Annotated in this window: 21 protein-coding genes (1 of these 21 running past the window's edge); 9 read left to right on the top strand and 12 right to left on the bottom strand. The window is 74.4% G+C overall.

Annotated elements, in window-relative coordinates:
- Nucleotides 1–1,019, bottom strand: partial view of a sulfotransferase gene (locus H1A17_RS02975; RefSeq protein WP_145919410.1) — the 5' portion only. Its footprint begins 157 nt before the window's first position; 1,019 of the gene's 1,176 nt are visible here — the first part of the coding sequence; the start codon lies at nucleotides 1,017–1,019; the stop codon falls past the left edge of the window.
- 312 nt (nucleotides 1,020–1,331) lie between these two features.
- Between H1A17_RS02975 and H1A17_RS02980 the strand changes: the two genes are divergently transcribed.
- Together H1A17_RS02980 and H1A17_RS02985 are read left to right on the top strand one after the other, a co-directional pair.
- The gene (locus H1A17_RS02980; RefSeq protein WP_194821002.1) at nucleotides 1,332–2,162 is read left to right on the top strand and encodes an aminotransferase class IV; all 831 of its coding nucleotides are present in this window, start codon (nucleotides 1,332–1,334) and stop codon (nucleotides 2,160–2,162) included.
- Nucleotides 2,159–3,970 carry a class I adenylate-forming enzyme family protein gene (locus H1A17_RS02985; protein ID WP_194821003.1) on the top strand — a complete coding sequence of 604 codons (1,812 nt, stop codon included), beginning with the start codon at nucleotides 2,159–2,161 and terminating at the stop codon, nucleotides 3,968–3,970. Before H1A17_RS02980 ends, H1A17_RS02985 begins: the two co-directional genes overlap by 4 nt.
- 47 nt (nucleotides 3,971–4,017) lie before the next feature.
- On the opposite strand, the gene H1A17_RS02990 is transcribed toward H1A17_RS02985, so the two are convergent.
- Nucleotides 4,018–4,914, bottom strand: a complete 897-nt coding sequence (locus tag H1A17_RS02990) for a haloalkane dehalogenase (RefSeq protein ID WP_309236687.1) — start codon at nucleotides 4,912–4,914, stop codon at nucleotides 4,018–4,020.
- Nucleotides 4,915–5,319: 405 nt separating this feature from the next.
- Between H1A17_RS02990 and H1A17_RS02995 the strand changes: the two genes are divergently transcribed.
- The 7 genes from H1A17_RS02995 (at nucleotide 5,320) to H1A17_RS03025 (ending at nucleotide 15,859) form a co-directional block, all read left to right on the top strand.
- A complete protein-coding gene (locus H1A17_RS02995; RefSeq protein ID WP_145919407.1) occupies nucleotides 5,320–6,003 on the top strand; it encodes a phosphoribosylanthranilate isomerase in 684 nt (227 codons plus the stop codon).
- 5 nt (nucleotides 6,004–6,008) lie between these two features.
- Nucleotides 6,009–6,701 (top strand): uracil phosphoribosyltransferase, encoded by a 693-nt coding sequence (gene upp / locus H1A17_RS03000; protein ID WP_194821005.1) that lies wholly within the window; start codon nucleotides 6,009–6,011, stop codon nucleotides 6,699–6,701.
- On the top strand, nucleotides 6,698–7,612 hold the full coding sequence (locus H1A17_RS03005; RefSeq protein ID WP_145919406.1) for an EamA family transporter: 915 nt from the start codon (nucleotides 6,698–6,700) through the stop codon (nucleotides 7,610–7,612). The genes upp and H1A17_RS03005 overlap by 4 nt, the downstream gene beginning before the upstream one ends.
- Before the next feature lie 25 nt (nucleotides 7,613–7,637).
- A complete protein-coding gene (locus tag H1A17_RS03010) occupies nucleotides 7,638–11,627 on the top strand; it encodes an amino acid adenylation domain-containing protein (protein ID WP_194821006.1) in 3,990 nt (1,329 codons plus the stop codon).
- 88 nt (nucleotides 11,628–11,715) lie between these two features.
- A complete protein-coding gene (locus H1A17_RS03015) occupies nucleotides 11,716–12,738 on the top strand; it encodes a pseudouridine-5'-phosphate glycosidase (RefSeq protein WP_145919404.1) in 1,023 nt (340 codons plus the stop codon).
- A gap of 5 nt (nucleotides 12,739–12,743) precedes the next feature.
- Nucleotides 12,744–13,922 (top strand): chorismate synthase, encoded by a 1,179-nt coding sequence (gene aroC / locus H1A17_RS03020; RefSeq protein ID WP_145919403.1) that lies wholly within the window; start codon nucleotides 12,744–12,746, stop codon nucleotides 13,920–13,922.
- 209 nt (nucleotides 13,923–14,131) lie between these two features.
- The gene (locus H1A17_RS03025) at nucleotides 14,132–15,859 is read left to right on the top strand and encodes a ricin-type beta-trefoil lectin domain protein (RefSeq protein ID WP_194821007.1); all 1,728 of its coding nucleotides are present in this window, start codon (nucleotides 14,132–14,134) and stop codon (nucleotides 15,857–15,859) included.
- Here the strand turns inward: H1A17_RS03025 and H1A17_RS03030 are convergent.
- The 10 genes from H1A17_RS03030 to H1A17_RS03075 form a co-directional block, all read right to left on the bottom strand.
- Nucleotides 15,856–16,827, bottom strand: coding sequence for a hypothetical protein (locus tag H1A17_RS03030; protein ID WP_194821008.1), 972 nt, complete (start codon nucleotides 16,825–16,827; stop codon nucleotides 15,856–15,858). The genes H1A17_RS03025 and H1A17_RS03030 overlap by 4 nt on opposite strands.
- A 76-nt stretch (nucleotides 16,828–16,903) precedes the next feature.
- On the bottom strand, nucleotides 16,904–17,533 hold the full coding sequence (locus tag H1A17_RS03035) for a sigma-70 family RNA polymerase sigma factor (RefSeq protein WP_228542817.1): 630 nt from the start codon (nucleotides 17,531–17,533) through the stop codon (nucleotides 16,904–16,906).
- 202 nt (nucleotides 17,534–17,735) lie between these two features.
- Nucleotides 17,736–21,086 carry an AAA family ATPase gene (locus H1A17_RS03040; RefSeq protein ID WP_194821009.1) on the bottom strand — a complete coding sequence of 1,117 codons (3,351 nt, stop codon included), beginning with the start codon at nucleotides 21,084–21,086 and terminating at the stop codon, nucleotides 17,736–17,738.
- A gap of 119 nt (nucleotides 21,087–21,205) precedes the next feature.
- Nucleotides 21,206–23,476: a hypothetical protein gene (locus H1A17_RS03045; RefSeq protein WP_194821010.1), complete on the bottom strand. Its 2,271-nt coding sequence runs from the start codon at nucleotides 23,474–23,476 to the stop codon at nucleotides 21,206–21,208.
- A gap of 6 nt (nucleotides 23,477–23,482) precedes the next feature.
- Nucleotides 23,483–23,812 (bottom strand): hypothetical protein, encoded by a 330-nt coding sequence (locus H1A17_RS03050; RefSeq protein WP_194821011.1) that lies wholly within the window; start codon nucleotides 23,810–23,812, stop codon nucleotides 23,483–23,485.
- Nucleotides 23,809–24,891 (bottom strand): hypothetical protein, encoded by a 1,083-nt coding sequence (locus H1A17_RS03055; protein WP_194821012.1) that lies wholly within the window; start codon nucleotides 24,889–24,891, stop codon nucleotides 23,809–23,811. The genes H1A17_RS03050 and H1A17_RS03055 overlap by 4 nt, the downstream gene beginning before the upstream one ends.
- A gap of 31 nt (nucleotides 24,892–24,922) precedes the next feature.
- Nucleotides 24,923–50,188 carry a hypothetical protein gene (locus H1A17_RS03060; protein ID WP_194821013.1) on the bottom strand — a complete coding sequence of 8,422 codons (25,266 nt, stop codon included), beginning with the start codon at nucleotides 50,186–50,188 and terminating at the stop codon, nucleotides 24,923–24,925.
- Between the two features lie 82 nt (nucleotides 50,189–50,270).
- Nucleotides 50,271–50,603, bottom strand: a complete 333-nt coding sequence (locus H1A17_RS03065) for a hypothetical protein (protein WP_145919396.1) — start codon at nucleotides 50,601–50,603, stop codon at nucleotides 50,271–50,273.
- Nucleotides 50,603–51,049 (bottom strand): YbaB/EbfC family nucleoid-associated protein, encoded by a 447-nt coding sequence (locus tag H1A17_RS03070; RefSeq protein WP_145919395.1) that lies wholly within the window; start codon nucleotides 51,047–51,049, stop codon nucleotides 50,603–50,605. The genes H1A17_RS03065 and H1A17_RS03070 overlap by 1 nt, the downstream gene beginning before the upstream one ends.
- Nucleotides 51,050–51,133: 84 nt before the next feature.
- The coding region (locus H1A17_RS03075; RefSeq protein ID WP_375372784.1) for a hypothetical protein at nucleotides 51,134–51,574 on the bottom strand (441 nt) is incomplete at its 5' end.

Below are 51,574 nucleotides of genomic sequence, written 5' to 3' on the forward strand. Positions count from 1 at the left end.
TCGCCGTCCCAGCGGGCGTCGAGGAAGTCGCAGATCTCGGCCATCACCGCGATCGGGTCGGCCATCAGACGCTGGTAGTCGACGTCGAGCACCGGAGTGCCGCCGAGCTGCTCCTGCTCGGCCTGCGCGTACAGGTCGAGCATCTGGGCGAAGCGCTCGGTCCAGAGCCTACCCAGCGCGAGGCGGTCCACCTGGTCGGCGCGCGCGAGTCGAATGATCTCGGTGAGGCTGCAGGTGGAGGGGATGGTGACGCTCGGCGCGCGGTGCATGTAGATCAGCCGGCCGTCCGGGTAGGTGCGGGCGAGCGCGTCGGCCCGCCACAGGTGGAACGGGTCCTTGAGGACCAGCGTGTCGGTGGGCACCCGCCAGACGATGTGCTGCATCAGGTAGCGGTGGTAGTCGTAGGCGTCGTACTGGTCCTGGGTGCGGAGCCACTCGCCGTAGCTGGGCACGGTGTAGCGCAGCTCGTACGCCATCGTCTTGAACGTCGGGGCGGTCAGCCGGTGGTCCTCGTCGGGGCGGTGCGGCTCCCACAGGTGCACCGGCTTCAGCGCCGGCGCGACGGTGTAGTAGTCGACGCAGAAGTTCTCCGCGGCCTGGACGAGCGCCTGCCGGGTCGCCTCGTCGCGGTCGTCGGTCGCCGGGGCCATCAGCTCCCACAGGTCGGGGGCGCGCAGGTCCGGGTGCTGACCGAGCAGGTTGTGCATCAGCGTGGTGCCGCTGCGGGTCATGCCCGTGATGAACACCGGCTGGTTGATCTCGACCGAGGCGATCTCCGGGTTCTTCACCCGGGCCCGGTGCGCGGCGGCCTGGGTGGCGAGCGCGGCGACCAGGGCGCCCCGGACCGACCGGCGACCGGCCTCGTTCAGGCCCCCCTCGGTGTCCAACGCCCGCAGCAGCCGGTCGAGGGCGTCGAGGTGCGCGAACTCGAAGTCCGGAACTCCCGCCCTGGCTCGGGCGGCCTCGACGAACTCGTCCACCCGGTAGGTGTCCTGAGTGGGTTCGATGACGGCGGTCACGGCGTACTCCCCTCTGTCTGGCTGGAAACGCGGCGGCTCGGGCTGCCGGTCCGTGCGGTCGGTGCCCCCGCCTCCACCGGGCCGGACGTGCCGACGGACGGTGACGAATGTGAACAGCGATCACGGTAGGTAGCGACGATAGGCACCCGACCACGGTCGGTACAGGGCCACATCAGTGGTCCGCACGGGACCAAAGCCGTGGGGTGACAAGTGGCCCGGAGTACGGCGTCAACGTGGCTCTGGAGCGGTGCCGGACGGCCGCCCTATGGTCGGCCCAGCCAATCGGCGACGCACCACGGATCGGAGAAGAAGATGCCGCCGGCGACTCGGGCCGTCCCACTGCTGCTGTGGGAGACGGGGGTCCGCGAAGGAATCGAGGACAGTCGGTACCGCCCCGTGGTGGCCGACTCCTGGCTCCTGACCGACGGCCGGGCCCGGGCGTACCGGCTGCACTGGCAGCGCTTCGGCGCGGCCGTACGACGGTTCGGGGTCTCGGCGCACCGGGTGGCGTCCTTCGGGGCGTCGGTCACCACGGCGCTGCCCCGTTCCGGGGTGTGGTTTCCCCGCATCGAACTGCACCTGGTTCCCACGCAGCGGCTGGCCCTGCGGCTGCGGCCCGCCCCGCCCCGGGTCAGCCAGGCACGTGGCTGGCTGTGGCCGCATCCGGACCCCCGGCGGCTGCCCCACCTCAAGGGGCCGGACTTCGAGGAGCTGGAGAAGATCAGAGCCGCCGCCCACGACGCGGACGCCGACGAGGCCCTGCTCTGCGACGAGCGCGGTCTGATCCGCGAGGGGGCGTTCAGCACGATCTACTGGTGGTCGTCGGGCGTCCTGCACACCCCTCCGGAGGACGGGCGGATCCTGCCCGGCGTCACCCGGCGGCTGCTGCTGGACCGCTGCGCCGAGCTGGGGATGCCGGTACGGCACCGGCTGCCGAGCGTGGCGGAACTGCTCGACAGCGAGGTGTGGATCACCAGTGCCCTGCACGGAATCCGGGTCCTGACCCGGATCAACGGAGAGCCGACCGCCCCCGTCGACGCGCGGCGGTTGCACGACTGGCGCGCCCATCTCGACGCGCTGACCGAACCCCTGCCCGACCCCGAGGCCATCTGGCCGCACCGAAGCACCGAGGAGGCACCATGAAGCTCAGGTCACTACAGCGTTATCTGGCATCGGTCCCGCGTATGCACTTCGGGCGGTCGCACCGGGGGCTGCGGGCCCGGCTGGAGCTGCTGGCCACCCGTCAGCTCGGCGCGGGTGACTTCCTGTGGCACGCCCTGGAGCGGGGGCAGGACCACGACGCCCCGCTGTTCCACCACCTGCCGCCCGGTGGCGGCCCGGACGACCTGATCGTCTACAGCCTGGCGACGCTGCGGGACCAGACCGAGCGGTACGCCCGGTGGTACCACAACGCCGGGGTCACCCACGGCGACCGGGTGGGGGTCTTCACCCGCAACGGCATGGCGAGCTTCGTGCACTTCCTGGCGCTCAACAGCCTCGGCGCGATCCCCGCCGTGATCAACCCGAACATGGTGCCCGACACCGCCGCCAAGTACCTCGCCCGGCTCGACGCGGTCGGCGTGGTGGTCGACGCGGACAAGCTCGGCCCGCTGCTCAACGGGATGGCCGACGCGCGTCCGTTCCGGTTCACCGCCTCGCAGGAGGCGATGCACGCCGCGCCGCCGGCCGGCCCGCTGCCCGGGGTCTACCCGTACCGGCACGGCGACCGCGACCCGGTGCTCATCTCGCACTCGTCGGGCACCACCGGCATGCCGAAGGCCGCCACGTTCGGCCACCGCCAGTTCTTCGCCGGCAAGCGTCCCCGGATCATGACGCTGCCGTCCGGTCCGGACGACAAGATGCTGCTGGCCTTCCCGGCCTCGCACTCGTCGGGCTACAGCTACATGATGATGGCCACCCTGATCGGCCTGCCCACCCTGGTGATGGAGTCCCAGGACGGGGCGACGGTGGCCCAGGCGATGCGGTGGTGGAAGCCCAGCGTGGTGACCGGCTTCCCGATCACCTTCACCGAGATGCTCGCGCTCGGCCTGGAGCCGTCCGCCGCGGCGAACGTGACGACCTGGATCAGCACGGCGGACGCCTCGCACGAGGCCCACGTGCGGGAGCTGGTCCGGCTCGGCCGGCACCGGGAGAACGGCAGCTGGCGGCCGGGGTCGCACTACCTCGACGGGCTGGGCGCCTCGGAGATGGGCATGGCCCTGTTCCTCAACATCCACGGCCCCAAGACCAACGCCTACAACCGTTGTGTCGGCTACCCGGAGCCGATCGTCGAGGACGCGGTGGTCTTCGACGAGGACGGCCGGGAGCTGGGCCCCAACGAGGTCGGCTACCTGGCGGTGCACACCCCGACGGTGACCCTGGGCTACTGGGGCAACCACGAGTTGACGCACAAGTCGATCCGCAAGGGCTACTGGCTCACCGGTGACATCGGCTACAAGGACGAGAAGGGCCGCTTCTACCACTACGACCGGACCACGGACGTGATCACGACGCGGCGCGGACCGGTCTACAGCCTCACCATCGAGGAGGAGATCTTCAAGGCGTGCCGGGCGGTGGTGGACTGCGCCGTCGTCGGTGTGGTGGACCCGGTCGAGCCGACCTCGTTCGCCCCGATCGCCGCGCTGCGCCTGATCGACCAGTCGGACCTCACCGCCGAGGAGCTGCTGACCCGGATCAACCGGGCGCTGCGGGCGGCGGGCAAGCACGAGCTGGCCGCGACGGTCATCTCCAAGGGCGACACCAAGATCCCGCTGGGCGTCACCGGCAAGGTGCTCAAGCGGGAGGTACGCGCGCAGTTCGCCCAGCTGCTGCTGACCGACGACGACGGTGGGCTGGACGTGGCGCGGACCCGCACCGAGCAGTCGATCCTGCGGGAGCTGAGCGCCTCGGTCGAGACGCCGCAGGACGAGCGGGCCACCTCGGCCGCCTGACTGGCACCCGGGGCGGGCGGTTCCCACCGCCCGCCCCGCGGCCGTGCTCACCGGGCGGTGACGAAGTCCCGCAGGGCGGCGCCGATCTCGTCCGGCGAGTCCTCCTGCACGTAGTGGCTGCCGGTGACGGTGACCTCGCGCTGGTTCGGGAAGGTCCGGGCGAACGCCAGGGCCCGGCCGGTCAGCAACGCCCCCGGCTCGGCGACCACCAGCAGCTTCGGCACCGGCGAGGCGGCCAGCCAGCGGCCGTACTCCTCGACGACGGCGGTCACGTCCGCCGGTTCGCCCTCGATGGGCAGGTCCCGGGGGAAGGCGAGGGTGGGTCGCCGGGAGTCGGGGTCGCCGAACGGCCGGCGGTAGTGGTCCAGCTCGGCCTCTGACAGGGGGCGTACCACGCTGCGGGGCAGCACCACCTCGACGAAGAAGTTCTCCTGGAGCACCAGGCGTTCCCCCTCGGGCGAGCGCATGGCGCGGAAGAGCTGGTCGCGGCCGGCCTCGAAGTCGCTCCACCGGCGGGGTTGGACGATCGCCTCCAGATAGGCGACGGCCCGGACCCGTTCGGGGTGCCGGGCCGCCCAGTGGAACCCCAGCGCCGAGCCCCAGTCGTGCAGCACCAGCGTGGCCGGCTGGTCGCCGACCACGGCGTCGAACCAGGCGTCGAGGTAGCGCACCTGGTCGGTGAAGCGGTAGCCGCCGTCGGGCGCCGGACCGGAGTCGCCCATGCCGACCAGGTCGGGGGCGAGGCAGCGGCCCAGGTCGCGGACCGCCGGGATGACGTTGCGCCACAGGTACGAGGACGTGGGGTTGCCGTGCAGGAACACGATCGGGTCCCCGGCCCCCACGTCGACGTACGACAGGTGGGTCCCGCACAGGTCGATGCGCCGGCGCGGATGCGGGTCGGCCGCGGAGACGGAAGCCGCGGCGGGTGTGGAACTCGTTGTCACTGGTGGACCTCCTCGGCACAGTGATAGCAAGAGGTCCGGGCAATTCCGGGGCATCGGCCTGACGGCGTGTCCCGTTACCGGCGGCCGTTCGCGCTCAGCGGGGCGGCGCCATTCATGAATTGTTCGCGAGAATTCAAACAATGACATGGCGAATCCTTTTCGGCTCCACTGTGCGCAGGTGGGGCCGCTTCGTCGTCGGGTGGGGCCACCGGTGGAAGTGGCACCGACGCGGGGCCGGACATGGGCCTGTCCCCCGGTGCCGTTCATTTCGTACGTTTCTCTCGTCGAGTCGACCGCGCGGCCGGTTCCGTCCCGGATCTCCGGCCGCCACCGATTGGTCGACGCACACGTGGGATCTCCGTCGGTGGAGATCCTGACCGGCTTTTCGCAGAGAGGGAGCAGCAGATGCAGGGACTGATCCAGGTGGCCGGGGTCATCGACCAGGACGAGGCCGACCTGATCTGCGCGGAGGGCGCCGACTGGCTGGGGTTCGCCCTGCGGCTGCCGGCGAAGAACGAGGACCTGTCCGAGGCCGACGCCGCGGCCATCGTCGCGGCGATCCAGCCCCGGCACCGGGGCGTCCTGATCACCTACCTGACCGAGGCCGACGAGATCCGGCAGTTCTGCGCCGAACTCGGCGTCACCGCCGTGCAGCTGCACGGCGACGTCGAGCCCGCCCAGCTGGAGAAGCTGCGCCGGATCGACCCCGACCTCTACGTCCTCAAGAGCCTGGTGGTCAAGGAGGACAACATCGACGAGCTGACCAAGATCGTCGACGAGAGCGCCGAGTGGGTCGACATGTACATCACCGACAGCTTCAACCCCGCAACCGGGGCCAAGGGCGCGACCGGTCTGACGCACGACTGGTCGGTCAGCGCCGAACTGGTCCGCGTCGCGCCCCGGCCGCTGATGCTCGCCGGTGGTCTGAATCCCGACAACGTGGCGGCGGCCATCGCGGCGGTACGCCCCGCCGCCGTCGACGCGCACACCGGCCTGGAGGGCCCCGACCGCCGCAAGGACCGCGCCAAGGTGCGCCGGTTCGTCACCGCCGCCCGCCAGGCGTTCGCCGACCTCGCCGGACAGGACTGAGAGCCATGACCGACACCGCCATCGCCCCCACCGTGACCGCCCCCGCCGTGACCGGCCGGCTGCACCTGTTGCCGCAGACCAACCGGCTGCGCGCGCTGCACACGGTCATCCGGGACCGCGACGCCTCCCGGGCCGACTTCGTGCAGACCTCCGCCCAGATCTTCCGGCAGCTCCTCGACACCGCCCTCGACCTGCTCCCGGTCGTCTCCCAGCAGGTGCGCACCCCGGTCGGGCAGACCTACCACGGGCTGCGCCCGGCCGCGCCGGTCTGCGGCGTGTCCATCGCCCGCGCCGGCGAGAGCATGGAGTCCGAACTGCGGGCCATGCTGCCGCAGACCCGGATCGGCAAGATCCTCATCCAGCGGGACCGGACGACGAAGCTGCCGCACCTGCACTACGCGGCCCTGCCCCCGGACATCGCCAGGTCCCAGGTGCTGCTGCTGGACCCGATGCTCGCCACCGGCGGCACCGCGCTGGCCGCCCTCGCGCTGCTGCGCGAGTACGGGGTCTTCGAGGAGGACGTCGTCTTCGTCACCCTGCTCTCCTCGCCGGAGGGCATCGGCGCCGTGCACGCCCACCACCCCCGGGTCCGGATCGTCACCTCCGCCATCGAGGAACGCCTCAACGCCGACGCCTACATGGTGCCCGGCATCGGCGACTTCGGTGACCGCTACTTCGGAACGGACCAGCCGCGATGAGGCGCGGCGGAATCGGCGACGTCGGACTCACCGCGCTGGCCCCGGCGATCTGGGGCAGCACGTACCTCGTCACCACCGAACTGCTGCCCCCGGGCCGGCCCTACCTGGCCGCCCTGGCCCGCGCCCTGCCCGCCGGGCTCGCCCTGATGGCGCTCGGGCGGGTGGTGCCGCGCGGCGCGTGGATCTGGCGGGCGCTGGTGCTCGGCACCCTCAACATCGGACTGTTCTTCGTGCTGCTCTTCGTCGCCGCCTACCGGCTGCCCGGCGGCGTCGCGGCGCTGATCATGTCGTTCCAGCCGATGCTGGTGCTGATCCTCGCCGCGCTGCTGCTGCGCGACCGCATCCGGCCGCTGCACGTCGTGGCGTGCCTGCTCGGGGCGACCGGGGTCGCGCTGCTCGTGCTGCGCCCGACCGCCGCGCTCGACCCGCTCGGCGTCGTCGCGGCCCTGGCCGGCGCGGCCAGCATGGCCAGCGGGATCGTGCTGACCAAACGGTGGGCCCGACCGCCCGGGGTGGGCGTGTTGCAGTTCACCGGCTGGCAGCTCACCGCCGGCGGTCTCGTCCTGCTCCCCACCACCCTGCTGATGGAGGGCCTGCCCGACCGCCTCACCGGCCCCAACCTCGCCGGACTGGCCTACCTGGGGATCGTCGGATCGCTGTTCGGCTACGCGGTCTGGTTCCGTGGCCTGGAACGGCTGCCCGCCCTGGCCGCGTCGTTCCTCAGCCTGGTCAGCCCGATCGTCGCCAGCCTGCTGGGCTTCGCCTTCCTCGACCAACGGCTCAGCCTGACCCAGCTCGTCGGCGGCCTGGTCATCGTCGCCGCCGTCGCCCTCGCCCAACGCAGGTCGTCCCCGCCGGCATCGCCACCCGCCACGGAGCCGGTGGCGTCACCCGCGCTGACCAGCCGGTGAGGCGTCACCCACCACAGGGGGAAGCATGCGCACCACGCCCGCCACCACCGACGCCCACGAACCGGGCACCGACGCCCACCACCCACCCGCCGCCACCCTGCCGGACCTGCTCGACGAGCAGGTCCGGGCGGACCCCGACGCGGTGGCCGTCCGGCACGGGCCGGACGGCGTCACCCGCCGGGAGCTGGCCCGCCGGGCCCGTGCCCTCGCCGCCCAGCTCCGCGAGCGCGGCGCCGGCCCCGACGACCGGGTCGGCCTCTTCGCCGAACCGTCCGCCGGGCTCGTCGTCGGGGCCTGGGGCATCCTGTACGCCTCGGCGGCCTACCTGCCGCTGGCCCCGGACTACCCCGACGAGCGGCTGCGCTACATGGCCGCCGACGCCCGGATCCGCCTCGTCGTCGCCCAGGACGACCTCGTCGAACGGCTGACCGACCTGGTCCCGCCCGACACCGCCATCGTGCCGCTGAGCGCGTGGCACGACACGTCCCCACCCGACGTGCCCGACCACCGGCCACGCCCCCGCGACCTGGCCTACGTCATCTACACCTCCGGCAGCACCGGACGACCCAAGGGGGTGATGATCGAGCACCGCAGCATCGTCAGCCAACTGCGCTGGCTGCGGGACACCTACCGGCTCGACGAGGCCGTCATCCTGCAGAAGACGCCGATGAGCTTCGACGCCGCGCAGTGGGAGATCCTCGCCCCGGCCTGCGGTGGCACCGTCGTCGCCGGCACCCCCGGCCTGCACCGCGACCCCGAGGCGATCATCGCGAGCATCCGCCGCCACGGCGTGACCGCGTTGCAGTGCGTGCCGACCCTGCTGCGGGCGCTGGTCGACACCGAACGCCTCGGCACCTGCACCAGCCTGCGGCAGGTCTTCACCGGCGGCGAGGCGCTGTCCACCACGCTGGCCGCCGACGTGCTCACGGCGCACCCCGGCACGCTGGTCAACCTGTACGGCCCCACCGAGTGCACGATCAACTCCTCGGCGTTCACCGTCGACCCGGCGGGGCTCGACCCCACCCAGCAGTCCGTGTCGATCGGCCGGCCCGTCACCGGCCTGCGCTACGTCATCGTCGACGCCGACGACACCCCGGTCACCGGCGACGCCGTCGGGGAACTGCTCATCGGCGGCATCCAGCTCGCCCGGGGCTACCTGCACCGGCCGGCGTTGACCGCGCAACGGTTCGTACCCGACCCGGTCACCGGCGAACGGCTCTACCGCACCGGCGACCTGGCCGCCTGGCAGGCCGACGGCACCGTACGGTTCGTCGGGCGGGTCGACAACCAGGTGAAGCTGCGCGGGTTCCGGGTCGAACTCGACGAGGTCCGTCTCGCCGTGGAGGCCCACCAGTGGGTCCGGCACGCGGGGGTGCTGGTCCGCGACGATCCGCGCACCGGGCATCCGCACCTGCTCGCCGTCGTCGAACTCAACCCGCGCGAGGCGGCGCTGATGGACCAGGGCCGGCAGGGCGCCCACCACCGGTCGAAGGAGAGCCGGCTCCAGGTCCGGGCACAGTTGTCGCACGTCGGGGTGCGTACCCCGGAGGAGCTGGCCGGGCGGGCGGTGCTCGCGCTGCCCGGGGCCGAACCCACCGCGAAGCAGGTGCGGCGGGTGTTCGCCCGCAAGACGTACCGGTTCTACGAGGGTCCGCCGGTCACCCGCGCCGACCTGCTGGCGCTGCTGCGCCCGACCCGGCCCGGCCAGGTGCCGCCGCGCCCGCTCGGGCAGCTCGACCTGGCCACCTTCGGGGAGATCGTCCGCTACCTCGGGCAGTTCGTCAGCGACGAACGGCTGCTGCCCAAGTACGGCTACGCCTCGCCGGGGGCACTCAACGCCACCCAGGTCTACCTGGAACTGCACCAGCTCTGGGGGCAGCCGTCCGGCTACTACTACCACCACCCGCTCACCCACGAGCTGGTCCTGATCAGCCCGGCCCCGCCCCGGCCCGAGCCAACCGTCCGGCTGCACCTCGTCGGTCGGCGGCGGGCCATCGAACCGGTCTACCAGAACAACATCCGCGAGGTCCTGGAGATCGAGACCGGCCACCTGGTCGGCCTGCTGGAACAGGTCCTGCCCGGATACGGGCTGGGCATCACCGCCACCGACCACACGCCGCAGACCGTCCGGCACCTCGACTGCGCCGACGAGGACCTCTACCTCGGCAGCTTCGCGGTCACGCCGTACGCCCCGCCGCCACCGGACGAGATCGACCTGTACGTCCAGGTCCACCCGGACCGGGGCGTGGACCTGCCCGCCGGGCAGTACCGGTACCACGGCGGTGAACTGGTCCGCCTCGACGACGCCCTGGTGCAGCGGCAGCACGTCATCGCCATCAACCAGCAGGTGTACGACCGGGCCGCGATCGGCATCAGCATGATCAGCACGTCGTCCACCCGGTGGCGGCGCTACGTCGACCTGGGACGCGCCCTGCAACGACTGTCCATGAACGACCTCGGCTTCGGCTTCATGTCCTCCGGCTACAGCTCCGACACCGGCCACGACCTGCCGTCGGCCCACCGCATCCGGGGCATCCTGCACCGGCACGGGCTGCCCGACGGGCCGTCGTACTTCGCCGTCGGCGGGCGGGTCAGCGCCGCCCAGGTGGCCGGCCGGGGCATGAAGGAGGACGTCGTCCACATGAAGGGTCCGGCGGAGCTGATCCGCGACGACCTGGCCGGTCGGCTGCCCGACTACATGCTGCCCAACAAGGTGGTGATCGTCGACCGGATGCCGTTGACCGCGAACGGCAAGACCGACCTCACGGCGCTCGCCGCCCGGGTCGCCGACGACCCCGGCCCGCAACGGCCGTTCGTGGCGCCCCGCACCGACCTGGAACGCCGCATCGCCCGGCTCTGGGGGGAGGCGGTCCGCCAGGACGACGTCTCCGTCCACGACGACTTCTTCGCCTGCGGCGGCAACTCGCTGATCGCCGTCGCCCTGATCAACCGGCTCAACCGGGTGTTCGGCGCGGCGCTGCCGATGCAGGTCATCTTCGACAACCCGACGGTCGCCCAGCTCGCCCGGCGGGTCGCCCGACGCGACCAGCAGGGCGGGTCCCGGCTGGTGCCGTTGGCGCGGGGCCGGGAGGGACGTTCCGTCTACTGCTGGCCGGGCCTGGGCGGCTACCCGATGAACCTGCGGCTGCTCGCCGGCACCGTCGGACGCCCCTTCCACGGCGTGCAGGCGTACGGCGTGAACCCGGGCGAGGAGCCCTACCGGACGATCGCCCGGATGGCCGCCGAGGACGTGCGGGCGATCCGGGAGCGGCAACCCCGGGGCCCCTACACGCTGTGGGGTTACTCGTTCGGCACCCGGGTCGCCGTCGAGGCGGCGTACCAGTTGGAGCAGGCCGGCGAGCAGGTCGACCAGCTCGTCCTGATCGCCCCCGGGTCACCCCGGGTCCGGGTGCCGGTGACGCCGGGCGCGGCCGACACGGCGAGCTTCACCAACCCGACGTACCTGGCGGTGCTGTGTTCCGTGTTCGCGGGCACGGTCAGCGGTCCGGTGATCGAGGAGTGCCTCGCCACCGTCGTGGACGCGGAGAGCTTCACCGCGTTCGTCCAACGGCACTTCCCCACCCTGGACCTGCCGCTGGTCCGCCGGATCACCGGGGTCGTCGCCCGGACGTACGGGCTGCGGCACACCGAGGCCGAACTCGCCCGGCGGCCGGTGCGGGCCCCGGTGACGGTGCTGCGTACCCGGGGCGACCAGGAGTCCTTCCTCGACACCGCCGTCGCCCGCCGCTCCCTGTCCCCCGTCGTCGTCGACCTGGCCGCCGACCACTACGGGGTGCTGCGCGAACCGGGGGTGCACCAGGTGGTGGCGGCGCTGCCCGCCCGGTCCCGCCGTCGCCCGGTCCGCCCGCACGTGAGCATCACCCACCTGCCGATCGCGCTCACCGACGAGCAGCACAACCGGCTGGTGACCGCCGTCACCCGCGCCATGACCCGGGCCTTCGGCTGCGACGAGGACGCGGTGTCCATCGCGCTGGAGGCGGTCCTGGAGGAGTGAGCGGTCCCGGCCGCACCGAACCCACCCCGCACCCGTCCTGCCCGAAACCGGTCCCGACGCGCCGGACCGGACCGACCGAGGAGCCAGCATGACACGCAAGGTCCACTCCACCGTCGAGGTGCGGTTGAGTGAGGAGGTCGCCGACGCCCTCGCCGAGGGGCGGGCCGTGGTGGCGTTGGAGTCCAACGTGATCACCCACGGTCTGCGCTACCCGGACAACGCCGCCACCGCGCACCGGGTGGAGGATGCCGTCCGGGAGGGCGGCGCGGTGCCGGCGACGGTCGCGGTCGACGACGGGGTGATCCGGGTCGGCATGACCGCGGCGGACATCGAACGGTTCGCCTCCACGCCGGGCATACCCAAGGTCAGCGCCCGCGACCTGCCGGTGGCCCTCGCCCGGGGCGGCATGGGCGCGCTGACCGTGGCGAGTTCGCTGATCGCGGCCGACCTGGCCGGCATCGCGTTCTTCGCCTCCGCCGGCATCGGCGGGGTGCACCGGGGCGCCGAGACGAGCATGGACATCTCCTCGGACCTCATCCAGTTCACCCGTTCCCGGGTGGCCGTGGTGTGCGCCGGGGCCAAGAAGATCCTCGACCTCGGGCTGACCATGGAATACCTGGAGACCCACTCGGTGCCGGTGGTCTCCTACCGCTCGGCCGACTTCCCTGCCTTCTACTGCGTCTCCAGCGGCATCCCCAGCCCCTGCCGGGTCGACGACGCGACGGTCGTCGCCCGCGCGGTGGAGAACCACTGGGCCCTGGGCAACCACAGCTCCTTCCTGATCACCACCCCGGTCGACGCCGCCGAGGCCGTGGACGACGCCGAGGTCGACCGGGCCATCGAGGAGGCGATGGTGGCCGCCCGGCGGGACGGGGTACGCGGCAACGCCATCACCAAGTACCTGATGCGCGCCGTCGACGCGGCCACCCAGGGCCGGTCCTCCCGGGCCAACATGGCGGTGCTGATCAGCACCGCCCGGACCGGGGGTCACCTCGCCGCCGCCCACGCCCGCCACCTGGCCGACCTCGGGAGCCCGGCCGCCGCCGACGCCCCGTCGCCGGCCCCGGCCGCTGCCGGGATGGCGCACGCCCTGCCCGGTCTGCGGGGGTGACCGCTGTGTTGCGTTGGCTGACTGCAGGTGAATCGCATGGTCCGGCTCTGGTCGCGTTGTTGGAGGGGGTGCCGGCCGGGGTGGCGGTGACGACCGGTGACATCGCGGGTGAGTTGGCGCGTCGTCGGTTGGGTTATGGCCGGGGTGCGCGGATGGCGTTTGAGCAGGATGTGGTTGAGGTCGTTGGTGGTGTGCGGCATGGTGTCACTCTGGGTAGTCCGGTGGCGGTGCGGGTGGGGAATTCGGAGTGGCCGAAGTGGCGGACGGTGATGGCCGCTGATCCGGTTGATGCGGGGGAGTTGGCGAGTCAGGCGCGTAATGCGCCGTTGACGCGTCCGCGTCCGGGTCATGCTGATCTGGCGGGGATGCAGAAGTACGGTCACACGGATGCGCGGCCGATTCTGGAGCGGGCGAGTGCGCGGGAGACTGCCGCGCGGGTGGCGGTGGGTGCGGTGGCGAAGGCTCTGGTGAAGCAGGCGGTCGGTATCGAGATCGTGTCGCATGTGGTGGAGCTCGGCTCGGTGGTCGCGAAGCCCGGTTTGCGGCCGGTGCCGGAGGACGCGGAGCGGATCGACGCGGATCCGTTGCGGTGTCTGGATCCGGAGGCGAGTGCGCGGATGGTGGCGGAGGTCGACGCCGCGAAGAAGGCCGCGGACACCCTCGGTGGTGTGGTGGAGGTCCTTGCCTATGGGGTGCCGCCGGGTCTGGGGAGTCATGTGCAGTGGGATCGGAAGCTTGACGCCCGGTTGGCGACGGCGTTGATGTCGGTTCAGGCGATCAAGGGTGTGGAGATCGGGGACGGGTGGCAGCAGGCGCGGTCGCGGGGTTCGGAGGCGCATGACGAGATCGTGCCGACGGCTGTGGGGGTGCGTCGGGTGACGGATCGGGCGGGTGGTTTGGAGGGTGGGATCACGACGGGTGAGCCGGTGCGGGTGCGGGCGGCGATGAAGCCGATCTCGTCGTTGAACCGGGCCTTGTCGACGGTGGATGTGACCACGGGTGAGGCGGCGACGGCGATCAACCAGCGGTCGGATGTGTGTGCCGTTCCCGCCGCCGCCGTTGTCGCGGAGGCGATGGTGGCGTTGGTGTTGGCGGAGGCGGTGGTGGAGAAGTTCGGTGGTGACTCGGTGGCCGAGATCCGCCGTAACGTCGCCGGCTACCTCGACACCCTGATCATCCGGTGAACGCGAGCAGCGCAGCGCAGCCGAACGGAGGGTCAACCCGGTGACGTCCGGCAGGTCGGCGGCGCGCCGACCTGCCGCCGGCCCGGACCACCCACCCCGGCAGCGCCACGATCACCGGCACCCGGCAAACTCCACGCTGATCCGACTGAACCTTCGGCTGGCTCGGTGCGTTGAGAGGTCGAAGCCACAGCCTGCCGAGGAGCGCACCGGTGCCACTGACCTCCACGTCCCACCGCCAGCGGCTGGAACGACTCGTCGGTGGGGTGCGGCAACGGCTGTCACCACTGACCAGCGTCGTCCGACGAGGGATGTCCCGCCTGCCCGGCCCGCCGATCGTCGCGCGGATCGTCGCCGGCCTGATGGCGCTGGCGCTCGCCGTCCTGGCCGGCTTCGCCGCCAGCACCGGGTTCGGCACGGCCACCGCCGAAACGGTGGAGGGCAAACCGGTCCCCGCCGACCAGGTGCCACTGATCGCCCAGGCCGCACTCTCCTGTCCGACCCTGACCGCGCCCCGGCTGGCCGGTCAGCTCATGGCCGCCTCCGGGTTCGTGGCCGACGCCCGCACCGACGACGGCGGCTCCGGGGTGGCCGGCCTCACCGACGAACTCTGGCAGCGGTGGCTGCCCTGGCCCGACGCGCCCCGGCTGGACGTCGCCGCGAACATCGTCGCGCTGGCCCACCACATGTGCGACCTCGTCGGGCAGGTGTCGCACGGCGACATCGACGGCGACACCTGGCAGCTCGCGCTCGCCGCGCACCGCTCCGGGATGCCCGCCGTCCAGGCCGACCGGGGCGTCCCCGACACGGCAGCAGGGTACGTGCGGACCGTCGTCGGCTACGCCGAGTGGTACTCCCGGCAGCCCGACTTCGACCCGGACGCGGCGGACGCGTCACCGACGCCCGCCCCACCCGCGCCACCCGCCGGCAGCGCGCCGCGGCCCATCCCCGACGAGCACCTGGCGGCGATCCTCGCCGCCGGCCGGACCTGCCCGGCGGTGACCCCGGCGAAGATCGCCGGTCAGCTCATGGCGGCGTCGGGGTTCAACCCGAACCTGCTCGGCCCCAACGGCGCGCAGGGCATCGCCCAGTTCCTCCCCACCGTGTGGAGCCGCTACGCGACCGCCGGCCAGTCACCGTGGGACGCCGCGACGGCGATCGCCACGCTCGGCCGGACGATGTGCGCCCTCACCACCGACCTGGGTGGGCTCACCGCCGACCCGTACCCGCTCGCGCTGGCCGCCTTCCAGTGGGGGCCGGGGGTGCAGGCCGGCGGCGCACCCGACCTGGGCACGGTGGACGAGATCGCCGGCCGGGTCCTCGCCTACGCCGCCTTCTACGCCCAGGACCCCCGGCTCGGTGGGCGTCCGTCGCCGCGTCCCCCACTGCCGGACACCACCCGGGGCCCGGTGCTGGCCCTGCCCACCCCCGCCGCCCCCACCGTCGCCGGGGCCGCCCCGGGGCGGCCGAGCGCCGCCGCGACCAGGCCGGCCCCGGTCGCCACCCGGTCCACGCCGGCCGCCGCCCGCCCGACCACCGCGCCGCCGGCCGCGGCCACCGCCGGTTACCGCATCCGCGGGTACGGCGGGACCTGTGTGTACGCGCCCAGCGCCGTCGACGGCCAGCAGTTGGTGGTCTGGGACTGCAACGGCTCGGCCCGGCAGAAGTGGACGTTCGGCGGCGACGGCACGATCCGGATGGGGTCGCTCTGCATGGACCTGGCGGACGCCTCCAGCGCCGACGGCACCCGCATCCAACTGGCGACCTGCAACGGCGGCTGGGCACAGAAGTTCTGGATCAACGGCTCCGGTGATCTGGTCAACTCGGCGATCGGCCGGTGCGTCGACATCCGGGACTGGTCCACCGCCAACGGCACCGGCCTGCAACTGTGGACGTGCACCGGTGAGGCCAACCAGAAGTGGACGCGGGTGAAGGTCTAGCGGGGGCCGGCGGGGCGGCCGATCCGGGCCGACACCAGCGCCGTCCCGTCGGTCTCCGCTACGGCGAAGAACGCCAGCGTGTCGACGACGGCAGGGATCTCCCCGGTGACCTCCTGCGGCCCGGCCGTCGCCGTCCACTGTGCCACCTGGTAGGTGCGGGTGTCGGCGGCGACCGCGTAGAGGCGGTACTGCACCCCCGCCGTCAGGCCGACCACCGTGGCCCGTACGTCGGAGACCGGTCCGGGGCCGTCGGTGCGGGCCGAGACGGTGACGGACAGCCGGGTGGCCGCACCGACCCCCTCCACCGTCACCCCGGCGTTGACCGGGTTGACCGTGGACTGTCGGGCGTCGGGTGCGCCGCCCTGCTGCCGCTGCCCGAGCGTGACCCCCAGGGACACCGCCGCGACCATGGCGAGCGTGCCGGCGACGAGCCACCGCCGTCGACCCCGCCGGGCCCGGTCGGGCGCGCGGCCGGCCGGACCCCGCCCGGCCGCGTCCCGGGAGGGCGGCCGGTCCTCCGACCCCGGACGCGACTGCGACGGACCGGCTGGGGCCGCCGACGGACGCGATGCGGCGTCGACGGCCGGCGAAAGTTCGGGGGCCGGCAGCGACCCGGCGGCCGGTAGAGCCTCGGGGGCCGGCGTGACGCCGGGGGCCGGGGCGGCGGGGGCCGCTGAGACGGTCGGGAGGGCGGGAGCCGACTCGGCCACCGAGGGGGCGGGGGCGGACTCGGCGGCCGGACCGGCGCGCAGGTCGGCGATCTCGCTGGCGGTGAGCCCGGAGAACGCCCCCACCAGGGGGCCCAACCGGTCGCACTCGTCGAGGCAGACCGTGCAGGTGCCGAGGTGGCGTTCGAACTCCCACTCGTCCTGCGGATCGAGGTCACCCCACAGGTAGGGAGCGCACTGCTGAAGGGGGGCGTGGGCCAGCGGACCGGGGGCGTCGCTGTCGCTTCGGAGGTCGGTCATGGCCTGTCAGCTCTGCTCGGGGAGGCAGCGCCTCGCGGCCCCGCCGCCGCAATCGTATGCCATCGCGGTCGTCGCCTCACGCACCGTCGACCTCCCCTATGACGGCGCGCAACGCGCGCAGGGCGTAGTGGGCGCGGGACTTGACGGTGCCCTCGGCGATGCCGAACTCCGCGGCGATCTCGGCGGTGGAGAGCCCCCGGAAGTAGACGGCCTCCACCACCCGGCGGTGCTCGACGCTGATCCGGGGTAGGGCGTCGCGGATGGTCCGCGCCGTCACCACCCGCTCCGCCACGTCGGCGGTCGCCGGCATCCGGCTGAGGTCCAGCGCGCCGACCTCGGTCGGGCGGGCCTGCCGGGCCCGCGCCACGTCGATGGCGACCCGGCGGGCCACGGTGAACAGCCAGCGCCGTTGGGTCTCCAGGTCGGCGGCGAGGCTGTCGATGCTGCGCCAGGCCCGCATCATCGTCTCCTGGAGCAGGTCCTCGGCGAGCTGCCGTTCACCGGAGGCGAGCCGGAGCAGGAACCGGAACAGCGGCTCGGCGTGTACGGCGTGCAGCTCCCGCAGTCGCGCGTCGGGGGCCAGGTCGGCGGCGGGTGGCGGGGGCCCGGCGTCGACGGCCGACGCGTCCACGGTGTCGGCTGCCGCCACCCCGATGCCGGCCCCGCCCGGCGCGTCCGCGTCCGGCCCGCGAGAAAGACCTGCCAACCGGTGCCTCCCCAGCACGCTCACCGTCCGCGCGACCGGCCGCGCGGGCGCGCCCGCACCTCCGGTCCCACGTCGATCCAGGAGAGCATACGGGGCACCGTCGGACGCGCTGTCGCTGATGCCGCCCGTCACCCGACGGCGCAACCGGTGCCGATACGGACGGTCCACCGGCCGCAGCCGCCACACCGTGCCGCCGGGTCGGTCAGCCATGCGACGCCGTCGCGGGGGTGACGTCCTCGGCCCGCAGGGTACGCAGGTCCGCGACGGTCGGCCCGGTCAGGCCGCGCAGCCGGCCCGCCTGCCGGGTCACCGCCTCGTCGAGCACCTGGCGGGCGTACCGGCCGTTGCCGAAGGCCGGACCGTGCGGGGCCTGCTCGAAGTGCTGGCGCAGCGCGGTCAGCGTGTCCCCGGGGCAGTCGTACCCGCCCGCGCGGGCCAGCCCCTCGAAGATGGCGACCAGTTCATCGGCGGTGTACGGGGCGAAGTGGACCCGGCGGGAGAACCGGGAGGCCAGGCCGGCGTTCGCGGCGAGGAACTGGGCGATCTCCGCCTCGTAGCCGGCGACGATCACCACCACCTCGTCGCGGTGGTCCTCCATCAGCTTGACCAGCGTGTCGATCGCCTCCCGGCCGAAGTCGTTGCGGGCGTCGGGTGGCGCCAGCGTGTACGCCTCGTCGATGAACAGCACCCCGCCCCGGGCCCGTTCGAACGCCTCCCGGGTGCGTTGCGCGGTGTGCCCGACGTACTCGCCGACCAGGTCGGCGCGGGCCACCTCGACCAGTTGGCCGCCGCGCAGCACCCCCAGCGCGGTCAGCAGTTGCCCGTAGAGGCGGGCGACCGTGGTCTTGCCGGTGCCCGGTGGCCCGGAGAAGACCAGGTGCCGGGAGACCGACGGCGCGGGCAGGCCGGCCCGCACCCGGGTCCGGACGGCGGCCAGCAGGTCGATCAGGTCGGCCACCTCCTGCTTCACCGCGTCCAACCCGATCATGGCGTGCAGCCGGGCCAGCAGCGCGTCCACCGCACCGGCGGGCGGCTCGTCGTCGGCCGGGCCGGCCGCCGCCTCGTCGAGATCCTGCGGCAGCAGCTGGGCCAGCTCCACCCCCGAGGCGGCACCGCTGCCGGACAGCCGGAACGCCTGCCGGCTGACCATCTCCTCGAAGGTCTGCCGGGCCACCCGGGCGTTGCCGAAGGAGGCGGTACGCGGCATCGACTCGAACCACGACTCCAGGGCGAGCCGGGTGTCGTACTCCAGGGCGTAGTGGTGGTCGCGGCACAGCCGCTCGACGATCTGCACCAGCTCCGGGGAGGTGTAGCTCTCGAACTCGACGGTCTTGGAGAACCGGGAGGCCAGTCCGGGGTTCGCGGCGAGGAAGGTGCGCATCTGCGCCGAGTAGCCGGCGACGATCACCACCACCTCGTCGCGGTGGTCCTCCATCAGCTTGACCAGGGTGTCGACCGCCTCCCGACCGAAGTCGTGCCCCGAGCCGCCGCCGTCGACCGGGGCCAGGGTGTACGCCTCGTCGATGAACAGCACCCCGCCGATCGCCTCGCGGAACCGTTCGGTGGTCTTCACCGCCGTACCGCCGATGTGTTCGGCGACCAGGTCGGCGCGGGCCACCTCGACCAGTTGCCCGCCGGGCAGCACGCCGAGGGCGGCCAGGATGCGGCCGTAGAGCCGGGCCACGGTGGTCTTCCCGGTCCCCGGCGCACCCGCGAAGATCATGTGTCGGGACATGGGTGGGGCCGGCAGTCCGGCGGCGGCCCGCCGCCGGCCGATCCGGTGCAGCCCGACCAGAGTCGCCACCTCCCGTTTCACCCCGGCCAGGCCGACCAACGCGTCCAGTTCGGTCAGCAGCGGCGCGGCCGGGTCGTCGGCGGGCCCGCCGCCGGCCGCCGGCACCGCCGGGACAGGGTCGGCGGCCCGGGCCGGCACGGGCGGGTCGGGGCGCACGGCGGGCTCCGGCGGCCGGTGCGGCCCGTCCGCCGCCGGACCCGGGGGCGTGGGGTCGCCGTCGGTGCCGACGAGTTCGACGGCGGCGGCGTCCACCGTGGTACGCAGCCGACCGCCCCCGTTGCCCCGCAGCTCGGTCTCGATCAGCCGCACCGGTCGGCGCGTCTGCACCAGCACCCCCGGCCCGGTGTTCCCGAACACCTCACACCCGGTCACCTCACCCTGCGAGTCCACGGCGAACCACATCCCCGGCCCGTCGCTGCCCCGCACCCGGCTGCGCCGCAGCTGCACCGTCGCGCCATGCCGGGCGGTGAGCCCGGCACCCCGGCTGCCGAGCACGTCCACGCCGGTGGCCCGCAGCCGGCCGGCCGCCACCACCAGCCCGGTGGCGCAGTCGCGCAGCGTCATCCCCTCCACGGCCAGTTCCCCGTCAGTCACCAGCACCCCGGTCGAACCGGCGTCGGTCACCGCACCCCGCAGCGCCCGCAGCCGGGCCGACTCGGCGACCCGCAGCCCGTCCTCGGTCGGCGCGGTGACCGTCAGGTCGTCGACCTCGGGCCGGGAGGTGCCCCGGGCCAGCAGCCCGGACCGGGTCCGGACGACCGTCACCCCCCGGGCAGCGCCGGTCGCCGCGTCGACGAAGAGCAGCCCGACCCCGTCGGTGGCGGTCAGCGTGCCACCCTCGATCCGGGGCGTCGCCGTGCCGCTGACCACCACGGCCGCCCCGGTCGTCGTCTCGACCCGCAGCCCCAGGTAGCTGCCGGTGGCACCGGCCTGGACGCTGAGACCGTGCCCGCTCTCGGCTCCGACGACGCAGTCGCGCAGCGTCGGGTCGGCCGTCCCGTCGACCAGCACCACCGGGCCGGTCGCCGTACGCAACTCGCAGCCGGTCAGCTCGGGGCTGCCCCCGGTCACCAGCACCGGGGGGCCGGCGGTGTCCACGATCCGGGTGTCGACCAGTCGGATCGTTCCGTCCTCGACCAGCAGGCCGGGGCCGTCCACGGCGGTGACCACGCACTGCTCCAGCAGCCCCCGTCCGCCACCGGTGCACAGCACCCCGCTGCCGCGTACGTCGGTGATCGTGCAACCGCGCAGCACCGGGTCACCGCCGGCGACGGCCACCGCCACGGTGCCGATCCCGGCGACCGTGGTGCGGGTGACCTCACCGGTGCCGGCGCGCTCGAACAGCAGGCCCGCACCAGCCGGGTTGCCCACCCGGGAGTCCCGCATGGTCAACTCCCCCCGGGGCACGTGCACCGCGACGACCCCCCCGGCCCGTACGCCGCACCGGGTGAGTTCCAGCCGACCGCCGCCGACCTGGACGGCCGGCAGGTGCCCGCCGCCCCCGAGCAGCTCGATCCCGTGCAGGGTCACCTCCCCCGCGCCGACGAAGAACGCGACACCGTCACCGCCGTCGATGGTGACCGTGCCCGGCCCCTCCTCGGCGATCAGCGTGACGTCGCCACCGAGTTGGATCTGTTCCCGGTACACCCCCGGCTGCACGACGACGGTGGCGCCGACCGGGGCGACAGCCAACGCGCCGGTAATCGTCGGTTGACAGCCCGACTCCGTCTGGGAAACCGCCAGCACAGTGCCGCTCACCCCGCACCACCCTCTCGTCTGGTTCATCGCGCCTGGTCGTGCGGCACCGGCTCGTCCCGTGCCGTCCGCCGTCTCCCGCACCGGGGCCACGGCAGCCCGGCGTCCGACGCCGTGCGCGCTCACCCCGACGGCAGGGCGAACAGCCGCCCGGCCGGGTCACATCCGAGCCCCACGGTCAACGGCGTGGTGCGGCCGCCCGACCCGGCTCCCGCCGCGACGACGGCCCGGAGCCGTTCCAGCGTCTGGTCACCGCCACCGGACGGCCGCCCGGCCGGCACCTCCCGGAGGAAGACCCGCCGCAGCTGCCGCTCCTGCGCCGGCTCCTCGGCCAGCACCTCGAAGCAGGTCCCGGCGGGGAAGACCGCCGCGCCATCGGCCCGGGGCGCCGTTCGCCCGCCGACGGGGCCGGCACCGGCAGGGCCGGTACGCGGACCGGCGGCGAGGCCGCCCAACCGGCGGGCGCCGATGGACCAGATCACGAATTCCGCTACGGCGTCCGGCGCCGGCGCGGGCACCGGGTCGACGTCGAGGAAGGCCGGCTCGACCAGGACCACGCCCGGTTGGTAGCCGACCGCCGGCAACACGGTCGCCGCGCGGAAGACCGGGCCGAAGACCACCGGCAGGCGGCGCAGTCCGTAGGCCACCCACCGGGCCAGCACCGTCGGGTCGGCGTCCGGGTCCGGATCGGCCTCGCCGCGCAGGATCGCGTTCACCGTGTCCCGCGCACCGGTGCAGTAGGCGCGGACGGCGACCAGGCCGGCCGGGAGGTCCGGCGCACCCATCGCCGCCACCCGCAGCCCCGGTTCCTCCGCCAGGGTCCGGGTCACCACCTGGGTGTACGAGTCGTAGCGCCCGGCGAGGATCCGGCGCAGCGCCATCCGGTCCTCGGCGGCGGGCTCGGCCCCGTCCGGACGCAACGGCACCGGTACCCGCTGCTGGCCGGCCGGAGGCGTCACCGGCGTGCCCGGCCGGGGTGCGACGTCGGCGGTCGGCAGCGGACCGGAGCCGTCACCGGGCGAACCGGGCGAGATGCCAGGCGGACCGGGCGAGATGCCTGCGCCGGACAGCACGGCGGCCGGGCCGATCGGGCCGACGGTCGGGTCGGCCCCGACGTCCACCGGGCCGGGTGCACCCGTGGCCGTCGGCTCCGCCGCCGGGGCCGGTGCCCGCTGGACCGCAGTCGCCTCAGCCGGCTCGACCCACAGCAGGTCGGGCCGGGGAACGCGGAGCCGCTGCCAGTGACTCACGAGGTCCGGCAGCACGAATGCCGGGTCGACGGCCGACCCGAACCGCCCGACCAGGAGCACCTCCGGGACCCGACGCGGGGCCGCCGGTGCCGGACCGGACGGCGGGGCCACGTCGGACGGCAGGGCCACGTCGGACGGCAGGGCCGACGGGGAGGGGGGCACCCGGGGTTGGGCGGGCAGCACCGGGCCGAGGTCGGTGACCATCCGGGCGGCACCGGCGGTGGTCCGTGGATGCCAACGGCGGAAGGTGCCCGGGGTGGTCAGCAGGCCCGTCGCGGTGACCGTGACCCGGGCGTCGCTGGCGACCACCGGACTGCCGAGCGCGTCGGCGAGGCTCCCGAACAGCATCCCGGCTGCCGCCGGGTACGGCGCGCTGCCGCGCAGCACCACGGGCCGCCCGTCGACCCGGACGGCGGCGAGGTGATCGGCGAGCACGCCGGGCGGCACCGGACACCCATCGACCCGGAAGCCGCCCGCGCCGATCGCCACCTCGACGAGGAACACGGCGAGGGGCACCGGGTCGGCTGGTCCGGGGTCCGACGAGTCCAGGAACGACCAGCCGCCCGGGACCGGTCGCCCCGGCGGCGACGCGGCGACGGCCGGCGGGGACGGTTGCTCCCGGGACGCGGACCGCGGGACCGGCTCGTCGCCGGCCGGGGCGGCCCCGGACTGCTCGGGGTGGTCGGCCGGCCGGGGCGGGCCCGGGATCGGCGCACACCATGCGGCCGGCGGGTCTTCCGGCCGGACCGGTCCGCCGTCGGTGACGACCCACTGTCGTGCGGTCGCCACGGCCCGGGTGGACATGGCCGGGGCGTCCAGCGGCACCACCCCGTCGATCCCCAGATCCGTGGCGAGCCCGGCCGCCAGGTCCGACACCGCCACCGGGTCGGCGTAACCACCGAGCGGGACGAGGCGGAATCCGACGGCCGATCCGCCGAGATGGCGGGGCAGCAGCTCGGCCAGGAGGCGGAACAGGTCCGGCCGTCCCGAGACGGTCGGCGAGCAGAGCACCACGGTACGGTCCGGGTCGGCCGGCAACCGGGCGGCCACCCCGGTGAGGGCGGCGTACGGCTCCGTCTCGCCGTGCACGAGGAGCACGTCACCGACGACGGCGGCGTGGACGGTTCCGGGAGGCTGCTCCATCGCCGGTTATCCCGCCACCGGTCCACCCGCGTGGGCCGCGCCCGCCCGCACACCGGTGGTCGGGTCGACCCGGTTCGCTCCGGGCGCGGCACCCTGGTCGTGCCGTTGCGCTGCGGGCAGGGTGCCGCGGTGGGTGGGCCCGGGGGCGCTGCGCGGGCCCGGCGTCCAGGTGCAGGGCGGGGTGAGGTCGTTCTCGGATCGGGGCCGGTCGGCGAGGAGGTCGTCGGGTGCACCGGCGGCGGGCACCCCGGCAAGCAGCCGCGCGGCGGCGTCGGTCAGCCGGATCTGCCCGGCGACCCGCAGCAGGAGCCGGTGCAACGCCGACGGCACGCTCATGCCTCCACAACGTGGGGCTCGCCGGGGTGGTTCACCGCGATCCGTCCGGCGTCGCACATCGCCGCGAAGAGGTACGACAGCGAACGGTGCACCGCCACCGCGTCGACCGTCGGGGCGGTGTAGTCGACCGCCCGGATCGCCGCGAGCAGTTCCGGATCGGGGGCGAGCCCGTACTGGTCGGTGTAGTAGGTGACCGCCTCCGACCACAACCACCGCCCGTCGCCCCGGACGCCCGTCGGCACCGGGTCGGGGTTGTGTTCCGGGTCGAAGACGTCCGCCGACCGCTGCGGACTGGTCAACAGCGGCACCCCCGCCCCCAGGTAGGCGGCGACCCGCTCCGCCTCGTCGTCGGTGAGCGTGCCGGGCGGCGCGGCGGGGTCCGGCGGGACGGCCATCCGCAGCGGCTCGGCGGGGCGGGCCGCCCAGAGCAGCGCCGAGAAGGCCAACGCACGCCGCTGGTACTCCGGCAGTTCCGCCGGGTCGACGAACGCCTCCACCAGCGGATGCCGCTCACCGGCCGCCTCCAGGGCGGACCCGACCCGGGCGGCGATGGTGACCGGGTCACCGCCCTGCACCAGGTAGAGCCGTTTCGGTGCCGGATGCCGCGCGTCGACGGCCGGGAACCGCCAGGCCCGCCAGAGCCCCACCGCCCCGGATGCTGCGGCCACGGCGGCCCGGTCGAGGTCGTCGGGCCCGCCGGGGCCGTCCCCTCCGACGGTGAGATCCATGCTGTACGGCACCCGCGCACCGGACTCGGTCAGCACCGACGGGCCGACCGGGGCCATCCCGTACGGCACCGGCGGCGCCGGGTCGCCGGTGGGCGACCTGACCAGGGCGCTGCCGTCCGCACCGGCATCGTCGAGGATGCCGGCGAGCAGGGCGCTCTCCGCCCCGGTGAGCGGGAGGGGTCCGCTCAGGCAGGTGAACGCGACCGCCTGCGCCACCTCGGTCAGCTGCCCCGCCGCGAGCCACTGCCGGGCCGCGCTGACCAGCTCGTCCGGGGCCTGCCCGGCCAGGCGCAGCAGGAGCCGGTGCACGGCGGTGCGCCGGTCGGTGGTCGGCTCGGTCGTCGCGGTCACGCCTCCACAACGGCCACCGGAGCGGACCGGTTCACCCCCGATCGGCCGCCGGTCGCGGGGTGCGCTGCCGACGGCGTGGCCGGCTGCCGGGGCGGTCCGGTACCGGGGCGGGTGTGGTCGGCCGCGCGCCGGGCGGGTACACCGGCAGGCCGGGGAGTCCGGTGACCAGGATGTCGCCGAGACCGGGCACGACGATGGTGTCCGGCAGGACCACCCCGGCCAGCACCACACCCGCCAGGACCGCGCCCAGCGGCACCGTGCCCGACGGGACCGGACCGGCCGGCACCGTGCCCGGCGGGACGGCACCGGCCGGACCGGCATCCCGACGGACGACCGGGTCCCGACGGACGACCGGGTCGACGGCGGTGCCGGCAGGTGGGTCGCCGGTGGCGACCGGGGCCGGCTCCGGGCGCGGTCGGTGTCGGGCGTTCGGCTCCTGCGTCGGCAGCATCCGGCTCGCCTCGTCGACGGTGACGACCGGGGTGTCGGCGGCGGCGAGCGTGTCCAGTGCCCGGGTGGTGTCGTCGACCGTTTCCGGGTCGGTCGCGTAGCTGTCCAGCGAGCCGGGTTCGGCCCGGCCGACCAGGGCCGCGAAGTCGCGGGCCGGGAAGACGTACACCTGCGCGTCGTCCGGGGCGGTGAACGCGTCGGTGTCGACGACGAACCGGCGTACCACCGGGCCGTCGCCGGGTGGCAGACCCACCTGCGCGAGGTGCTCGGCCATCCCCCGGGCCACCCCGTACGCGGTCTCCGGCCGGGTGAACACGGCGACGGGGGCGTACGGGTCACCGGTCGTGACATGTACCCGTCCGGTGGCCGGGTCCTGGTACAGGTCGGTCGACACCGGCTCCGCAGACCCGCTCTGCCGCCCCCGGGGCACCTCGACGACCAGATGCAGCAGGACCTGACCGGGGCCGGGCCGCACCGTTCCGGGGCCGGTCCCACCACCGGCGGATCGGACCGGCGCGGGCGGGCGGGCCCCGCCGGCCGGCGCGTCGAGGACCCGGTCCGACACGGCACGCGGGTCGCCACCGGGAGCCTCCCGGTTGGCCAGTCGGACGAAGTCGGCCCGACCGGCCGCGATGCCGTCGCGGACCTGTCCGGCGAGGCCGTGCATGGCACGCAGCCGGGGCAGGTCCGGCTCCCCGCCGTTCCAGAGGGCGCTCATCTGCTGCAGGGTGCGCAGCAGCGTCATCCAGTCGGCGAGCGGGCCCGGCGCGCCGGGGATCCCGGCGAGGCCGACCCGGCCGGGGTCGCGGCTGATCCGGAACGTGTCCAGGGCGGCGGTCGCCGCGTCGAGCAGCCCGTCGAGCATCGCCTCCCGGGTGTCCAGGGCAAGCCGGTCGAGCTGCGCGTCGGTGTGCAGACCCACCACCGCCAGCGCGTCGTCGAGCCGGGCGAGGTCCCGGTCTGTCGCCGCCTGGTCGGGGCGGGGACGCAGCCAGCCGGCCAGCACCCCGACGGCCCCGGCGGCCCGGTCGAACGCCGCGAGATCGGCGGTGCCGGCACCGAGCCCGCCGACCACCTCGTGGTACGCGTCGAGCGCCGCACCGGCAGCCCCGAGGAGGCGTCCGTCGGCGATCGGTTCGGGGCCCTCGGTCATGCCGAACCACAGCGCCCCGAGTGCCTGGGTCAGCAGTTGCCAGCCGTACACCTGCATGATCGGCCCGTCCAGCGCGATCCCGGTGGCGTCGCGCAGCCGGGTCAGCTCGGCACGGAACCGGGCCAGCGCCGCGACGTGGTCCGCGTCGTCCGGCTGGTGGCCGTCGACCAGCGGTGTCAGGTCGAGGTCGCGATGGGCGGCCGGGGCCAGCTCGATCAGCGGCGCCAGGTCGACGATCACGTCGAGCGTCCCGGTGGCGCGGGTGACCAGCTCGGCGACCTCGATGTCGCCGGTGCGCCACTGCTGCGCCCACCGGCCCACCAGCCACCGGAACTCGTCCAGCACGCCACGCACCTGTGCGGCGTGGGCCGCGAACGGGGTGGCCAGGGTCGGCGTGACGAGCACCGGCAGCAGCCGGACCAGGACGCCGCCGAGCCGGTGGACGACGACCGCCGCCGCGGTCTCCGGTTCCCCGGCGGGCAGCCCGGCTAGGGCCTGCCGCGCCTCGGTGACGCGCAGCAGCACGTCGTCCCGGAGGTCCCGACCGTCGTAGACTCCGCCGACCGCGCTGCCGGACGTCGGATCGTCGGCGTACACCGGGCCGGGGAGCACCCGGCGCAGGGACAGCTCGACCTGCATCCGGACCTGCTCGCGGACCCCGTCGACGACCCCGTCGAAGTCGGTGACCTCGACGAGGACCCGTACCGGGAGCATCCCGACGGGGAGCTGGGCGTCGAGCTGGCCCCGGAGGAAGTCGGCAGCGGCGTCGGCGAGGACGCGGGCCACCGCGTTGCCCCGGGAATCGGCCAGCAGTTCCGGGGGCACGCCCAGCACCAGACCGAACTCCAGCGCCGTGCCGGCTGTCGCCGGCTGCGGCAGGCCGGCCAACCAGGAGGTGACCAGCGCGGCCCGCCGGGCGATCGCATCGCGGGTCGGTCCGGTCAACACCGCCCAGTCACCTACCGGTTCAGCCGGGGAGAGCCGCTGGTGGTCCCCGGCGGCCGCCGACAGCGGGAGGTCGCCGAGCAGTTCCAGGTCCCACGGCCGGCGGAGCAGATCCACCCGGTCGAGAACCGCCCGGACGGCGTGGTCCGCGGCGATCCGGACCGGGGCCTCGAAGCCGAGGCGCTCGGGCCGGGTCCGCCAGGTCCGTTCCACCTCGGCCGCCGTGACCGGCGGAACCTTCGGATCGGCTGCCGGAGGCTGCTGCCCCGCCTGGTCCGTCGTGGTCTGCGGTGCGAAGGGCGCGACACCGATCGGTCGGAGCACCGGGTCCACCGCACGGTACTCCCCGTCGGCGTCCGGTTCGCCGACCAGCGCCGCCAGCAGGTGGAGGTGACGCGACCGCAGCCCGGCCCACCGCATGCCCCGTAGCTGGGCCTTCTCCTCGTCGGACAGCGCCGCCTGTTCCTCGTCGGTCAGGGCATCACCGGGAAGTCCCGCGAGGTCGCCGAGGAGACTGCCGGGCACGTTCGGGCGGTGCGGCGCGGTGTCGTCGCGGTACTCCTCGCGCAGGCCGAGCTGGTGGGCGAACTCGTGTACCAGCTCCTCCTCCAGGGAGTCGTGACGCCAGTGGAACTGGTCGGTCGGCCCCTCGTCGATCACCTGCACCCGCAGGTGGGCGTCCTGCGGGGAGGCGGCCTTTTCCACGGTCACGTGCAGCAGGTCGCCGGACCGGTTGGGCAGCCGGTACGCCGTTGCGTCGGCGCTGCTGTTGAACACCCGGTTCACCCCCCGTTCGAGGGCGGCGAGCATGGCTCCACCGGTGTCGTCGTCGAGCCACACCCGTACGGTCAGGTCGGTCACCGGCTGGCCGCCGTACCGGAACCGGCGGGCCTCGAACCGCGACACGACCTCGTAACGGTCGTCCCGGGCGGGTCCGGGCCGGCTGACCGGGTCGACCCAGTGGTGCTCGCGGACCGCGACCTGTGCCATCGCGCGCCGGATCGTCCACTCCAACGGCTCGTCCTCCCCGCGCGGCACCGTGCGGGGTTCGGGGCGGGGCGGGGCCGGCTCCGCCCCGTCGGGCCCCAGCGGGTCCGCGGTGTCCTGCGGCTGTTCCGGTGCCACGGTCGGGGTGGTGATCACCGCGCGCAGGTCGTCGGGGACGGCACTCGTGCGGCCCTTCTGGTCCGGCCGGAACACCCGCCATCCGCCGAGGCCGTCGTCGGTGGACACCATCCGGGCCGCGCCGGCGCGCGTCGTGATGTCGATGTCCGCCCCGTGGGTCAGGACCACCGGTGTGACGAGAAGTCCCGGCTGCTCGGCCACCGCCTGTCCGAGCACGTCGACCAGGGTCTGCGCCGCCGCGTGCGGCAGCGGGTGCCCGACGAGGACGAGACCCTCGACCGGTGTCGACTGGGCGATGACCGTCTCGACGACGGTCGTCGCCCAGCCGGGCAGGTACGTCGGTGCGTCGGGACCGGCGAAGATCAGCTGGCGGCTGTCGGACGCCTGGATCAGTGGCACCAGGTCGAGCACGTCGGGGTCCTCGGTGCCGAAGAGGGGCGGCAGGACGTGCGCCACGTCCGGCGGATACAGGTTCAGGTGGACCGTCGTCGGCTCCAGCAGGTCGACCCGGTCGTCCAGCGGGACGAGCACCCCGTCGGGGTCGACACCCCGCCGGATTCCCCGGTCGCTGTCGGCGTCGTACAACGCCGGCAGGAACTCCAGCCAGGGCCGTGTGCCGTCGGGCCAGTCGACCCGCAGCTCCCCCGCATCCGGATCCCACCTCGGCATCGCCTCCCCGGCCAACGCGTAGACGGGCCGGCCGGTGAGGTCCGCGAGCCGTTGCAGGGCAACGTAGTGTTCGGAAAGGCCCGCATGCTGGACGACACGGATCGCCGTCACGTCGTCGGCAACCGGCAACAGGGGGCGTAGCGACCAGTTCGGCGCGTACAGCGGCAACTCGACGGTGAGCAGGCCGGGCGGGCCGGCGTGCCGCCACATCGGCCAGAGTTCCCGGTCGGGCAGGGCCAGTTGGAGGCCCCCCGGACGCTCCACCGCCACGCCGGTGACCTGCAGCGCCTCGTCGAAGGCCGCCCCGGCCTCCCGGCGCAGGACCGCTGCCTCCACCTGGGCGGTGGCGCCGTCGACGTGCTGCGCGCCGAAGTACCGGACCTCCAGCACCATCAGCGGCAGCGCACCGTTCGACGTGTCGAAACCGTTGATCACGGTCATTCCGCCGTACCCGAGATGCTGCCGCACGTCTCCACGGAGGTAGTCGATGATCGACTGCTGCTTGTTGTTGTTCTTCTTGTCGACGAAGGCGCCGTTCTGGAAGAAGTCACCGGCCAGCTTGACCCCGGTCCTCAGCTCGAAGCGCTCTTCGAGATCCGGGAACCGGTCCGTGAACATCCCGCGGAACAACTGCGCGATCTCCGTGAAGTTGGCCTGGAAATAGGCCTGTGCCGCCGGTGACAACGCGTCGAGCAGCATCCGCATGTCCTGCCGGGACAACGCCGCGACGTTCTCCTTGACCAGACCCCGGTGGAGCCAGGCTCCGGCGACGCCTGCGGTGTTGGAGTACAGCACGGTGGCGAACCCGCGTAGCTCCGCGACGTCCCGAGGGCTGCCGCCCCCGTCGGCGAAGTGGTCGGCCACGGTGTCGGCGAAGGACAACGCGTCTTCCAGGTGGGGGCGGGCGTAGGAGGGAGACACACTCGTCGGGCTGCGCCAGGTGTGCCGGGCGACGTAGCTCAGGAACGAGTGGGCACCGGCGAGCGGGACCCCGATGCTGTGGTGCACCCGGGCGCCGGGCTCGCTGTCCGACGGGCGCGGGCCGACGTTCGCCTTGCGACCGAGCGGTGTCAGCACCACCTGGGGGAGGTGACCGGCGGCCTGCACCGTGCCCAGGAGCTGGGCGAACGGGACGGGCCCGGTGAGCGCCGACAGGGCCTGACCCAACGCGGTCATCGCCGGGTACAACGACTCGCCGCCGTGGTGGGCGTCCATCTCGGCGTCGGTGTCGGGCACGACGCCGACGATGACCTCCAGGATGGCGACGGCCTCCTTGGTCCGTTTCGGGGCCGGTCGCCGGTAGAGCTGGCCGTCGCCGCTGTCGCGGAAGTAGGTCTTGGTCTCCACCTCGATGACTGTCGTTCCCGCGGGGTCCCTGGCGAGCGCTCTCGTCCGGGCCCGATCGGGCAGCGTCTCGGCGGTGGCTCCCGTGAACATGTCGGCGGCCGCGCTGAGGTCGAGCATCTCGAAGAACTCGAACTCCGTGCCATGGCCCAGGAAGGTCCGGTTCACCGGCGCGTCCACGATCGCCCGCGCCACCGAGGTCGAGGCGACGGGCGCGGACGTCCCGGCGTCGACAAGCGCCGCCGGATCGACAGTGCCCTCGGGATCCACCAGGACCGCACGGGCGGCGACCTCCGGGCCGAGGGCGTTGAGCCGGGGCAGCCGGTTGTCCGCTGCGGCCCGGGGCAGCAGCACCGCGCCCCGGTCGCCGCCGAACTGCACCCACCGCACCGGATCGGTCTCCCGGTCCAGCCGGTACCCCGCGAAGGCGTGCCCGGGGGCGCTGCCGGGGCGTTCCAGCAGGACGAAGGCGGCGGTGCCGGGCACGGCGGCGCCGAGTGCCCGCTCGACCTGCGCCCAGGAATCCACCACCGCCCAGTCGGACCGGTCACCGGCGAAGTCGCCGGCCCACCGGGTGCCGATCGCGGCGTCGTCCCGGGTCCGACCGACCCGCAGGCCCGGCCGGACGAACCCGTCGATGCCCGGATGCAGGACGACCGCGAACCGACGGGCCAGAGCCAGACACGACAACGGATCCTCGGGCGGGCGCCAATCCGTCACCGAGCCGGCCGGACGGACGGCGGCCTGCACGTCCTGGGTCTCCTGCACGGCCGTCTCCAACCCCGCCAGCGTCAACGGGTGCCGTCCCCGGCCGGTCGACCGGGGCACGCCGGGATGACCGCCCGGATGGCCGAGGACGGCACCGTCGGACCCGGCACCGCTCTCGGCGTCGCTGTCCGTGTCGCTGAGCACGGCGTCGCTGAGCAAGGCGTCGCTGTCCGCAGCGCCGTACCCGGGATCGCTCCCGGTCGTCGTGGGTCGCAGGGTCGCCGGATCGGTGCTCTCGCGCCAGAGGTCGACCGTCGGGCGGGGCAGTTCGAGCGCCTCCTCCCGGGCCCGGACCAGATCGAGCACGTCCGGTTCCGGTAGCCACGCCCGGTAGTGGCCGTTCGCCAGGTAGAGCAGCACCGGTCCCTCGCTGATCCGGGCCTCGGCACCGTCGAAGCGCGGGTTGTAGACCGTCCGGATCGACCAGCCTCCGACGTTCGCCTGCGCGTCGTCGGCGGCCTGATCACGGACCGCCGTCGCCGTGTCGCCGGTCGACCGGGAGCCAGCGGCCGGACGGGCCGACGGGACGGGGGTGGCCAGCACCACCGGCCGGCGCAGCACCGCTCCGACCAACAGGACGAGGTAGTCGCCGGTGTCGGCCGCCCAGTCCGCCTGCCACCTGCTGACGGTCCGCGCGAGTTGGACGCGTACCCGCCGCTGTGCCCTGACGCCCCGGCCCAGCAGTCCGCCGTCGGCGATCACCTGTTCCACCTCGGCGAGCCGGCCGTCGACGAGCAGGGCATGGATCTGGGCGCGCAGGCCGTCGGCAACCCGTAGGACCAGGGGGCGCAGGCGGGAGGGCAGGGTCACGTCGACGGGCCCACGGGCGTCCCGCCAGGCCTGGATCTCGTCGAGCTGCCCGTGGTACCCGTCGGGCAACAGGCCGCGCACCTCGGGCAGCGCGCTGACGACCACGGATTCGAGCAGGCAGAGGCCGTTGCGGTTGACATCGACGACCTCCCCGGCGGCGGGGGGAGGAAGTGCGGTGAACTGGTTGTCGGTGACCTCACGGACCATCGCCGGTGACGGTGCCGGCCCGGCCGGGGCTACGGCTGCGACCGACCCGGCCGGCGCACGGTCGTCGACGACTGATTCGACCGGCTCGACCGGGTCTTGCCGCCCGGCCGCCGTCGGGGCGGGTCGTCCACCGGGCGGCGTCGGATCGGTGCCGTCGGTCGGGGGAAGCAGAACCGGGTCGGCTGCGGAACTCCGGCCGAGGTGGCCGGCGGCCAGCGCCACCAGCCGTTCGACCTCGGCGCGGGCCTCCCACCACCGGCGACGGGCGGACGCCTCCGCCTCGGCCCGTTCGGCCGCGTTCGCGGCGGCGGCCCCGGCGAGCGTGTCGCCGGTGGTGCCGGCGTCCCCGGGGAACTCGGCGACCAGGGCGATCCGTTCCAGCTCCCGCCAGGACTTCAGCGCCCTCTGCGCCTGCTTCGCGGCGTGGACCGCCTGCTCCAGGAGCCCGGCCACGACCACCCGGTCGACGGGCGCGCTCCCGGGTGCGTCACCGGCCAGCAGGTGGTCCAGGGCTGCGGCCTGATCGACCAGCACCGGCTGCGAATCGGGCATGGTCACCTGCACGGCCGTACGGCGGGTGCCGGTGAGGTCGGTGTGCTCGGCGACGACGACCGTCTCGGTGGTCCACCACACCTTCGCCCGCGCGCCCTCGTCGTCCAGTCCCAGCCGCATCACGTCGGTCCGGTGCCCGGCGGCCTCCTGCTGGCTGGAATTGCCCGGCACGGAGACCCCGAGCGCCGGCACCACCCCGACCGAGGTGCCGAGGGTGTCCGGCAGGGCGGCGTCGGCCCGGGCCACCAGCCGGGCGTCGCCGTGCCGGCCGGCCCCACCGACACCGGAGGTTCCCTCAGCGGGCACGAGAATGGTGTCCAGCCGTACCGCGGTGACCCGGGTGTGCAGGACGAGCCGGTACCCGTCGGCGAGGGTGATCTCGTAGGGGCCGGCCATCCGGTGTGGGGTGGCGGCCCACAGGTGGGTCCGTCCCAGCAGGGTCATCAGCTGGTAGTTGAGGGTCGTTCCGGGCATCCCGACCGTCGGTCCGGAGCCGACGATCCGCAGCGCCCGCAGCGCGGTGGCCTGGAGGGCGGCGGCTCCGTTGAAGCCGAGCGCCACATACCGGTCGGGCACCGGGACGGCGGCGTCCCGCCAGGCCAGCCAGTTGTCGGCCGGGATCGGCACCAGCCGCAGCGGCCCGTCCGTCCCGCCGACGGTCAGCCGGGCGTCGGTCACTGCGGCCGGGTCGGGCAGCACGGTGGCCGGGCCGGCCGGCCGGTAGGTGAGATTGAGGTGTTCGGCGGCGGTTTCGGTACGCAGCGGCACGGTGATCTCGTGCCGGCCGATCTCCTGCCGGCGACGGTGGGCGGTGAAGACCAGCCGTTGTGGCCCGTAGTCGACCGGAAGCCAGGGGCCGGGGGTCTCGACGGCGCTGACCGCCCGGCCGAGGGTGACGTCACTGGACCGGCCGGCGGCGGTACGCCCCAGCGCCCCGAGCGCGTTGAGCGCCGCCCGCTCTCCGACGTGTGCCACCGGGACCACCTCGTCGGTGACGGCCTCGCCCGACTGGCGTCCGCCGCCGACCTCGCTGACGGTGCTCAACTCCAGGTTGCTGGCGCCCGCCCGCAGCTCACCCACCTGTGGCGGGTCGGTGGCCGGTACCGCCCGGACGATGATCTGCACCGCCGGACGGCTGAGCAGTCCCGGGTAGCGCAGCACGAAGCTCAGGCCACCGTCGAAGAGGTCGCCCAGGTGCGCGGCGACGGTGACCGGGTCGGTGTGGTGCAGGACGGTGCTGATGTTCATGCTGGTGTTGCGGTCGTGGCCGACCAGTTCCATTCCCTCGTCGCCGCCGAGGCGCAGCGAACGCAGCCAGCCCAGCACGGCCTGACCGATGGCAGGGGCGTCCACCAGCCGGCTGGTCTGGTGCATCACCTGCGCCGCCGGTGGGCTGACCTGGCGCGGCAGCCGCCAGCCGCCCAACGGGGTACCGACGGCCTGCCGGTACTCCTCGGCCGATATCTGACCCAGCAGGGACACGTCGCCCACCTGCTGGTAGCGCGTGAAGGACCGGTCGGACAGCACCCACTTCGGCTCGGTGAGCACCACGGCGAGGTGGACCCGCAGTCGACCGTGCACACCCAGCAGGACGGTCCGGGACTCGGAGTGCTTGATGGTCCGTTCGACCTCGGCGACGGCGAGGACCGTCTCGCCGTTGGTCCACTCGATCTGCCGCCGGCCGAACAGGCGCAACGCCAGGGTCGCGGGCGGCTGGGTGGGGGTGCGGGCGGCCGGCTGGGTGGGGTTCGGGGCGGGTGCCTGGCCGCCCGACGTTCCCCCACCCGCGTCGCCGGGCTGGGCGGGGGCGCCGGGCTCGGCCGCTCGCCACGCCGCGCCGCCCCCGCCGACCTCCAGCCGGAACTGTCCACCCCGGTCCGTGGCCGAGCGGCGGACCGCGTACCCGGCGACCGCGCTCTCGTACCCGTCGCCGGTGACCGCGCCGGCCGGTGCCTGGTCGTGCCCGGTCACCTCGGCGAAGACGAACACCGTGACCGGCACGTCGTCGCCGACGACCACGCTGGGGGCGTGCACCGGCTGGGGTTGCTGGGTCGCCGGTGCCAGCAGCGCCGCCAGGTGGCCCTGGTCGACGAAGGCGTTGAGCCACTGGTGCAGGGGGGTGCCGGGAATGTCGCCGCTGAACGCCGTGCCCCGCCGACGACCGCCGGTGCCGGACGGCAGGTGCCCGGCGTCCATGTAGTCCGCGGTGGCGCCCCGCAACGCGTCCAGCAGTTGTTCGCGCAGCTCGGGCAGGCCGTGGACGTGGTGGGTGACGGTGTGCTGGGCCAGTGCCGCCCCGAGGTGGCGTAGCCGTTGCCGCTGCGGGGTCACGGCTGCGGGCAGCAGTTCACCGAGCGCCTCGCGCAGCACGATGCCCGCGCTCGGCGTGCCGGCCGGCGTGGGCAGCACGACCGGCTGCGGCTGCCCGACCGCGATGGTCTGGGTGAACGGCACCGAGAAACCGAGTTCGAGGTCGATGGTGGCGTCCCCGGCGAAACGCAGTGGCTGCGCCTGCACGGGTTGGTCGGCCAGCCACCGCCAGGTGTCGGCGAGGAAGCCGCGGTACTCGACGATGACCGACGCCGACAGCTCCAACCGGACGTCGTCGGCGAACACGGCGACCGCGCCGCCGCCGACGCCGACGACGCCGGCCTGGCTGCCCTGGGTCACCTCGATGACGTCCCGCCAGACGCCTTGGAGCCGCAACCCGATCCCGGCGGCTCCGCCGATCGCGTCGCTGCCCACCGACGCGCCCGCCTGCACGCCCGACGCGACGCTGCGGACCGCCCGGTTCGTCGCCGCCTGTGCCCGGCCCTGGCTGGTGCGCAGCTTCACCGTCGGCTCGTCGTCCTCCGACTCGCTCGACCCGCTGTCGCTGGGTTCGGGGAGGTCGGCGGTGACCGGGTCCGGGTGGGTGCCCCGCCGGCCGAGGTACCGGGGTGCGGTGTCCGGGTGGCGACGCCGTACCCCGATCCGCACCTCCAGCGCCCGACCCGAGAAGATGTCCCGCACCCGCAGCTCGATCAGCAGCTCCCCGTCGGCGGTGCCCAACAGGCGGGCCGAGTAGCGGCTGGGGCTGTTCTGCGCCGAGAGACGTTCCTCGTTGCCCAGCCGGTCCAGGGCCCGCCGGATCCGGGCGGTCTGCACCCGCGGGTTGTCCCAGTCGGGCAGGTACTGCCGGTACACCGCGTTACGGTCGTCGTCGAGCAGTTGCCGCAGCCGGTCGGCGACCAGGCCGGCGACCAGATCCCCGCCGTGCAGGAAGCCGCGTCCGATGCGCAGCCGGTCGCCCTGCCACAGGTAGTCGGGTAGGGCACGCGGGTCGTCGGGGTCTTCCTCGACGGTGCGGGCCAGCAGGGCGACCAGTTCCCGGTCGGGCCGGGCCGTCGAGGGGACCCGGGAGAGCTCCGCCACGTGTTGCTGCGGCACGACCAGCAGCGTCCGCACCGTCACCGGCTGCGCCCCGCGCCGCAGCCCCCGGTGCGCCAGCGACCGGGTGACCGACCGGTGCATGCTCCACTGCAACGTGCCGGTGTATTCCGCCAGGTAGAGCCCCAGGGCGTGGTCGCCCGTCTCCTGTCCGGCGGTGGTCTCCACCTGCGGTGCGATGGCCTGCGCACGGCGGTCGACGACCGAGATGCTCGGCCCGGCGGAGAGCCGGAACAGGCCGAACGCCCGGCCGATCAGCACCGCGAGGAAGCCGCCCCTGTCCGAGGCGGACTGCACCGACTGACCTGTCGTGGCCGAGGCCACCGCGCGCAGCAGCGCCGACTCGGGCAGCTCACCGATCGGGGTCAGCCGGGTCAGCCGCAGGGTGGGCCGGACCCCCTGGGCGTAGGCGGGCCGGCGCAGCCATGACGAGCTGGTCGCGGTCAGACCGGTCGCGCCGGGCTGCACCGCGTCGAGGGCCCGCTGGCCGCCCCAGAGCCGCCAGACCCTGAGATTGCTCCCCCGACGGACCACGTCGGGGATGCCGGAGAGCACGGTGGTCGCCAGGGCGCCGTCGTCGACGACCTCCACCGGGTAGCTCGCGTCCCGCAGGAACGCCGCCCCGGCGCGACTCACCGTCAGCGCGGTGCCGTCGCTGATCGGCCGCATCGTGGCCAGCACCTCGGGGGTACGGAACCAGAAGCGGTCGCCGTCGCCGGGCACCCAGGTGGCCGGGACGTCGGCCCAGGTCGGCGCGGCGGGCCGTTCGGTGATCTCCACCTGGACGAACACCGCGCTGCGGGTGAGGAACGAGTCGGGTACCCCGATCATCATCCCGTTGTCCCCGGTGGTGAGGGACTGGCCGATCGTGCGGACCGCCCGGCTGCTCAGCACACCACCCAGGACGGTCACCCCGACGCCCCCGGCGGGGACCGGCACCACGACCCGGGCGGTGGTGGTCTGTGGCTGCGCCCACGTCGACGCCGACACACCTGCGGTACGCCGGTCCTCGATGCCACCCAGGCCGGGGGCGAGCCGCACCTCGTCGGTGTCGCTCGGCCGGGGCACCAGGCGTACCCAGGCGAACCGCCTGTCCCGGCCCACCCGGACCGGGTGGCCGGAGCCGTGGTGCAGGAACTCGGTGGGATCGGTGGCCAGCGCGTGCAGCAGCGGCCGGGCGGTGGCCATGGTCACGCCCAGCGCGGCCAACCGCCGGGTCACCTGGGCGCCGAGCCTGTCGCCCCAGGCCGGGTGGTCGGTGTGTGGCACGCCGATCAGCAGCGGCTGCGCGGTGACCGCGGTGCGGACCGCGGTGACCTGCTCCGCGGTGGGTTCCCGGCCCGGCACCTGGCGGGCCGCGCCGGTCGCGTCGAGCAGCAGCACCTGGGCCCGTCCGGTGGACAGCGCCCGGGTCAGGTCGGCGTCGCTGAGGTCGGCGGCGTCGACCCCGACGACCATGAGCTGGGCCGGCACCGTCGCCAACCCGGGCTCGACGACGAACATGAGCAGATGTCCGGGTGCCTCCGCCCGGGGCAGGTACGCCAGCGCCAAGGAGCCCGGGGCGGCGCGCAGCGCGGCGACGGTGGCCTCGACGTCGTGCAGCGGTTCGAACTGCCCGCCCAGCGCGGCGGCGAGGGTGCCGGGGATCGTCTCCGGGGTCACCGTGAATTGCCCGCCGAGAGTGCGGGGTGTCCGCCCGAAGTAGCCGTCGACCAGCCGCACCATGGCCTGGACCAGGTCGGTGGCGTCGGCCACGACCAGCGCCGGGTCACCGGTGGCCCGGGTGAGGCCGGCCGGCGACGGGGTGAGGAAGTCGGCCAGGTCCATCGCGTCGCCACGGGCGTCCACCGCCAGCACGGTGGTGCCGGCGCGGGTCAGCGCCACGGCGGTGGCCGGGTCGTCGGCGGCGGACCGGGCGAACACCCCCGGCCGGGCGGGGTCGACCACCCGGGGCACCACGGCACCGTCCCGGTCGTCGGCGACCAGCCAGAACACCCGGGCAGGCCCGTCCGCAGGCTGCTCGTGGACCAGGATCATCGCGCCCGGTCGGCGGGTCAGCGCCTGGACCAGCGAACCGGGACGGCCGGCGTCGGGTGCCACCGGCCGCCCGCCCAACGCCCGGTGGAACCCGTCCAGGCTGAGCGCGGTCACCGCCGTTTCGGTCACCGGGAGGTCGCCGATCCGACCGTGCAGGGCTAGGTGGGCGCTGACCGCCCGGACCCGGGAGCTGGCCTCGGTGGCGCCGGCCTCGTCGACCTGCACCGCGTCGACCCACCCGGCGAGCCGGGGCAGGGACGGGCGGCCCCGACGGATCTGCCGGCCGGCCGCGAGGCGGGCCGCCGGCAGCCGGCGCAGCGCCTCCCCGGCGGCGTGCAGCGCTGCCGGGGACGGGCCGGCCGTGGTGGATGCGGTCCCTTCCGTCGGGCCGGTCGACACCGACGCGGTGTCGACCGAGCCGGGCTCCGTCACCGCCGCGCCGGTCGACGCGGAATCCGGGTCCCGGTCCGACGAAGCGTCCTGATCCTGCTCCCGATCCGACGACTGGTCCCGGTCGGAATGCGATGACGGGTCCTGATCCGGCTCCCGGTCCGACGACGGGTCCCGGTCGGAATCCGACGAGGCGTCCTGATCCGGCTCCCAGTCCGACGGTAGGTGCTGGTCGGAGTCCGACGACGGGTCCTGGTCGAAGTCGGAAGGCAGGTCCGGGTCGTGGTCCGCCGGCCGCTCCTGGGCGGGATACGGCGGCGGCTCGGATACGACCTCGCCGCCGAGCACCCGATGGCCACTCGCGACGCGCACCGCCACCAGCCGCCCCCGTGCCAGCAGCATCCACGGCGGTTCGGTCAGCCCGTCGGGGTCGAGCGCGGTCAGCCGGTCGGCTGCCTCGGCCTGTGGCCGCACGAGCGTCAGCGTGCCGTCGGGGGCGCGATGGACGAGGACCACGGCGTCGCCCAGCCAGACCAGGGCGACCGCGTTGGCCGGCAGCAGCCCCAGGGCCGTGACCGGCACCGGGGCGAACTGCAGCGCGTGCAGCCGTCGGGCCAGCAACGCCGGGTGCTGCCCCGCCGCTCCGGGCAGACCGAGGTGGGTGAGCACCCGTCCCACCGACTGTTCGCCGGAGGGGCCGTCGACAGCGGCCCGCAGCCGGTCCATCCCGAACAGGGCCGAGGCGAGCCGGGCGGCCCGGTCCGCCAAGGTGCTGGCGGGCAGCCCGGACAGCCGGCCCCACAGGTTGACGCCGTCGGGCGGGATGGTCCCGCCCCACTCCTGGCCCAGGTCGTTGACCGCACCCGCCAGCTCGGCCAGCTCGGCGGTGACCGCCGCGACGGCCCGGTTGAACAGCTGGTACGCCTGAGTTCCCGTCATGACCTCGGGAACGCCGGTGCCCGGCCGGGGATGATGGGCCCGCCACTGTCCGTCCCCGGTGCGGACCAGCACCACGGCCGCCTGCGCGGCGAGCGCCCCGGCGAAGTCCTCCGCCGCCGTACCGGTGTCGAGCAGCACGACGACGGGGAGGCCGGCGGCGGTGTCCGGCAGGATCACCCGGTAATCGTCGGCGGGCAGCGCGCCGCGCCCGTCGGGACGCCCGGTGGTCACCCCGTCGCCGCTCACCACGCCGGGTTCGACGAGGACACCCCGTTCGCCCAGCAGCGGGCCCAGCCCCCACGCCCAGACCTGGTCGGGCATGACTCCCAGCAGCGGTCCGTCCCGGTAGGGGACCGCCATCAGCTGCGGCGGCGGCACGTCGTCGGACGGTTGCCCGGTGCCGGTGGCGGGGGGTGTCACCTCCCACGCCAGCACCCGCCGGGCGGGAAGCCGGCCGGCGGGGGCCGACGTGATCTCGATGACCGACACGTCCGCGCCGACCCACCAGGCCGGTCCGCCCGGCGGGCCGACCGGCACCGTCCAGTCGGGCACGAAGGTCCGGTCGGCCGGGCGGATCCCGTGCTGGCGCAGCGGATTCTCGGTGACGGGCTGTCCGACTCCGACGAGACGGGCCAGTTCGAGCAGCGCGAGCCGCCGGTCGTAGGACAGGTCGTCGGCGAGTTGGCTCGGCAGGGCGGTAGCCAGCGATCCGTCCTCCTCACCCAGGATGTCGTGCCCGGCCTCGGCCAGGATGTCCCCGTCGATGAACCAGCCGTGCAGGACGTGCTCCCCGTCCGGACCGGGTGCCATCACGCGCATCACCGAACCCTCCGGCAGGGTGTACACGCGGTCGTCGGCGCTGATCTCCTCGACGGCGACGAAGGCGACATCGGTGACGGCGTGCCCGACGGGTGGGTCGGCGTCTCGGGCGGCCACCGTGTCGGCCAGGAACCGCACGGCGGCCTGCGGCAGCGCCAGCATCGTCGGGGCCGGCACGTTCTGTTCCCGGAGCACCGGGTCCGTGGCGGCCACGCCGGCGACGACGTACGACAGGTCCGCGCCGGTCAGCACACCGATCCGTTGTTCCTCGTCGGACCACGCGTACGCCGTCCACGTTCCGGGGTCGCCGACGGTGGAGCGGGTCACCACCGCGAACACCGCGTCGAAGATCTCGGGGATCTCCGCGATCGACTCGACCTCGCCGGGCACCACGATGATCCGGGTCCCCTCGGGCAGCCGCTCCGTCAGGACGGCGACCGCGTCGGCCGCGGGGAAACCCGCCCGCACACCGTCGACGATGTCGTCCAGCTCGGACAGTGGCACCACGGCCACCCGGAACGCCGCACGCAGGGAGGCCGGCAGGCCGGAGCGACCGGCCGACCAGAGCACCGCGCCGTTGCCGTACCGGTCGGCGGTGGGCACGGCCGACGCCGGCATGCCCACGGCGAGCAGGGATTCACCCCCGTCGGCCGGGAACTCCATGGCGGCCATCTCCGGGCCCAGCCACACCAGGGCATCGTCGTCCGCATCCGGGTCCACCGCCCAGCCCAGGCCGCGCCACGACGGGTTGTCGCGGGTCGTCCGGATCAGGTCGTCGACGTGGCCGGCCGAGATCGGCAGCCCGCCCAGCGTGACGTGGTCCGCATAGGGCTGGCCCACGTCCGCCGCCCGCGCCGCCCGGCCCAGGTCGGGCGTCCAGCGGACGACGGGGCCGGTCGCGATCCGGTCGCGGAGGAAGTCCGTGACGGGGGCGATCGTGGCCGGGTCCACGGTGACCAGGTGAAGCTCCTCCCCGGACCAGCGCTGGAACACCCGGACCTGGTCGACGGGGACCCGCAGGGTCAGGTCGTGCTGGTGCTGGTCGGAGTCGCCGACGAGGAGCAGCCCGTCGTGGCCGGCCTCGGCCGCGAACGCCTCGGCCGAGGCCCACCGGTCCAGGTGCAGGTGCAGGTGACCGTCGACGACCTCCTGCCCGTACGGCCGACCGAGCAGGTCGAAGACCGCGCGGACCAGCGCGGTCTGCGTCGGGGTCCGGCGGCGGGCCATGGCCGCGCTGAGCACCACCGCGTCGAACTCGTGCCGGAGCTCGCGCAGCAGGTCCGCGCTGTCCGGGCCGGTCAACTCCAGCTGCCAGCCGGGGAGCTGGTAGACGGCGGTCCAGCCGGTCAGATCGGCGTCGGGGGCGAGCACGCCGACGCCCCGCTCCAGCAGCCGCTGGACGAACGGGCTTCCCTCCGGTGGCGACCGGTCGAGCAGGACGACCCGGGGGTGCGCCCGTAACGCCTCGCTCCCGATCACCTCGTCGGCGGTCACCTCCCAGCCGTCGCCGGTCAGCCGGTCGCCGGCGAGCTGCCCGGTGGCGACGACCAACCCCCGGCCGCTCAGGTCCTCGCGCTGCGGGATGGTGACCACCGCCCGGGCCTCCGGCGGCTGCGGGACGAAGTAGACCATCGGATGATCGACGATTCTCCGGGCGGACGCGTCGACCAGCAACAACGTCGGGCTCGACGACTCGGCGGATTCGGTCCAGATCACCCCCTCCCGGTCGGACCGGCCGGCGAACAACTCCTGCACCTGCGCCAGTGCGGCGGGCGACACCGGGGCGAAGCGGTAACCGGCCCCCGGCCAGGCGCCCGGGGTTTCACCGATGCGCCGCGCAACCTGGTCCCGATGTGCCATGGCCAGCAGGAACTGGTCCCAGGGATAGGTCCGGCCCGGGTCGAGGACGGCCAGCCAGGACTGGATGCGCGACCAGGGCTCCCTTATCACCCGCCACGTGTCGGGATGGTCGGCGGCGTACCTGCCGTCGAAGAGGAACTGCGCCCAGCGTGTCCCACCACGGGTGGTCTGGAAGGACTGCACCAGCTCCGGACGGGGATCGGTGATCTCGATCAGCACGCGGTGCCTCGGTAGCACGGCTGGATCGATCAACAGGACCCCGGCCTCCCGCAACTCCGTTCGGATGCTCGCGACGTCTCCCCTTTCCGCCCGGGCGAGCAGCAGCCGCACGGGTTCGGTCGGCGTGGCCAGCAGCCCGCTGTCGAAGATCTCGGTGAGCCAGTCGTCGTCCTCGTAGATCCGCAGGGCGGGGTCGGCGAGCAGCGTCTGGGCCAGCTCACGGCCCTCGACCGGGTCCGCGGCGTGCAGGGTGGCCCGGGCGAGCGCTCCGTCGAGTTGGGTGACGAGCTGGCTCACCTCGGCGCCGGTGACGGCACTGGCGCCGAGCACGATCCAGTGCACGTCGGCGGGCAGCAGCGTCGGCAGGACGACGATGGCGGAGGCCCGTACCGCCCGGATGAAGTCGGAATCCACCACGGCGGCGTGGTCGAGGTCCGGGAAGAACAGCACCCGGGTGCCCCCGGTGGTCGGCAGCCGGGCCAGGTAGTCGGCCGCGGTGTAGCGGGTGCCGTCCGGGGTGACCAGCGCGTCGGACGACTCCGCGTCCAGCCGGCCGGGCTGTACGACGATCCGGTGTGCGCCCCGCCAGCCGTACCGGTCCACGTAGGTCACCAGCACCCCGGAGAGCAGCTGCCATGGACGCCGCATGATCAGCTCGCGGACCGGTTCGTTCTGCCAGTAGTCGGCCAGGGGTGTGTCCTCGGGCATCTCGAGGAACGCGGCCAGCCCGGCGGCGTACGCCGGGGTATCCCCGAACGTCTCCCAGAAGGTCTCCCGGATCGCGGCGAGGACGCGGGCCTGCAGCATCCGGCGCTCGATCCCGTCGAGCGGGCTGTCGTCGTGCTGGTCGGACCGCTCGGCCAGGATCCCGGTGGTCTCGGTCTGCTCCGTGTCCTCGATCAGGTACTGCCAGGCCCGGCGGACCATCTCGGGCGGGTCCGTGATCGGCTGGGCCACCGGGCCGTCGACGAAGTCGTTGCGCCACAGCGGGACCACGGTGATCAGGCGTGGTTCGACGTCGAGCGACGCCCCTGCCGGCGGTTCCACCAGCGCGTCCACCTCCAGCGCCGGCTGGTCCTCGATCGCGGGCAACGACAGCCGGACCAACCGGGTGGTGTCGGCCGGGGCCGCCACGGCCAGCTCCACCGGGGCCGTACCGCTGGAGTCGGCCACCGTCGACGGCCATCCGCCGTGCAGCAACCAGCCCCGGTGCCCGCCGAGACCGTCGGCCAGACCGGTGTCCGCGACGGTCACCCGCCGCACCGGGCCGGGCGGGGTGGACTCCGCGTGCGGCGGCGTCGCCTGCTGCGCCGCCACCCGCAGCTGCTCCCGCTGGTCCTGCGACAGCCGCTCGTACGCCGGGGACGGGTCGCCGGCCGTGTAGTCGGGTAGCGCGACGTACGCCTGCCGGACCCGCTCGGGCAGGCCGGCGAGCTGCGCCCGGGACAGCTGCCCGGCGGGGGGTACGGGGAGCCGGAAGCGGAGCCGGGGTATCCGTACCGGCTCGGCAGGCACCTGGGACTCCTGCATGACCACCACGCTCAGGTGGGCCGGTGCCGCCTGGCCCACGTCCAGGCGGCGGCGTAGTTCCCGCTCGACGGAGCGACCGAACGCCACCGCGTTCGCGTCGTCGTCGCTGACCACGGTGAGCACCAGCGGCGCCCGCGGATCGACGTCGATGGTCGGCGCCCACGGCCCGCCGTTGTGCCCGCCGGCGAAGAAGGCGTCCAGCATCGCCTCGGGCAGCACCCGTCCACCGAGCAGCAGTGCACGTTCGGCGTCGGCGAGCAGGACGAGCAGGTGCTGGCCCGGCAGGTCCACCGCGTCGACCTGCCGGATGAGCGTGGTCACCGTCGTGGCCAGTTCCTCGCCGTCCCAGGGCCACAGCACCCCCCGCCGCTTCGGGCTGCTGGCCACCCCTCGCCAGTCGGGCTCCTTGCCGCTGTCGCCGGTGTCGACGGTCCGGCCGCCGTCGTCGTCGGGGACGTCGACCGGGGTGACCGGGGTGACGAGGGCGTCGGGGACCCAGGCGTCGTAGTGGTCGTGCCCGTTGTAGAGCAACCGCACCGGCGTCCCGTCGCCGTCCGGCCAGAGCACCGTCACCGACGGCGGGTCGAGCCGCCCCTGCCACACCGGCCGGCCCAGCGCCGCACCGATCACCAGGGGCAGCACGTCACCGACCCGGCCACCGTCGTCCGGATCGTCCTGGCCGGGCAGCAGCCGCTGCCAGTCCCAGGTGTCGACCGCGTCGAGCAGGGTGGTCTGCACGTCGTATCCGACCGGGAACAGCCAGGTCGTGGCCACCTGGTCGAACAGCTCCACCATCGCCGGGGAGGGGTCGGCCACCCGCCGCAGGATCTCCTCCCGCAGCGCCGTGTCGATGTCGGTCAGGTCGGTGTCGTGGACGCCCGCGCGGCGTACCCGCAGCAGCCGGTCCACCGCGTCCGACGGCATGCCGGGGATGCCGGCCATCGCCTCGGGCACCGCGACGGCGACCGCACTGAGCAGGCAGAGCCCGTCCCCGATGATGCGGATCCGGTCCCACCCGGTCGGCGGCAGCGGGGCGTTGGTCAGCCGTACGCCGTCCGGGTCGGCGGCACCGGCCCGGCTGGCGTAGCCGGCGAACGGCACGGCGAACGGCGCGTCCGACCGGTCGGGGTCGACGATCTCGTCGTTGACCACGTCCCACGCCCCCGTGCCGTCGGGCACGAACAGCGCCCACGGCCGACCGTCGACCGACAGCGGCAGGTGCTCCGCCGTCCCGGCCACCACCAGGTCGCCCTCGGGCGCGAACACGTCGGTGTCGCGCAGGTCGGCCAGGCGCTGCACGGACCGCGCGCCGATCCGACCCGCCGCGCAGGACAGCAGCGCCAGCCGCCGGCCGTCCCGCTCGGGCGACTCCAGCAGCGTGTGCAGCTCGTCGACGGTCAGCGTCACCTCGCCGGTACGGCCGTCGGTGTGGCGCAGCGGCACCCGGAACCGGTCGCCGGCCCCGTGCACCAGCACCGTCACCCCGTCGGTCGCGGCGGGTAGCCGGGGGTTGCGGGCCATCCGACGCCACTCCCGGTCCGACAGCAGGGCGATGCTTCCCGGTCGGCCGGGTACGTCGTGCGTCACCACCCGGCTGCCACCGAACCACCAGGTCCCGTCCGGGTCCTGCCGCAGCCGGCCCGCAGCGGGCCGGTCCGCCCGTCCGGCCGGGGCGGACCCGCGCGACCGTCGCCGGTCCCGGCCGGCACGGTCGGTCGACGCGGGTTCCCGGCGGCGGATCCGGTTGGCGTAGGCGGGCCCCGGCTCGGTCCAGAGCACCGCCCGGCGGCGCTGCCGCGGTGTCGACGGACGCTGCGTGCCGCCGGGTGCCTTCGACCGGCCGGCACCCCGGCTGCTCTGGTCGACCCGGACCATCCGTGGCGGAATCCCCTCGGTCCTCAGTCGCGCCGCCACCATCGTGCCGACCAGCTCCGCCAGCGAGGCCGCCCGCCGCCGCCCGGTGCGGGCGGCCCCCCGCCGCAGCAGCCGGCCGCCGTTGCCGCCGCCCTCGATCCGGACCCGCACCACCCGGGGCCGGTCGGATTCCCACGCGCGGCGGGCCTGGGTGACGACCTGGTCGACGAACAGGTCCAGCTCGGGCCACTGCCCGTCCTCGGCCGCCCGCTGGCCGGGGGCGAAGTCGACGGTGACGGTGGCCACCGGGTCGGCGTCGTCGGGGGTGTGCCGGACCGGGGTGACGTCCCGGTCGAACCGGTTGCCGACCGCCGCCGCGACGGTGCCCAACCAGCCCTGTACCTCGTCGGGGCTCACCGCCGGGCGGGTCGCCCCCATGTACTGCGCCGAGCGGTCGTCGACCTGCCAGCGCCGGGCCGACTCGTTCCAGGTCAGTTCGCCACCCACCCGCGCGTGCCGCTCGATGGCCCGGCCCCGCGCGTCGAAGCCGACCGCGAGGCCCGCGTGGCCCTGCCCGCCGAGCTGGTCCCGCAACCGCTCGGCGGTCAGCTCCGGATCGTGCTGCCGCATCCCCGCCAGCAGGGCGCGGAAGTCCCGTGGCCGCATCGCCGCGGCCGCGTCGGCCGCACCGAGGTAGATCTCGCCGTCCTCGGCCACCACGTAGCGCCAGGACCGCGCCCCCGCCGGGTCGAGCAGGTGGGCGGGGAAGTCCGCCAACCGGTACCAGAGCGGATTGAGGCGTACGTCCCCGGCGTCGTCGCGTTCCTCAGGCGTGATGCGGGCCGCCCGCACCGCCGGCCCGTAGGCACCGTCGAGATCCGCGCCGACCGGCGGGTCGTCGAGGGTCGCGGCGGCAGCCAGGGTGGCGGGCGTATCGGGAGTACCCTCGGCGACCGGTCTCTGCGGGGTGTTCGACCCACCGAAGGTGTCGGCGACGACCGGGATGTCGCGCGTGATCGGGGTGACCGGGGCATCGGCGGTGGCCGGGAGGTCGGCAGCGACCGGGGTCTCGGGAACCGACGAAGGCTCGGCGGTGGCCGGGGGCTCGGGGGCGGTCGGGTTGTTCGTCTCGGCGGACGAGGCGTCGAAGTGGTCGCGATCGTTGTGGTAGACCGTCATCGTGGGGGCGTCCGCCGGCCCGTACCTCGCGCGCTCCCGGCCGTCGGCACGGCTGCGCACGCTCAACTGCACGTCGAGCGCGTACGCCAACAGCGGGAGCAGGGCCAGGCCGACCGGCTCCCGCCAGGATCGGGACCAGTCGCGTACGGCGGCCAGGAGCACGTCGAACTCCTGGTCGGTCAGCGGCCCGGCCTGGAAGGCGTACCAGTCGAGGTAGGTGGTGGACAGATCGTCGTCGGTCAGCCCCGTCAGGTCGGTGTACCCGTGCCGCTCCAGCAGGGCGATCCGGTCGGCGCGGGAGACCGGACCGGGGTCCAGCTGTTCCCGGTCGGCCAGCGCCTGACGGATCGCGGGGATCACCGTCGGCAGGGTGGCCCGGTGTGTGGTCAGATGCCTGGCGACGAGATCGGTCAGGGCGTCGGCGGTGCGGTTCATCGGCGCGTCGTCAGGCACGGACGCCGCGCCGATGGAGAGCTGTTCGGCGTGCCACCGCGCCGCCGCGTGGACATCGTCGGCCTCCGCCAGCCAGGGAGCCAGCTCCTCCGTCAGCAGCCCGGCACGCTCCAACCGGTGGGACACCAGCCCCGGCGCGGACGTCAGGACCGCATAGGGCAGGCACCGTCCGTTCGCCGGCACCCGCACCAGGTCCGCCGGCAGCCCCTCCGCAGTCAGGGTGAACCGCTCGACCGTCGGCACGGTCACCGGGTCGACGGGCTGGCCGGCCGGGGTGGGGGCCGGGGGCGTCGGGTCCGGCCGGGACATGCCGTACCGGCTGGTGCTGGCGGGGTCCACCAGGGCCCGGACGGTCGCCGTGCCGCCCGGCGTCACCGGCACCGGGTTGCCCTGCCCGTCCCGCATGATGACCCGCGCGCCCACCGGCAGCTCCGGCGGTTCGCCGACCGGCCGGACCCGTCGGCCCTCGGTCGCCTGGGTCTCCACCCAGAACAGCTCACCGCCGTCGTTGACCAGGGCGAAGGCGTGCCGCGGGGCGTTCGGTGGCTCCACCAGCACCGCCGCCAACGCGTTCGGACCGGCGGCACGGACCGGGCCGACGACCTGCGCCCAGTCGGAGACCGGCTGCCACTCGGCGCCGAGCTGCGCGGCGAGTTCCCGCTCCGGGCGCGCGGAGTCGACCGCGATGTCGTCCCGGGTCGTCCGGGGCATGGCCGAGAACTCACCGACCACCGCCGCCAGCCGGATCACGCAGTCCATCGCCGTACCGTCGTACGGCGGCAGCACCCCGGTCAGACGCTGCTCCAGGGCGGCTCCCCGGCCGTCGACCGGGGTCCCGGGGAAGGCGGTCACCGTGCCCACCGGCACCGGCTGTGGACCCGCCGCCGGTACGCCCGACGATGCACCGGGCACGGAGGTGTTCACCGGCTGCGGCCGGGCCCCCGATCCGGCCCCCGGCTGCGCGCCGGGCTGCGGTCCGCCCGCCGCCTGCGCCCCCGGCCCCGACCCGACCCCCGGCGGCGTGCCCGGCGGTTGCGTGACAGGTCCCGGTCCGCCCACCACCTGTGCGCCGACCGGCTGCGGTCCGCCCGCCGAGGAACCGGCCGACAGGTCCACCGATGCGGGCGCACCGGGCGCTGCGGACAGGTCCGACGCGGTGGACAGGCCGGGCGTACCCAACAGGTCGGGTGCGGTCAACAGGTCCGACAGGCCGGGGTTGCCACCGGCGGTGAGGCCGCCCGGGTCCACCGGCTCCGGCCCGGCCGGCTCCCCCGGCGGCGTCGACATACCGTCCACCGGCCGGGGCCGGGCCGCGTCGGCGTCGCCGGAACCGCCACCGGCACCGGGCCGGGCCGTCGACCCGGCCCCGGAGCCCGCACCCCCCGCCGCACCACCCCGACCCGCACCGCCCGGGGTCGCACCACCGGGCGTCACACCGCCGAGGGACGTACCGCCGGTGCCGATACCACCCGCGCCGGCACCCACCTGCGGCGCGGCGGCCACCGCCTCGGCGTACGACGGTGGTTCGTCGTACGCCGGCAGGCGGACCGGGTCGTACGCGGGCAACTGCTCGTCCGTCACCGGGTCCGCAAGCGCCGACGGGTCCGCCTTGCGGTCCCGGTCACCGACAGTGGCCTTGTTCAGCTGCTGCCCGATGGCGGTGCCGGCGACGCTCGCCACCCCGGAGAGCGCACCCGCGATGACGGCCGCCCCGTCGGCGTCCCACTCGCCGGTCGTCATGCCGTTGTAGAGGAACTCGGTCAGCCACTCGCTGACGCCCTCGTTGGCGATTTCCTGGGCCGCCTCGCCGGGCCGGAACCCGTGCGGCTCCGGGGTGTTCGACGATGCGGTCAGCCCGACCCGCCGGCCGATGTTCGTCGACCGGGCCAACCGCTCCAGCCCCTGCATGAGCCCGCCCAGGCCGAGGCCGACCGCGCCGCCGAGCGAGCCGACCTCGGCGGCGGCGCGGGTCAGCTCGTCGTTCCAGCCGTCGCGGGTGTGGTTGCGGATCTGGTAGAGCTGCACCAGCCGGTCCATCACCGTCTGGAGACCGATCCCGACGGCCTGCGCCATCGCCACCTGGAACAGGACCCGGGTGGTGACGTTCTGGAAGATGATCCGCATGATCACCCTGCCGACGGCCAGCCGGGCCAGCGCGGCGGCCGGGTTGATCCAGGCGATCGCCAGCGCCGCCAGCAGTTCCAGCATCAGCGCGAGCAACGACGCGATGATCATCAGCTTGGCGTACTGCACCTCGGTCGCGGTGCCCCGGTAGCTGTCCCCCATCCGGTTGGTGTATTTCGACACCAGACCGAGGTAACCCGGGCTGTGCAGGACGTAGCGCTCCATCGTGTCGACGAAGGAGTCCTCGGCCTGCCCGTTCACCCCGGCCCGGTACGCCCGCACCCCGTCGCCGAACGTCTCGCTCGACGAGGCCACCAGCTCGGCGGCCCGCCGCAGCTCCTCGGCGGTGGCGAAGAGGTTGGTCTCGTTGGCCCTGGGAAACTTCTCCCCGATCAGGAAGCGCAGGAAGTTCGCCAGTTCGGCGCTAACCTCGATCGCCACCGGAGACCACCCCTCGTCGTCGTGCCGTTGTCAGGTGTCACGCAAACCACTGCCCGCCTGCTGCGGACAGCGCTGCCAGCCGCTAGGTGTGCCGGCCGGTGTTGACCCCGCCGGAGATGTCGGCGTTGGTCGCCTCCACGCTGGCCAGGAGTTGCCCCAGCTCCCGCAGGTCCTCCTGGTAGCCCTGCGGCACCGCGCCCAGGAGCCTGATGAGGTCCGCGCCGAGCGACGCCTTCGGCAGGTTCGCCACGATCTCGTCGATGTCGGCGTACGGCGCGCCGACGAGCCCCGGACTGTCCGTGTCGCTACGTCGCAGCGCCTGCTGGACCCGGTCCAGTTCCTCGGTGAACGGGTCGAAGTTCGGGTTGGTCAGCCGGCCGGTGTCGGCACCGATCGGCCCCTCGGCCGGGGCCATCAGTGGGCTCCGGCCGGAGACGGCGGCGTCGGGTCGTCGTCCGGCTCGGCCGTGCGGAACATCTCGGTGAGCAGCCGGTCCATCGGCAGCGGGCCGTGCTCCGGGTCGGCCCCGCCGGTCAACAGGTCGATCATGGGCAGCCCGGCGGGGAGCATCGACTCGAACGCGGCCACGGTCCGGGCCATCGCCTCGCCCCGGGCCGCCTCGATCGTGTCGACCAGCAGCTCACCCAACTCCGGGCCGGCCATCGACCGGTACGCCGAGGTCGGAAACCTGATCGCCGTGACCGCCCCCCGGCTGTCCACGGTCACCGCCACCGCCCGGTTCTTCGCGGTGACCGTGCTGTAGACGGTGTGCAGGCCACCCTGGATCTCGTCGATCGCGGCCTTCTGCCGTTCGAGTTCGGCAAGCGCCTGCTCGACCTGGTTGGACAACGGGCTCGACATGTCTCACCTCCTGTTGGATCGGTGGTTTCATCCGGTGCGGAGCACCGCTGGCGACGGTCGCCCGTCGCCCGGTAGCGCCGGCGGTCAACCTCGGCCGCGTGCCTGCTCCCGGCCGTGGACCACCGGGCCGGCGGCGGGGACCTCCCCCACCTCCACCGGCGTCGCCGCTGGCCGCCGCCTCGGTGGGTCGGTCCGGCCGACCACCGCCGCCGTGCACGTCGGGTCGGCTCCCCACGCCTGTTCGTCCTCGGTCAACCGGGTGGCGCGTCGGGCGTCGGCGTCGCCGTCCGGGCGGCCCGGTGCGCCGAGCGACGGCAGGATCGGCGGCCCGACCGGCCGGCCGCCGAGCGGCCCGGACGCCGGGGAGCCGCTGCCCGTCGCGCCCGACAACCCCGGTCCGCCGGCCCCACCGGACGCCCCGACGCCGCCGGGCAGTCCCGTACCCGTGGGCAACCCCGCACCGCCGGCACCGCCGAGCGGACCGGCGAGCAGGGCGGCGAGTTCCCGGCCGACGGCGGAGCCGCC

The sequence above is a fragment of the Micromonospora sp. S-DT3-3-22 genome, from assembly GCF_015354745.1.
GTDB classification, from domain to species: domain Bacteria; phylum Actinomycetota; class Actinomycetes; order Mycobacteriales; family Micromonosporaceae; genus Micromonospora; species Micromonospora wenchangensis.

Excerpts from the sequence above, each read along its gene's own strand:
- H1A17_RS02980 (WP_194821002.1), top strand. The coding sequence starts at position 1,332 with ATGCCGCCGGCGACTCGGGCCGTCCCACTGCTGCTGTGGGAGACGGGG.
- H1A17_RS02985 (WP_194821003.1), top strand. The coding sequence starts at position 2,159 with ATGAAGCTCAGGTCACTACAGCGTTATCTGGCATCGGTCCCGCGTATG.
- H1A17_RS02995 (WP_145919407.1), top strand. The coding sequence starts at position 5,320 with ATGCAGGGACTGATCCAGGTGGCCGGGGTCATCGACCAGGACGAGGCC.
- upp (WP_194821005.1), top strand. The coding sequence starts at position 6,009 with ATGACCGACACCGCCATCGCCCCCACCGTGACCGCCCCCGCCGTGACC.
- H1A17_RS03005 (WP_145919406.1), top strand. The coding sequence starts at position 6,698 with ATGAGGCGCGGCGGAATCGGCGACGTCGGACTCACCGCGCTGGCCCCG.
- H1A17_RS03010 (WP_194821006.1), top strand. The coding sequence starts at position 7,638 with ATGCGCACCACGCCCGCCACCACCGACGCCCACGAACCGGGCACCGAC.
- H1A17_RS03015 (WP_145919404.1), top strand. The coding sequence starts at position 11,716 with ATGACACGCAAGGTCCACTCCACCGTCGAGGTGCGGTTGAGTGAGGAG.
- H1A17_RS03030 (WP_194821008.1), bottom strand. The coding sequence starts at position 16,827 with ATGACCGACCTCCGAAGCGACAGCGACGCCCCCGGTCCGCTGGCCCAC.
- H1A17_RS03045 (WP_194821010.1), bottom strand. The coding sequence starts at position 23,476 with ATGGAGCAGCCTCCCGGAACCGTCCACGCCGCCGTCGTCGGTGACGTG.
- H1A17_RS03050 (WP_194821011.1), bottom strand. The coding sequence starts at position 23,812 with ATGAGCGTGCCGTCGGCGTTGCACCGGCTCCTGCTGCGGGTCGCCGGG.
- H1A17_RS03065 (WP_145919396.1), bottom strand. The coding sequence starts at position 50,603 with ATGGCCCCGGCCGAGGGGCCGATCGGTGCCGACACCGGCCGGCTGACC.
- H1A17_RS03070 (WP_145919395.1), bottom strand. The coding sequence starts at position 51,049 with ATGTCGAGCCCGTTGTCCAACCAGGTCGAGCAGGCGCTTGCCGAACTC.